This is a genomic window from Halomonas sp. LES1 (assembly GCF_031846005.1).
GTDB lineage: Bacteria > Pseudomonadota > Gammaproteobacteria > Pseudomonadales > Halomonadaceae > Halomonas.
On record NZ_JAVRGC010000009.1, the window covers coordinates 54,967 to 111,617 of the forward strand.

Genomic DNA, 56,651 nt, shown 5'->3' on the forward strand with positions numbered 1-56,651 from the left:
AGCACCCCGGCGGGCAGGCCGACCTCCAGGGCGATCTCGGCGAGCACGGCCTCCGGTAGCGGGGTGACCTCGGAGGGCTTGAAGACCACCGTACAGCCGGCGGCCAGTGCCGGGGCAATCTTCCAGGCACTGGTGACCAGCGGGAAGTTCCAGGGAGTGATCAGGCCGACCACCCCGGCGGGGTCCTCGAAGACCCGCGCCTCGATGCCCGCCATGCCGTGCTCGATCCGGCGCCCCTGTCGCTGCTCGAGTGCCTTCGCCTGGCCGGCGTAGTAGCGGTAGCAGGCGATGGCATCGTCCAGATCGATGGCGGCCTCGGCCAGCGCCTTGCCGTTGTTGGTCGACGAGCACCGCACCAGGCGTTCCCGGCGGGCCTCCAGGGCGTCGGCGAAGGCCGCGAGGTAGGCCCCGCGGCGGACGCCACCCTGCGCCTGCCAGCCGGGCAGGGCCGCACGTGCGGCCTGCACGGCGCCGTCCACATCGGCGCTGTCGCCGGCGGTAAGCTCGGCGATCTGGGTCTGGCGATAGGGGTCCATCACCGACAGGCGGCGCTGGCCCCGGCTCTCGACCCATTGGTTGTCGATGAACTGCTGAATCAGTTGTTGCATGCAAAGGCTCCCGGTTGTCTCGGCACCATGCTGGAGGGTGAGGCGGTCAGGCAACGGCCTCGGACCAGGCCGCGGCGTCGATCTCGATCAACATCGGGCCATCCTGGGGACGGTGCGCGATGGCGCGTGCCAGGCCCGCGGGATTGCCGACCCGGCTCGCCGCGCAGCCGAAGCCGGCGGCCAGGGTCTGGAAGTCCGGCGCCTGGATATCGACCCCGAGGCGAGTGACCCCGGCATTGTCCATGAAGCGGCGGATCTCCTCATAGCCCTGGTTGTGCCACAGCAGCACGATGATCGGCAGGCCCTCCTCCACCGCACAGGCCAGCTCGGTGAGGGTGAACATCACGCCGCCGTCGCCGACCAGGGCGACCACCGGCAGTTCGGGCTGGCCGAGGCTCGCCCCCATGGCGGCGGGCAGGCCGTAACCCAGCGTGCCGTAGCCGGTGGAGGCGTTGAAGAAACGCCGCGGGGCGTCCTGGCTCACCAGATGGTTGGCCGCGTAGGTGGTGGCGCAGGAGTCACCCACCAGGATCGCTTCAGGCAGACACTCGCGCAGCGTGTCGAACAGCGGAACATAAGCGCGGAAGGCCGGGTCCTCGGCCAGTGCCAGGGACTCGAGGGCGGCGCGGGTACGATTCCTCCCATCCCGTGCCAGGGGGCGGCCGGCCAGCGCCCGCTCGCAGCTCGTCGCCAGCGCCTCGATGCTCGAGGCGGCGTCGGCCACCAGCGCCAGATCGGCGTGCTGGTTGCGCGCCAGCTGTTCGGGGTCCAGGTCGATGCGGATCAGCCGGCCGCCGAGCTCGAAGCCATCGTCGAACACCACATCGTAGTCGGTCTCGCCAATCTCGGTGCCGATGGCCAGCACCACATCGGCCTCACGCGCCAGCTGGCGCACCGCCGGCAGCGAGGCGTTGGCGCCCAGATCCAGCGGATGGTCGCGGCCGAGCAGCCCCTTGGCGTTGATGGTGGTGACGGTGGGGGCATCGAGCAGCTCGACCAGACGGCGGGCCGCCTGGGGGGCGCCGACGCAGCCACCCCCCAGCAGCACCAGGGGGCGCTCGGCCTCGCTGAGCCAGCTCCGGGCCTGCTCGAGGGCGTGCGGGTCCGGGGCGGCCTTGCTCAGCACGCTGCGGCGAAGGTGGCGTGGGGCGCTGACCGGGGCATCGAACAGATCGATGGGGATCTCGATATGCACGGGCCCCGGGCGGGCACCGTCGAACACCGCAAAGGCACGGGCCAGGACTTCTCCGAGACCCTCCGGGTCGAGCAGGGTGTGGCTGAAGCGAGAGACCCCGGCCATCAGCTCGCGCTGCCCCGGTAGCTCGTGCAGGCGCCCCTGGCCACGACCCAGGGTGTCACGGCGATTGACGCTGGAGATCACCAGCATCGGTATCGAGTCCGCCAGGGCCTGGCCCATGGCGGTGGCGATATTGGTCATCCCGGGGCCGGTGATGATGAAGCAGACACCGGGCTTGCCCGTGGCGCGAGCGTAGCCGTCCGCCATGAAGCCGGCACCCTGCTCATGGCGTGGCGTCACATGGCGAATGCCGCTGCCCTGGTGGTCATGCTCGCCGCCGCCTTCGAGGCCGCGGTAGAGCTCGATGGTATGGACGCCCGGAATCCCGAACACGGTGTCCACGTCGTAGGCGTCGCGCAGCAGGCGGATCAGCAGTTCGGCGCAGGTCATGGATATCTCTCTCCTCAGGGGCATGGTGGGCTCGGGGGCAGGGGGTCCCTTTACCCCACCAGCCAGTGGGCCATGATCACGATGATGGGCAGCGTGATGGCGGTACGCAGCAGGAAGATCACCACCAGTTCCCACAGCTTGAGGGGAATGCGGGACTTCAGTAGCAGGGCGCCGATCTCGGACATGTAGATCAGCTGGGTCAGCGACAGGCAGGCGATAACGAAGCGGGTGAGCTCGCTCTCGATGTCGCTGGCCAGCACCGCCGGCAGGAACATGTCGGCGAAGCCCACCAGGGTGGCCGGTGCGGCGGCCTCGGCTTCGGGCAGGCCCATCCACTCGAGTACCGGCACCATCGGCATGGAGAGCCAGGTAAACAGCGGCGTGAACTCGGCCAGCACCAGCGCCACGGTACCGATGGCGATGACCAGCGGCAACAGGCCGAAGAAGATGTCGGCGACGTTGAACAGGGCCAGGCGGACCAGCTTCAGCGGACCCGGAGCCTTCTCGGCGCGAGCCACGGCGATGCCCAGGCTGTAGCGCAGCAGGCTCTGGTCGCCGGTGTTCTCCTCCTGGATCTGGCAGCCGACCGGCTCATAGTAGTCGTTGGACTTGCGTGACAGGGGTGGCAGGCGAGGCACGATCACGGCAGCCACCAGGCCGGCCACCACCACGGTCAGGTAGAAGGGGATGAACAGATGGTTGATGCCGATGAAGCTGGTCACCAGCAGGGCGAAGGCGATGGAGACGATGGAGAAGTTGGTGGCAACGGCCGAGGCCTCGCGGGCGTTATAGAAGCCCTGCTCGTACTGCTGGGTGGTGATCAGCACGCCCACGGTACCCGAACCCATCCAGGAGGCGGTCGCGTCGATGGCGCTGCGCCCGGGCAGGCCGAAGATCCTGCGGAAGGGGGTACGCACCATGGAGCCGATAAACTCCATGAAGCCGAAATCGACCAGGAAGGGCAGCAGGATGGCGGCGAAGAAGAAGAAGGTCAGCAGGACCGGCGCCAGATCGTTGAGCATCACCCCACCGGTGAAGGAGGCGGTGATCATCTGGGGGCCGACCTGGAAGTAGGTCATCAGCGCGAACGCAGCGCCGAGGGCGCGCATCACCACCCATAGCGGCGAGATGTCGAAGAGCTCCTTCATCGCGCCCTGGCGGGCCCAGCCGGGCCGTGTCAGCTTGACCACCAGGGTCAGCAGGATGGAGAGGCAGAGCACCACGGTGGCGATGGCGGGCAGGGCGTCGCCGAGAGTGGCCTTGAGCCAGTCGGCGGCCAGGCCCATGCCGATGTTGATGGTGTCACCCACCGAGAAGGGCACCAGGAACAGCAGGATGCCGATCAACGAGGGGACGAGGAACTTGATCAGACCGTGGGTGCTCAGCTTGCCCCCTTCGGTCGTGATCTTGTCGGCGGAATGCAGATGGGAGGACATGGGGCGATTACTCATTGATGTTGTAATGGTGGGCGCCCGCTGCGGGGCGCCATCAGGCGGTTGTCGGGGCCGCTCCCTGGCTCCGGGGTGAATCAGTCGCGACGTTTGACGCCGGGCAGGACACACAGCATCTCGTAAAGCAGCGTGGCGCCCATCAGGGCGGTATTGCCGCTCGGGTCGTAAGGCGGCGCCACCTCGACCAGGTCGCCGCCGACGATGTTGAGTCCCTGGGCGCCACGCACGATCTCCAGGCCCTGGGCGGAGGTCAGGCCGCCCATCTCCACGGTGCCGGTACCGGGTGCCACGGAAGGATCGAGGCCATCGATGTCGAAGGAGATATACACCGGGCCGTCGCCCATCTGCTCGCGCACCTCGGCCATCAGCGGCTCCAGCGACTTGTGCCAGCACTGTTCGGCCTGGACGACGCGGAAGCCCTGCTGACGACACCAGTCGAAGTCCTCGGCGGCATAGCCGGTGCCGCGCAGACCGATCTGCACCACGCGGTTGGCATCCAGCAGGCCCTCTTCCTGGGCGCGACGGAAGGGGCAGCCGTGGGCGACCTCCTCACCGAACATGTGCTCGTTGACGTCGGCGTGGGCATCGATATGGATCAGGCCGACCGGGCCATGCTTCCTTGCGATGGCGCGCAGGATCGGCCAGGTCAGGGTGTGGTCGCCGCCCAGGGTCAGCGGAACACAGTCATGAGCCAGGACGTCGTCGTAGAACCGGCTGATGATGTCCAGGTTCTTCGGCAGATTGAAGGTGTTGATCGGCACGTCGCCGATATCCGCCACCTGCAGGCTGTCGAAGGGGGCCGCACGAGTGGCCATGTTGTAGGGCCGCAGCATGCGAGACTCATCGCGAATCTGTCGCGGCCCCAGGCGGGTTCCGGGCCGATTGGAGGTGCCGATGTCCATCGGGATGCCGATAAAGGCGGCATCGAGGCCGGCAGCACTCTCCTGGGTGGGCAGGCGCATCATGGTGGCGGGGCCGCCGAAACGCGGCATGTCGTTGCCGCCGAGGGGCTGGTTGAAGTCGCTCATGCAGGGCTCCTGTGACGCTGATTGATATGCCTGGCCGAGGTAAGGCCGGTGCGATACCCCTGAAAAAGCAGGATGTGTGCCAACGACGATTTCGTTAGACCAAAGATTAAAAAATGAGGCGGGATGATATGGCCCGAGTACGTGAGGGAGGTGAGGGTGATTCAACTCTGGATCGGTGGGTCGGAGTGGCGTGATACAATAATGCATCGCGATCCAGGAATGAATCACCGATGTCCGAGCATGATGCCCTGATCCTCAAGACCATCATCGACACTGCCCACGATCACTTCTTTATCGTCGCGCCCGATGGCCGTATCCGGGATGTCAGTCCCGGGGCGGCGGCGGTCTATGGCATGTCCCGTGAGGCCCTCTGTGCCACCAGCGTTCAGCGGCTGGAGGCCGACGGCGTGCTGACGCCCTCGGTTAGCCTGGAGGTTATCCGAACGGGCAGGCCGGTGCAGCTGGAGCAGCGTACCGGCACCGGGCGGCGGGTCATCGCCCAGGCGCACCCCGTGTTTCAGGACGAGCGTCTGGTGGCGGTGGTGAGCCGCTCAATGGACATGACCGATCTGCAGCTGCTGCAACAGGAGTATGCGCTGCTGCAGCGCCGCTTCAGTGAGCACCTTCGGCGGGGGCATTCGCTGGAGACCGACGCCGAGGCGCTGGAGGCGGAACTGGATGAGCTCGAGGTGAAAAGCCAATTGATGCGTGAGGTGGCCCTGCTGCTGCGCCGGGTCGCCCCTACCGATGCCACCGTGCTGATGCTGGGGGAGTCCGGGGTGGGCAAGACAGCCTTCGCCCGCCAGCTTCACCGCTGGAGCTCGCGTTGCGAGGGACCCTTCATCGACGTCAACTGTGCCGCCATTCCCGAGAGCCTGTTCGAGTCGGAGATGTTCGGCTATCGCCCCGGCGCCTTCTCCGGCGCCGCCCCCGGTGGGCGGATGGGGCTGATCGAGCAGGCCGAGGGCGGCACCCTGTTTCTCGATGAGATCGGCGAGCTGCCCCTGTCGGTGCAGACCAAGCTGCTCAAGACCATCCAGGATGGCTTCATCACTCGGCTCGGCGACAGCGCGCCGAGGCGCGTGGATTATCGCCTGGTGGTGGCCACCAATCAGGATCTCTCGGCGCGGGTGGAGGAGGGGCTGTTTCGGCTCGATCTCTACTATCGCCTGAACGTGATCCCGGTCACCCTGCCGCCCCTGCGCGAGCGTCGTGAGGATATTCCGGGGCTTGTCGAGCGTCAGCTCGAGCGCCTCAATCGCCGCTACGGGCGCGACAAGATGCTGGCGCACAACGTGTGGCAGTCGCTGATGGGCTGGGAGTGGCCCGGCAATGTGCGCGAGCTGGAGAATGTCCTGGAGCGCGCCTGGCTATCGGCGGAGGGCGATGTCATTCGACACCAGGAGCTGGGTGAGCTCCCGCGTCCGATGGCGGAACCGAGCGATGCGGAACTGGCCGAATCGAGCCCCCGGCCGGTGGCGGCCGAGCCTGCCCCGGCGTTGGGGGAGGACGAGTCGCTGGCGTCGGCCCTGGCGCGCACCGAGCGCGACATCCTGGAGAGACTGTGCGGCGAGCTGGACTCGACCTATGCCATCGCCAGACGCCTGGGCATCAGTCAGCCGAGCGTGGTGCGCAAGCTCCGCAAGCATGGCCTGAGGATTGGACGGGTCGAGGAGCGGTCGGCGATCGACAAGGCCGGTGTCGTTTCCCCGCGGTAAGGCGTCCCAGGTGGTGCTAGGTCAAGAGCGCTCGTCGCGGCTCAGGGCCGATACGAGCGCCCGGCGCTCGATCAGCGGGCCGGATTCTGTGCCATCAGGTAGTCGGCCAGCGCCCGGTAGGCCGGCAGCGAGGTCGGATCGTTGGCGGCGTTGGCGGCCACCGGGTGGGAGGCCAGGCGCACGATGACCATCTCGGCGGCGGGGTCGATCCAGAGCGTCTGGCCGTGCACGCCCCGGGCGGCGAAGGCGCCGTGGTCGTCGTGGCTGATCCACCACATCCCGCGATAGCTCCAGCCATCGAGGCCCGCGTAGCCGGCCTTGGCGAAGGCCGCCCTGTCGCCGCCCTCGCGCAGGCGTGCGATGGCCGCGGCGGGCAGCAGCTGCTCGCCGGCGAGGCGGCCCTCGTCGAGGATCAGCTGGCCCAGGCGACCCAGGTCGCGCAGGGTGGCGTTGAAACCGCCGCCGGCGAATGGCGTGCCGATGGAGTCCACCGTGAAGAAGGCTTCCCGCTCGACGCCCAGTCGCGACCAGACACGCTCGGCCAGCCAGTCGGCGACGCTCTGGCCGGTGGCGCGGGCGATGATCCAGCCCAGCGCATCGGAGTTGATGGTGCGATAGCCGAAGGCCTCGCCGTGCTCGCCGGCCTTGTCCACCGTCTCGAGGAAGGCGAAGTAGCTGCGCGGGCCCTCGTAGCCCGGGGGCGGCGGCAGCGGGCTGCCGGCCCTGGCGTAGGCCCAGACGTCGGCCTCGGGATCGGCGTAGTCCTCTGAGTAGTCCAGCGCGGTGGTCATCTCCAGCACCTGGCGCAGGGTGGCATCGCCGAAGGCGCTATCGGCGAGCTCCGGCACCAGCTCGCCGACCAGGGCGCGCTCGTCCAGGGTGCCCTCGGCCACCAGCGTCTCGCCGATCAGCCCGGTGAGCGACTTGGTCACCGACATCACGCCGTGCAGGGTGGTCTCGTCCAGGCAGCCGGCGTAGCGCTCGTAGACCACCCGGCCGCGGTGCAACACCAGCAGGCCGTCGGTGTGGTTGACCGTGAAGGCCTCGTCCCAGGTCATCGGCGCGCCGCCGTCGGTGGGCTGGAAGCTCACCTCGTCGATGTCCGGATCGAGGGCGTAGGGCAGGGGGCGGGCGGCGTCGCGCCCCTTGCCCACACCGGCGGTGGGCATCAGCTCGCGGAAGTGGCAGACCGTCCACTTGAGCTTGTCGCCGGCGAAGTAGTCGTCGTCGGTGAAGCGGATGGTGCGCTCCTCCGGTGGCGGGAAACCCTGCATCCAGCCGGTGCCTTCGTCGGCCGTCGATGACTGCGCGGTCGCCGAGCCGGCCAGCAGCAGGGTGGCGGCAATGGTGGTGGACAGAGTGGCGGTCAGTATCCGTTTCATGGGGTACCTCGTATGGCCTTGCCGCCTATGCGGTTCCGAGCGGTCTCCTGGTCATCAGCCGCTGGCCATGGAAGTCGACCCGCCGATGATGTCATGCCTCTGTGGCGGCCTGAGCTTAGTCCAGCTCCTGCACGCCACCGCCGGAGACGGTAAGGATCTGGCCGCTGATCCAGCTCGAGGCCGGTGCACAGAGAAACAGCGCCGCGTTGGCCATGTCCTCTGGCTCGCCGAGTCTCTTGAGCGGGGTGTGGGCGAGCATCCTCTGCTCGACCTCGTCGTTGAGCACCGATTTCAGCGCGTCGGTGCGGGTGGCTCCCGGGGCGATGCCATTGACCCGGATGTTTTTCGGCCCGAGATCGAAGGCGATGTTGCGCACCAGGTGGCTGGTGGCCGCCTTGGAGGAGCCGTAGGCGGCCATGCGCTTGTTCTTGTTCTCGGCCGACATCGAGGTGATGGCCAGTATCGCGCCGCCGCCGACCTTCTCCATTTCAGGCGCGGCCAGCTGGGCCAGGCGGAACAGCGAGAAGACGTTCAGATCGAAGGCGCGGCGGAAGTCCTCCATGGGCATGTCGAAGGGCTTGGGGCCGCCGCCGCCGGCGTTGCTCACCAGCAGGGTCAGCTTGCCGAAGGCGTCCACCGCCTCGGCCACCACCGCGGCGAGATCCTCCTCGCGGGTGACATCGCAGGCTACGCCGGTCGCCCGGCCGCCGTCGGCCTCGATCGCCTCGGCTACCGCGGCGGCCGAGTCGCTATCCAGATCGCTGACCACCACCGCGGCGCCGGCTCGAGCGAAGGTTTCGGCGATGGCGCGGCCGATGCCGGCACCGGCGCCGGTGACCAGGGCGACCTGATCGGTCAGCGTAAACTGTTGGGGGGCGTACATGGAGAAGCTCCCTGAAGAACGAGAGTGGAAAGGCTACGACGCCTGGCCGCTTTGGCTCAGCGTAGCAGCTTTACGGTGGCCGCCCCGGTGGAGGCTGGCCGGGGTGAAGGGCTGTAGTGAAGGGCTAGGGCGACGGTGCCAGCCAGGCGTCTAGCTGGGTACGGGTCAGCTCGCCGACATGCTGCTCCACGGCGTGGCCTTGGGCGTCGAACAGCAGGGTGGTGGGCAGACCGGGGGATTCGCTGAGCACCATCAGCTCCTGATGCGGGTCGAGCAGTGGGTAGCGAAAGTCGAGCGCCTGATCGTCGAGATAGCGCACTACCTGCAGCAGCGACTCGCCCTGATTGGCCACCACCACGGTAACGTCGTCCCGGGCGCTGGCCTCGGCCAGCAGCGGCATCTCGCGCAGGCAGGGCGGGCACCAGGTGGCCCATAGATTGAGCACGACGCGCTCGCCCTCGAGCTCACGCAGATTGACGGTTTCGCCTTCGAGGTTTTCCAGAGCGAGGTCGGGCAGTCGTTGCAGTGCCATGCCGCCACCGAAGGGCGCCAGGGTGACGGTGGCCAGCCAGAGTGCCGAGACCACGACCAGCAGCGCCATGGCGCCAACCAGACGTCCCAGGTGATCGCGCAGCGTCCAGCCGGTCCAGATCAGGCCGGCCATCAGACCCCAGAGCCCGTGGTAGCCGGGCTGCCACAACTTGAGGGCATCCAGCGGGGCGGCGGCATAGGCGTCAAGGTGGAGTGCCACATGCCCGATCCGCGCGCCGATCAGCCAGGCCAGCAGCAGGCCATTGAACCAGCGTGAGTGAGTTCGCCGGGGTAGGCCCAGCAGCCAGGCGCTGGCGCCCAGCAGCAGCAGGGCAGCCACGAAGGCGTAGAGGCGCGGCAGCGAGAGCAGGACGGGACCCAGGGCGATGGCATCCATGGGGTGGCGACTCCTTAGGGGCGTGGCTCCTCGAGGGCAGGGTCGGCGAACGAAAAGCCAGAGGTTACAATGTGGTGCAGCCGATCCCGGATCCTGCCAAGCCTACTGCCGGTTGGCTGGGCTGTCATCCGCGGGGTCCGATCCTATCCGGAGCATCCGCCACTGGGAGCCATCATGGCCAAGCCTGCCTTCGATACCTTGCGTGCCCTGGCCATCGCCAGCCAGGCGCTGGGTTTTATCCTGATTATCACCCTGGAGACCGTGATGGGCGACGCCGCCCGCCCCTGGCAGGGCTGGACCCTGGCGGCGATGGTGGTGGTGGCGCTGGGGATTGCCCTGGTGCGACTCTATCGGCGCAACCGGGCCCGCAAGGCGCACTCCCGGCGACATGCGGCCGGGGACGACGACTGACGCGGCCGGTATACCGCCGGCATAGGCCCGGGGAGGGCGGATATGGAGCGGCGAAGCCCTGCCGAAGGGCTATGCTGTAACGGAGTGGGCCGTACCGCGCCCCTTCCCTCTCGGCCGCTGCAGGAGTGATGCCATGTACGCCAAGATTCTGGTTCCCCTCGACGGTTCCGAACACGCCATCAGGGCGCTGAGGGTTGCCGCCGCCCTGGCGCGCGACGGCAAGGCGACGCTGCATTTGATGACCGTGACGGGGTCTCCACCGGACAGCGTCGGGCTGTTTGTCGGCGGCTCCGCCGATCCCTTCTCCGAAGAGGAGCGTGAGCAGATGGCGCAGGCGATGAGGGACAAGGCTCGCAAGGTGATCGATCAGGCGCGCTCCCTGATCGATCTCGACGGCCTGGACGTGAAGGAGAGCGTGAGCCAGGGGCATCCCGCCGAGCAGATCAAGAAGCAGGCGGAGACGATCGACGCCGACGTCATCGTGATGGGCAGCCGCGGGCTCGGCAATGTGCGCGGCATGATGTTCGGCAGCGTCTCCCACAAGGTCAGCCATATCGCCGGCTGCGGGGTGATCACCGTGACGTGAGGAGTCGAGACCCCTGCCTTCGGGAGGCAGAAGTAGCGGCCGGTGACACCGCCTGGCAACACCGTAAATGGCAGCAGCGCAAAACGGCCACCGCTCAATTGAGCTAAGTGGCCGTTTTTACTGATGTTCTTGGTCGGAGTAGCAGGATTCGAACCTACGACCTCTGCCTCCCGAAGGCATAATATACATATTTAAGGAGAAACGGCCAGCAACAATAGGAGATAAAATGTGAAGCAAAAACATAAGCTTAATAGGTTTTTGTGCTGTGTTACTTGTTGCTCGTTTGGGCTCGTTATATCCTCCGTCTGCTACCTATTTGCTACCTGGAAAAGAGAGCCGGCATGGCAGGCACGATCAAGCTGAAGCTGACAACCAAGCAGTTGGAGGAGCTGGTCAACACCCCCCCCTACAGAGGACGTCTACGACACCGAGCTACCTGGTTTTCACGTTCGACCCAGCAAGCGCGGTCTAACGTTCCGGCTCAACTACCGTACAAGGACCGGGCGTCAGAGAGTTCTCACCCTTGGCCGCTATGGCACCCTGACGGCTTCCCAGGCTCGTAAGGATGCTAAAGCGGCGTTGGCTACCGTTGCACAAGGGGGAGACCCTCGCGCCGAAATCGAGAGTGCTAAAGCTGAAGAAGAGCGTCAGCAGCAGCAGACTATCCGAGCCTACCTGGATGGTCCCTATGCAGTCACCCAGCGCAGGAAGAAGGATGGCATGGCCACCCTGCGGCGAATCCACAATGCCTTCGCTAACTGGCTTGACCGGCCGATGTGCGAGATCACCCGGGCGGATATCGAGCGCTGGCAGGGTGAGCGCGAGGCCAAGGGTGAGGCGTACAGCACCAGTAAGCGCCACCTCGGCGCACTCAAGACTCTGTTGACGCACGCAGCCGACCGCCAGGTAATACCGGCCAATCCTCTGGCACGTATCAACCTGCAACGACCGGCCATGAGCGAAGAGGAACTGTCCGAGCAAGGGTCGCGGCGCCGTTACCTGGAGCGAGAGGAGGTGAGCGGACTGTTTGCCGGCCTCGAAGCGTACCAGGACGAGAAGCGGCAACAGCGGCGCAGCAGTCGCGCTCATGGCAAGGCGTATCTGCCCGACCTCGATCACGTAACCTACGTCGATCACGTCGTGCCGTGGATCCTGACGATGTACTACACCGGCTTTCGCCCAGGTGACTTGTTCGGTTTACGTTGGGAGCACGTAAATCTGGCATTTGCCACAATCCGCAAAACCATCGAGAAAACGGCCCACTACCGCCCTGAACCGACGACCTTCCCCCTGTCTACACCCGCTGTGGATGTGCTCAGAGCATGGCACCGGCTGCAAAGCGAACCTCAGGCCGGCCTCGTCTTCCCCTCGGGGCGCAACGGCAAGCGCATGAGCGGGACTGCAATGCAGAAGCCGTGGGCGACTGTTCGCAAGCTGGCTGGGCTACCCGATGACCTGCAGTTGTACACTCTGCGGCACAATTTCGCATCGCAGCTTGTCATGGCTGGCATTGACCTGCTGACCGTTTCCAGGCTGATGGCGCACACGGATATTCAGACGACCATTGAGCACTACGCCCACCTGCGCCCCGACCATTCACGGGATGCAGTTGAGGTGTTTGCCAAACGAACTCATTTCGTGGAGGAAAGCTGTCAGCAAGCTGGATAGTATGAGCGTGGGAGGCATTTTCCGTTACCGGAATGGCAAATTGAGGAATCCAAGCGTTTAGACGAACCCTCTTTAATGAAGCCTTGGCGAAGATAGGGCTTGGTTCAAAGGGGGGGTCGCCATGGATGCTTCACTGTCAAACGCATTAGCGCTGTTCAAAACCGGATACGATCCGGCTCTGATAGAGCTGCCTGAAAAATCGGTGTTTCCGTTTCTGATTCCTGCAGCGCCAGCCACTGCACGGAAATCTCGCTGCACCGGGATCTTGCTAGGGCGCCCAGCTCCTCAGTTTGTTCGTCGGGGGCGCTCCGTTCGCTACAGACTGTCAGATATTCTCAGTTGGGTTTCAGAGGGCGATGGATATCGTTCGACCGCTGAGGAATTTCTGGCTGGAAAAGTGTTCGGTTAAACAACTCTCTCGCCACTTTCGGAGTCGTATTGCCAAATTGGGGTGTGACGCTATCGAGCAGGCTTACGCATAGCCGGCTTCGGCAATGTGGTAGAGGTACTCGTGAACGTCACTAGCTCGGCCTTGTGTGATCAGCTCTTCGGCGGTGAGACCGCCTAGGGGAAAGATGGGATACGAGCGGTACCAAGACCAGGCTGCTCCGAGGCTGCCTGCCCAGGGCTCGATGTGCTTGAGTATCTCGATGATTTGGTACAATCGCTGCTGATTAAACGCGGACTCAAAGTGATGTTTGTGGATGATTGAGTGACAGCGGAGCCCGGCTGCCGCGGCGAACTCTTCCTTCGTGATGTGCAGCTCATCAACCAGTTTATTCAGCACGATGTAGTCACTAGACTTGGTTTCGTAATTAATCTTCATCGTCATGTTTTCTAATCTGGCGGATATTACGTCAGTATAGATGTTTGTTGAATGTTCTGCGATTTTAAATTCCGGTGCAGACATCGCATCTCCTGTTAGGCTTTCCCCCGATCGGGAGCCGATAGTGGTTTTTGATGGTGGGTTGTTGCATAAAATAACTTTCTTGTTAGGGGGTTAGGTGCGTGCGCGAATCGTGAGTCATCGACTTCTGGGCACATAAAAATTAGATAATCAGCCAGTTGCATCTCTAAGATCATAGGATATGTTGATCTTGCCTCATGTGAGGCGGAAAACTAAGGAGTTACGAAGATGACTATTCGTGAGCTGCATGATGCCATTCAAAGCGGTGACCTGTCGGTGATTTCTGAGGTTGCTGACGTGCTGGGTGAGTTGGCAGATGTGATCGACCTGCTTAGGGACGCTGACTGGAACGAACAGCAGGAAGCCATTGCGCATGTGAAGCAGTTGGATTTCTGCTGCTACTATAGCTCGAAGATCAATTTCCCGCTTGCCGTTGAAAACGTTTGGTTCTGATTTCCTGGCACGCTGTATGATGTTCGCTTCATGTAGCGTGCCATCTATCATTTCCTGAAATACTTTTTGCTTTTCACTACACGACTGACCCTGGGGCGACCCCCGGGGCCTTTTGCCTTTATATTTAATGGCCCAAGCCAGTTTTCCCTCCTGCCAAGTGCTTCAATCATCAATCTAAGAGAGTTTATGTAGTCTGTGCGTGTTGATGGCTTGTAATTCTGCGAATCGAGCCAGTGGTTAAGGATCCAGTGAACATGTTTAAGCTTGATTTTCTCAGGACGATTTGCGGTGGGGAAACGTTCCTCGATAGCGTTTGTGATCCTGTTTATCCTGTTTCTGTGTCGTGAAGGATGAGGAGGTTTCATTTCGTTAAATTTTATTCTGGTGAAAATGGGTTTTAGGTTCATATTTCTGACTATCCAATATAAGCACGTGAAACATTTGCCCGATAGTGGCCGAGTCGTCGAGCTGTAAGTTTCTGTGCACGAAGGTGTGCCTCGCGATTTGTTGGCGTGCACTTGATAGGTGCTAAATGGCCAGCTTCTTCTTCATAAGTTTCTATAGCAAATGCTGCCCGCATTTCTTGGTAAGAGATCAAGCCGTATGCTTGAAGTATAAGGCGACCAGGGTTGACAAATTTTCGACGGAATTCGATAAAAGACTCATTAGCCTCTAGCAGGTTGTTACTATTTTTAGGAGAAGTTTGCAGAGCGTAATTCAGTGCATTCCACTGCTCTTCTTCCATGGGAATTGTTCTGTCATTGCACCGGCGTCCTCCTTTGGTCCCTTCTAGTATCCGGCATTCGCCATTTTTTAACGCCTCGCGTTTCAATCTCTCCAGATTGGCCAGGGACGCTTCTCGCACGCGCATACCGAACGCCCTGGCGAGTAGTAGGATTGCCGCTGCGCGAGGGTTGTGGGCCTTTTGAAGCGCATCACTGGCATCCTTGACAATTTCTTTTTCCCCCTGTGGAACGGTCTGCCTGACGTGAGTACGACGCCCAACCAATTGTGATGGCGAAACCACGAGGCGGCGGTCATGCCGCAGGCAACGCAGCACGATATTCACTGTCGAGAGCAGATTCTGTGCATACGCGACGCTGTATTTTACGTCTTGAACCGACTCCAGTAGGTGCTCCGCATACTCAAGGATATGAGACTTCTCAATTTCACGTGCGTCTCTGATCTGATAATGTTCTCTGATCCACCTAGCGAAATTTTGAAACCGCACATGGTGAGTGTGTTTCGTTTGGTGATGGTCATTTTGGCCATAATGGTCATGCAACGCCGACAGCGCAGCGTACCCGAGGCGACGGCCGTAGCCAAAGTTGCGCCTCTTTTCTGACCATCCGAGGTAACCCCTAGGTACCGACATACTTTCCTCTCTGTAATTTCATCGTATGAATGCAGCTATGCGTGGCTAGGTCTGCGACTGTTCAGGCAGATCTACCCCCCACGCTGACGACCTGCCCGTGGTCGCAGTCAGTGTTCACCCCTCTAGTCTGGGGCCCTGGTCGTCATTTGTGCCGCTGCTGTGCACGGTTTTCGCCACTATTCACCTGATAGCCGATGTGGCCCGGGCGGGTGTCGCGTGATCAACGCGGTAATAGTGCCGTTGGTGGCCGGGTCGGCCGTAGCTGTTGGAATCGGACAGAACATGGCCTGGATGATGCCGGGCTGGCGCCTGCTGCGCCGTTCTCGGGGTTTTGGTTCCCGTTTTTGTCCGAAGTGCTCACTGTGATCGATTCAAAGCCATTGATTTCAATGTGTTTTTTATCAATCCTTGGTTTTATCTCATATTTTATTGGTTGGAGTGCCGCGTGGTTTGGACACGTTTTTTCTTGTCTGCATTTGGTGCAGCGTTGTTTTACATTAACCATTTACAAGTTCTTGATGGCTGAATAGCACTGTGCGTTGTCGCGGCCTTCGGCCGGTATTTGATGTCTGTTTTTTTCTCATCGCCAGCTGCGATGCCACACAGAGTGTGGTTTGCACAACTACTTTCTCATAAGGCGATTCGGCGTCGAGTGGTCAATGTGGTTAAAAAACTGAATTAGACGAAGAGTACAGCTCAGGAACCCCGAACCGATAAGACTACAGAAATGCTTTTAGCTCACCAAAAGTACACTCAGTGTACTTTTGGTGAGCTATTTCCCACTCCATGGGCCCCTCCCATACGGGATAAGTACACTGAGTGTACCTGTGAGTACACTCAGTGTACTTGACGCTGACGGCCTTACAGCCAGGTCCTAACGCTATTTCAGGAGTGCTTTATTCCCCACTCCTTGCTCAGTCTCTCCACGGTGTGGGACCACTTGGGTGTGGTTGGCTTGCAGACGGTGTTCTGGTTACCGAATAGGCCGACCTCGCTGAAGGCCTCGTCGCGGCTGACGGTGTGTAGCCACCGAACCGGCACCAGGTACTCCGCCTCGTCATCGTCCTTCTCGGGATTGAGCTGGGCGTAGTCCTCGCCAAGCTTCATCTCCAGCAGCGTTCTGGGGCCTTCCGGGGTCTCGAAGCGATACTCATCGGCGCGGCAGCGCTCGCCGACCACCTCGGCCACGCCGACGTAGCCGGTCTTGGGATATTCACCCACACCCGGTCGCCTTCGGAGAGCAGGTTGAGCGTCTTGGAGTACCAGGCCGCACCGCCGCCGGCAATAAAGCCATGATGGCGCGCCAGCTCCCAGGGGCGATCGCCGCCAAAGGAGGCGTAGAACTCGCCGTTCCGGGGCTCCTTGCCTGCCTTGCGGGTAGTGGGGCGGGGCGGTTCGTCGGGGTCGATCATCCAGGCACGGCTGAGGTAGCGGTTGCCGCCGTCCTCGAAGGCGGCGAAGAACATGGCGTTGATCGAAAGCTGGGCGTGTTCGTTGAGATAGGTGATGATGCAGCTCGCTGCTGGCGATCACCACCAGCTGGTGGCTCTCGTTGAGGGTGACGCTATCCAGCGGGATGCCGAACTTGGCCTCGAAGGCCTCGTCGAGTGTCAACACCGATTAGAACTGTCCGCTTGCTACCGATCTAAGATGTCCGGTCGTTACCGATGGATGGCCAGTCCGATCAGCAGCCAGTCCCGGTTGAGGATCGCGACATCCTGCATGATCTGCTCTTCCAGCAGCCCCTCGTCGGCAAGCCCAGTGGGCCGCAGCTTCTGCGGAGGCTTGCCGGTGCCATTCGCCAGCTTCCAGATCCCTTGTTCGATGGCCATCTACTCTCCTTTTTTACTGCCGCAGTAATGTGCTTACTACACCGCCTGTTCCACCACCGCCTCGGCGAGGTGAGTGCGGGTCTCGCCGGCCTCGCTTAGGCGTGTCTTAAGCTGGTCGCAGAGGGCCATAAACTCATCATATTTTTCGATAAGCCTCTGTTGCTCTTGTATAGGAGGAAGCCCAACGACAATGCTATTCATCTTTGCTTGGTTCATTTTCGGCTGAGCAGTGCCGGTCACATAAGGCTCAAGCGATATAGCGTTGATGTAAAGGCTAAGATATTTCAAAAAATCCTCACTTATCCCGTCTATGACATGTGCATGGTTGTTAACCCAGTATTTTCCTCTGGCAATAAAAGCAATGGGCGTTGATCTGTTAATGAGGTTGGCCCCGTCTTCACCGATCAAAAGTAAGGGTTTTTCGAACAGGAAGTCATCAATTTTGTCGATAATCCCAGAGGCTCCGTAGTAATCGTACTCTCCTTTTCGGCGTGAGCGCTCGTTTACTGATAGCGGGATTCGCTCTGAGTCTCTGTTGAATGTGATTTCTCCAAACCTTACCCACCTCCATTCATTTGGGATAGGAAAGGGCTCTTCATTATCTGCTATTTCTGGTAATGGTTTAGGCTTCTTGATCTTCCCTTCTTTGATCAGCCGGGCCTTCTCCTCTGCGATACGTTCCAGCAGCACACTGGCGGGTTCGTCGTTGGGATCCTGCTCCACCAGCCGCCCCATCACCGCCAACTGAAGGATGGTCTGCTTGAGCTTGTCGATGCTGGCTTCGGTGGTGAAAAGGGTATCGAAATGCTCGGCGATGCGGGCCCAGTTTTCGGCCACTTCGGCGGCATCGACGGAGCGGGTGAGGGCGTCGAGAAGGGTGTCGACCAGCACCTCATGGGCCTCCAGCTGGTCGCCGACCTGCTGCTCCAGTCGGTCGCAGAGGGCCATTAGCTCGTCGACTTTTTCGACGATTCGGTGTTGTTCTGTTAGCGGAGGGACCGGGCAGATTCCTGAGAAGAATTGCTTGTCGTTAATGGCTGGATAGGCGATACCTGTCTGAACCGACTCCACATAGCGGACAAATACTGGGCTTCTCAGGTAGTGCAATAAGAATCTCGCAGGAATTCCGCGCAAGGGGCTGATGATAGCAAAAGCTGTACTAGCAATCGGTTCAGGCTCTATCTCCTCATCGACGACGGCAATGTTTTGAAGATAGGGTCGGATAGTAGAATATATGAGAGTGCCCGGCTTGACCTTCTTCCTAGCTCGGGAGGGAGAGTTTTCTGGTTCGATTATCTCAGGCTTCCCTATCTTTCCCTTGACGTTGTCAATTGCAGATACGTCTATATAGCTGAAAAGTTGTTTCGGTTGCTGTTGCCCCCAGTCATGACCAAGCTCTTCAAGTTGAGCCCAGCGCCATCCACTTGGCAGCTGATAAGGCTTTTCTATACCTGACAGTGGCGCTAATTTCCGGGGCTTCTTGATCTTCCCTTCCTTGACCAGCCGGGCCTTCTCTTCGGCGATGCGCTCCAGCAGCACGCTGGCGGGCTCGTCGCTGGGGTTCTGGTCGACCAGCTTGCCGCGCACGGCCAGCTCCAGGATCAGCTCGCGCAGCTTCTTGATGCCGGTAAGTTCGATCTTGCCGTTGCTGCCGCGCCCCCTGCTGCTCTTGTGGGTGACGGCGCCGGTCCAGAGGTCGAGGTGATCGGTAATCAGCTTCTGTGCGCTCATGCCCGCTCCTCCTGCTGCTGAGCGGTTTCCTCAGCGGCAGTCTGCTCCGGCGCGGCGGCATCCTGGCTGGCGCGGCTTAGCGCATCACCGAGGATGTCCTTGAGCTGGTCGCGCAGCTCCTGAATCTCGGCCTGCTGCTGGGCGTACTGGGCCAGCAGCTCCTCCGGGTCGTGGCTGACTTGCTCGCCCTGCCAGGGGTTCTTGATATCCAGGTTGTAGTTGCGCGCCTTGATCTCGTCGATGCCGACCTTCCAGGCCTGGTGGGTCTCCTCTCGGGCGGCGAAGCCATCGGCTTCCTCGCCCCACCAGGCGATCTCGGTCTTGAACTCTTCAAAGCGCATCGGCCGGGTCTTGCTGTAGTTCTTGTAGCCTTCGGGATAGGGGTGCTCGTAGTACCACACCTGCTCGGTGGGCTGACCCTTGGTGAAGAACAGCAGGTTGGTCTTGATGCCGGTGTAGGGGTTGAACACGCCGTTGGGCAGGCGAACGATGGTGTGCAGATTGCACTCGGTGAGCAGCTTCTCCTTGAGGCGGGTCTTCATGCCCTCGCCGAACAGGAAGCCGTCCGGCAGCACCACCGCAGCGCGGCCGCCGTCCTTCAGCAGCTGAATAAACAGCGTCATGAACAGGTCGGCGGTCTCGCGGGTGCGGAAGGCCTGGGGGAAGTTGGTCTCGATGCCATCCTCCTCCATGCCGCCGAAGGGCGGGTTGGCGACGATGATATCGACACGTTCCTTGGGCCCCCAGCTGATCAGCGGACGCGCCAGGGCGTTGTCGTGGCGGATCTGCTCCGGCACCTCGATGCCGTGGAGGATCAGGTTGGTGGTGGCCAGCAGATGGGGCAGCGGCTTCTTCTCGATGCCCCTCAGGCTGGCCTGGAGGGCCTGCTCGTCCTCGGGGGTCTGCACGTAGTGTTTACGCTTGTGGTCGATGGCGCAGGTAAGAAAGCCGCCGGTGCCGCAGGCCGGGTCCATCACGATCTCGTCGAGCTTGGGGTCCACCCGGTTGACCATGAATTCGGTCACCGCGCGTGGGGTGTAGAACTCCCCGGCGTTACCGGCACTCTGCAGGTCCTTGAGGATCTGCTCGTACATGTTGCCTAGCTGGTGGCGGTCATCCTGGGTGTTGAAGTCGATACCGCTCTGCAGCTTGTTAATGACCTGGCGCATCAACTGGCCGGACTTCATGTAGTTGTAGGCGTCCTCGAAGACATTGCGGATCACCACCGCACGGGTATCATCGCCGCGGGCCTGAAGCTGCTGCAGGCCGGGGAAGAGCATGTTGTCGACGAACTCCTTGAGCTCGTCGCCGGTCATGCCTTCGGGGTCGGCGGCCCAGCGGCGCCAGCGCAGTGGCTCGGGAATCGGCGAGCGGTAGTCCTCATTGAACATCTCCCACTCCTGCTCCCGGTCGTCGAAGATCTTCAGGAACAGCATCCAGACGAGCTGGCCGATACGCTGGGCGTCGCCATCGACGCCAACATCCTTGCGCATGATGTCCTGGATGGACTTGATGGTGGTGGAGATGCTCATGGGCTCGAAACTTCCTCGGTATTCATGATGGATGCGGGACTATTCACAGGGGCGGTCCACAAGGGCGGCCGGCATCGGGGTGTGGATAAACTGGCTGCATGGCCGGGTCGGTAGCGTCGCGATCAGCTGCCGACGTGGTAGAGAGCGTCTTCCAGTTCGTGTACGGCGCGGGTGTAACCGGGCTTGCCGCCAAAGGCCCTGACCAACTCCATGGGGGCGCCGATGTTACTGAAAGGAGCCAGGGTAAGCACCTTGGGGTCTTCAAGCGGCTCGATGCCCGCATCGGCGTACTTGTCGACCAGCGTCTCCAGTACCTGGCGCGCCTGCCCCTCGTAGCGGGTGAAGATATCGCGTTTCTTCACCTGTTCGGCGCGCTCGCGACGGGTCAGCGCCGGGCGGTCGAAGGCGATATGGCAGATCACGTCGAAGGGGTCGGGCTCGTCGCCCCAGCTCTTGCCCAGCTCGGCCGCCAGCTCTTCCCACAACACGCCTTGTTCGGCCAGCTCATCGAGGATGGCCTGCTTGCGTTCGGCGTCATGCCAGCGGCGCAGGAAGTCGTCGAGTGAAGCGAACTGCTCCTTCACCTTCTTGCGCGTGTAGTCGCGCAGGCTCTCGGTGATCAGCTTGCCGTCGGGGCCCAGATACTGCACCCGTTCGGCCACCACGCTGACTTCCACATCGTCGACCACGTACTTGACCCGCTTGCCGGGACCTTCATCGCTGCCCAGATCAGCGCTGCCGAAGGTGTCGTCATTCTGCCAGGTGGCGCCTTCCTCCACCTCGTAGTCGCCATGGGCCTCTTCGATGCCCTCGGCGCTGTCGCCGGCGGCAACCTCGTCCTCGGTTAGTTCGTCATCCGGGGCGATGGGGTCGTTTGGCTTCGGCTGGTAGATCTTGACCGGGTCACCGTCGAAGTCGGGGTCGGCAAACAGCTCGGTGGCCTTCTTGAAATCGAGAATGGTGAACCAGTGCTTGTTGTAGTCATCGTTGATGCGGGTGCCGCGGCCGATGATCTGCTTGAACTCGGTCATCGACTGAATGCGCTGGTCGAGCACAATCAGCTTGCAGGTCTGGGCGTCGACGCCGGTGGTCATCAGCTTGCTGGTGGTGGCGATGACCGGGTAGCGCGCCTCCGGGTTGATGAAGTTGTCGAGCTCCGCCTTGCCTTCCAACTCGTCGCCGGTGATGCGCATCACGTACTTGCGGTTCTCGGCCACGCGATCTGGGTTGAGGTTGACCAGGGCCTGACGCATGCGCTCGGCATGGTCGATGTCCTCGCAGAAGACGATGGTCTTCTGATAGGGATCGGTGCTTGCCATGAATTCGGTGATCTTGCGTGCCACCAGCTCGGTACGCTTTTCCAGCACCAGGTGTCTGTCGAAATCCTTCTGGTTATAGATGCGGTCCTCGATCAGCTCGCCGTGCTTGTCGGTCTGGCCCTTGCGGGGCCGCCAGCCCTGGAGGTCACGGTCGATATCCACGCGCACCACCTTGTAGGGGGCGAGGAAGCCATCCTCGATGCCCTGCTTGAGCGAGTAGGTGTAGATCGGCTCGCCGAAGTAATCGATGTTGGAGACCTCTTTCGTCTCCTTGGGCGTAGCGGTAAGGCCGATATGCGTGGCAGAGGAGAAGTAATCGAGGATCGAGCGCCAGGCGGAGTCCACCGCCGCACTGCCGCGGTGGCACTCGTCGATGACGATCAGATCGAAGAAGTCCGGCGAGAACTGCTTGTAGATGTTCTGCTCTTCCTCGCTGCCGGTGACCGCCTGGTAGAGCGAGAGGTAGATCTCGTAGGACTTGTCCACCGTGCGGTTGGTCACCTTGGTCATGGCCTGGCCGAACGGCTTGAAGTCATTGTTCTTGGTCTGGTCGACCAGGATGTTGCGGTCGGCGAGAAACAGGATTCGTTTCTTCTGCTTGGCCTTCCACAGCCGCCAGATGATCTGAAAGGCGGTGAAGGTCTTGCCGGTGCCGGTGGCCATCACCAGCAGAATGCGATCCTGGCCGCGAGCGACCGCTTCAACGGCGCGGTTGATGGCGATTCGCTGGTAGTAGCGCGGGCTGCGACCGCTGCCGTCATCGTAATAGGGCTCTTCGACCACCGGCCGCGCGGCGTTGCCGATACCCTTGTAGCGGCAGTAGCGTTCCCAGAGCGCATCGGGAGCGGGAAAGTCGTCGAGGCCGAGCGTGGTTTCGGCCTGCTCGCCGAGGCTGGTGCGATCGTGGAACAGGAAGCCATCGCCGTTGCTTGAGAACACGAAGGGCACATCGAGGGCGTCGCTGTAAGCCAGGGCCTGCTGCATGCCGTCGCCGAGACTGTGCTTGTTGTCCTTGGCCTCGATCACCGCGATGGGCTGGTTCTTCTGATAGCTCAGCAGGTAGTCGGCGCGGCGCCGCTTGCCGCGGGTATGCAGCCGCCCGCGCACGATGATGCGACCGGCGGTGAACGACACCTCTTCGCGCACCTGGGAGTGGATGTCCCAGCCGGCGCGCTCCAGCGCCGGGGTGATGAACTTGGTACAGATATCCCGTTCGCTGAGGGCTTTCTTGTCCATGGCAGCATCCTGCTCGTCGATGGCGGGGCGGGCGGTGTTGGTTACCTAAGCTTACGCTACCCAAGCAGGCTAAGCATCTTGTGCTAGGCTGGTTTTGAATCAATGTCGAGATCGGACAGCATTACAGCGGATAGAAATGCATATAACCGGAAGAACATGCAATGGATAGCAGCCTGCTGGTCAGCCTTCGTAAGTACCGCCCCCGTGAAGGGCGCGACTCCTTGGAGAACTTCATTACCGAAGTGTTCGCCTGGCTGCTGCGCAACGCCAGCGGCATCAGCGAAACGATGCTGGCACGCCTGCAACGCGCTATGCCAGAGGAAGAAGGTTTCGATCTGCCACGGGATAGCGAAGACGTTGAATGGAGCACACAGACACGCCTGGGAAGCCGCCGCCCCGATATGCAGGTGATCTGGCCTGGAATGGCGCTGATCTTTGAGCACAAGGTCTGGTCCGGACTGGGAGACAACCAAATTACCGGCTACCGTGACCTCGCGCGTCAGAAATACACTGGCGCCGAGATCCGTGTCGTGGCGATTACCGCCAGCCGCCACCAGTACAGCAAAGCAGCCGATGCCAACCTGTGCTGGAGTGACATCTACAAAATGCTGGAGCAGTACCTGGGCGGGGTGGAGAAATCCACGGAGCGCTTCCACATCGAGAACTTTCTGGCCCTCCTGGCGCATGAAGGGCTTCAGCCTGCAGCACCGATCGCTCACGAAGCCATTCGCTACTTCCCCACAGCCGGTAAGCTGCCGCAGCAACTGGAACAGGCCTTCACTCCCCTCGCTGCCCGAGACTGGCCGGTAGGCAGTGGCTACCAACCTGAGATGAAGCGCCTGCGCTGGGGGCGGATTGGTATCGAATTCCTTCGCACCGAGGCCAGACGCAAATGGAGCCCGGGTATTTTCATTGGCTGTGTGCTTGATGGCAGCGATCACCTCATCAACCATCGCATTGAAGATACTGTAAAGCTGCAGCTGATCCTTGATTTCAGCAATGGGCTGCGTCGCTACTATCCATTCATGGACAACTACCGAGCATTAAAAGCGACAGTGGCTGAAATGGCAACAGGAACCCACTGGACCTTCTACGACCATGGGGAAGAGGCGCAAGCCAATACCTACCATCCGTTCTATCTGGAAACCCCGCTCCTAGAAATTCTCCGAGGATCCACAACTATGGAAGAACAGCGGGAGTTGATATTTTCTGCCGGTTGTGAGGCATTGGACATTCTTCAATGTGGCGGCTTCTTGGATAAGCTTAAAGGGGAGTGTGATGCGGTATCGGAGTGATATGGAATTTCAGCTGTCGACCCTAAGCGGACATAGCTGCAAAGGTTCGGTAGCAGACACGTTTATCGGCTGAATTCAGGGCATAAAGGAAGAATATGGATTATCCTGGGGAAAAATTACTTATAAAAATGTGGGAGACTCTTGCAGATAAGGGAGTGGGTGCACTACTTGCACCCTGGCATGAAAAGCGTATTGCCGCCACACGTACAGAAATACGTAGACGAGAAATGTTGCTTCTGGCTCAGGCTGAGAGAGAAGTAGAGTCAATTAAGTCTGGTGCGGCAAGGCTTCAGATAAACTCTGACATCAGGCTTGTGGAAAGCTCTAACGATGTGGCTGATGAGCAAGAGAAAGTAGAGCCTAGACTTGATCTGGCTGAGTTAGCGGCGAGCGTTGTAAATACTAATTTTTCGGAATCAATAAGAAAGGAAACTAATGTAGCCAAGTCGGTAATGGTTGCAGAAGATATCCTGAGCAGAGATGAGCAAGAGCCATCCGACAAGCCAATAGAAGATGATTGGTTATACTCTTGGAGGGATTATGCCGGGAGGGTATCAGCCAGTGAGCTTCAAGATTTATGGGGCAGGATTCTGGCGGGAGAAGTAAAGCAGCCAGGATCGTATTCAATGCGGACGCTTGAATTCCTAAAAGGTCTCTCGAAAACAGAAGCAGAACTGATTAGCAAAGCTGCTAGGTTCGTAATAGGAGAACGAATCTACCGAAAAAAGGAGGAGTTTTTAGAAAAAGAAGGATTGAATTTTTCTCATCTACTTTTCTTGCAAGATGTCGGAGTTCTCTCCGGAGTTGAAGCAGTTGGGCTGAACACTACCTACAAATCAAGAGATGCTAATAAGTTTTTTCTACCACTTGTTGCCAGCAATAGGATAATGCTTCTGGAGCATGAAGATCAGGAGAAAACCGTAATAGCTGAGGTCTATCTTTTGACGCAGGTTGGAATCGAGGTTCTAAAGCTTGCTAGTTTTCATGTAAATGAAGAATATCTTGAGTCTGTTGCGCAAGACTACGCAAAAAAGGGGTTTAAAGTTAAAGTTGCCGACTGGGTTCAGCAAACAGCCTCTGGCGGACAATTTTTTAACGCAAAAGAAATAAATCTAGAAGGTGATGTTTAATAAATCAATGTGCCGGATAAGCCGGTTAATGCGGCGTTATGTCAGTATGGTCTAAGCGTCTGCTTCTGGCAGCATAGCGACGGCATAACCGCTATGCCGTCGCTAGCTACGGTTAGACCTCCGTCTGCTCGGCCATGGCCAACGCGTCATCCACCTCTATACCAAGGTATCTCACAGTGCTTTCGAGTTTGGTATGGCCTAAGAGAAGCTGAACGGCTCTCAGGTTTTTCGTTCGGCGGTAAATTAACGTTGCCTTGGTGCGTCGCAACGTGTGAGTACCGTAGGCCGAAGGCTCCAAGCCAATAGCGGTTACCCATGATTTAACGATGCGCGCGTACTGCCGAGTAGACAAGTGACATGAGCTTTTCAGGCGACTTGGGAATAAATAATCATCGTTACGGAGATGTGCAACCAGTATCCACTCTTCTAGGACAGTGCGAGTTTGCTCGGTTATCTCAAACTGTACTGGTCTTTTCGTTTTCTGCTGTGTGACGATGGCTCTTGAAGACACATGGTTGCCATGGGATACATCTCGGACGCGTAACTTGACTAAGTCACAGGCTCGCAGTTTGCTATCGATTGCTAGCTCAAATAGTGCCAGATCCCGTGTCTTATCAGCAAGCTGCAGTCTGACACGAATGGCCCAGATGTCTTTGAGCCGAAGTGGTGTTTTCTGACCAACTAGCTTGCCTTTGTTCCAGGGCACGGGGGTAATGGTTTTTGGAGTGTTCATGGTGTGGACCTCGTCGGGTGGAATCTATAGGATGGTCCAGAACATGCTCAACGTGTGCTGGAGCCGGCAATCAGTTGCGACCCGGCCAAAAGTTGACAACGAGGTAGGTGCTGAACTTACTGCTTCACTTTAGCTTCAATTGATGCGTGGTGATGATGGCTAATTTAAAAAGTGCAATTATAACTACGATAATTTCCAACTTAGATTCTGATGAATTCTGTCGCGATGATTTTGATGTTGATTTTCCAGGCGGTTCCTCTACGCTTGCCGAAATATTTTTTCGAGCAGCACCAAGATATTCGTTTATAATTGATGAGAGCTATGAGGGTAATAAGGTTGCTATAGCTATTTCGCTACAAGATAGCAGTTACAAAAAGGTGTTAAGGACAACGGAGAGCCCTGGAGACTACAGGAATGATGAAATTCATGTTCATTCGGACATATGGTCTGCAGTGAGTAGAATACCAGTTTGGGTGAAAAATGTTCGTGAAGACCTCATTCATTCAAGAGAAGTTGTAGGCACTGATGTTGATGAACTGGTAAATGAATTTCAAGAAAATATTGATGAGAACATTGATGATCAAGATGAATATTTTAAGGAAGATGAGAAAGATGCTTTGGTTCAGAAGCTGAACGAGTTGCAGAAAAGAGTTTCAAAATTAGAAGAAGAGCTGAGGCTCGACCCCAAAGATACTGAAGAAATTGAGAGGGCTATTGAGAAGAGTAAGTCAGATATGGCAGTGTATCCCAAGGGAGTCTGGTACAAAACTTTTGGGACAAAGCTCATAAAGCTACTCCGGCAAGCTTTGAATACTAAGGAAGGCCGAGAAATTGCAGTCGATATTACTAAGAAGTTATTTTCTTCATAGAGAAGATGGTTCTAGGGCTTTTTTGTTTTTTAAGTATTCTTAGGGACTGATAGTTTTTCATTCCATGAACTCTCAATGGCTGCTCTTGGCCGATGGGGAACGTCAGACTAGGCTGTAGGGATAGGCTGAGATAGCCAACGATCCAAAGTGGCCGTTTCAGAAAATGCAGCCGGAAAGTTACTCTAATCATGAGATAAGCAGTCTAACAACTGTAGCCAATAAGGGATTGGTACCAAATGCCTGTAGTAGGTCGGACAGACTAATTTGAGCGAAAATACATGGCCAAATTTCGGAATTTGGCAGCCAACTTTGGAGAAATTGTTCAGTATGAAAACGATAAGGGTGCACGGGATATAGGGCTTCACCTTACTGAGAAAAGAAAGTCTGGATCGGAAAGGGTTACAGCAGCTTTAATATGGTTTCAAATGAAGGGGGTTATGAAAGAAACCCTTCCGCAAGAAAAATACGAGCGAGCCGAATTTGTACGGGTTCGCTTAATGACAGCACACCTTAAATTTTGGTTTCTGCAGCCAATGTCAACATATCTCGTCGTTTATGTCGAGAGCGTAGATCAATTTTTAATACTAAACCTCCAGAGATATGTGGAAGACAGATGGGGACGCGACATTCTTTATCTAGAACAAGAAACTGCCATAGTCGAAGTTTCAAAGGATAGCCCTTTGGATGAACAGGCATTCTCATTGTTGCTGGAGCGCTCGAACCTAGATGAGTGGAAAAGAGCACTTGATGCGAAAGATGAGGAAGTGCGACTCTGCATTAGAGATTACAACCTAGTGTGGCACTTCGGTACCGCGGATGTTCGAGATGCTGAGCATCAAATAATTTTTTGGGATTGGCAGTCTAAAACTAGAGCGCAGCTATTCATTCAGGAACGATTGATAGAAGCCGGGAGCGAGTGGGTCACACTCAGGGAGCATTGGCAGCATATGAGCAATGTTGATGATCTTCAGGATATGTATACATATTTGGACTTTTTTGCAGATGACGAGTGTGAAGGTGAATTGTCTTGGGATGAAGGTGAAGATTCTCCATTTATACAATTAGAGCTCCAAAATGGTCAAGCAGTTTATGGAGAAGATTGCGGTGGAGAGTTCATAAGCTATGAGTTTGGGGTTCGGCTAAATGACCTTGGGCAGCGTATATTTGAGCAAGTTCAGGTCCTGGAACGTATTGGCTTGATTGAGCTAAAAGAGGGAAGCGGAGAATTTGTTAGCACCGCTCCATGGCATGCGCGAGATGTATGAAATCGCTAATAAGGGTGGGGTCACGGATGATCAGTTGAACCATAGGAGTTATCCTTTGCTTCCCGCCAAGGAGCTTCTTCATCAGTTCATCCGGGAGCAGGTAAGAGGTAAGAAAAGGAGAGGACGCCCACTTTCCTTCCTGCTTTCTCGCTTATGTATCGCCTGCTGGGCGAACCCCTATGGTATCTAGCCGGCCAAACGGTCAGCGGCAGAGATCAAGAAAGTGGATGTCTTTTATTTATTTCCTTAATTTGTTGTTTGTTTACAGGTTTTGCGAAAGGGCTCAATTGAAGTGACCCCCTCCATAGCTGCACAGGGTATAGTGCAGCCATCATGAGGACAGGATGAGCGACGACAACCCCATCAAGCGATGGACCGCGAAGCGCAAAGCCGCCGTGGTCATGGACATCTTTAAGGGCAAGACCACGACCGCTGAGGTGGCTCGCCAGTACGATCTCACCGTCTCCGAGGTCGAAGGCTGGATCGATGAAGCCCAGCGCAGCATGGAGAACGGATTTAAGGCCCGCCCCAAGGACATCCGTGAGCAGTATGAATCCAAGCTCCGAGAGACCAAGGAGGCACTGGGCGAGGCCCATCTGCAGATCTATGCGCTAAAAAAATTCAAGCGCCTGCTCGACGAGGACGAGAACTCGTAAGGTCGCTGCAGGCGCAACTGGCCGAGGAAGGCCATGAGGTATCGCTCGTTAAGCTCTGCCGCTGGCTGGGCTTCCCCCGGCGCAGCCTGTATTACCGGCCCAAGCCGAGGCAGCGGGCCATCAATACCGATCTGGCAGCGCGGGTGAAGCTGGCCCTGGAACGGTTCCCTACCTATGGCTATCGCCGCCTGGCATGCGTCCTGGGTGAGAACCGCAAGCCGATCCAGCGCATTATGCAGCTCAAAGGCTGGCAGGTACGCAAGCGGCCTCAGGGCTTCCGACCGCGTGCCAGGAGTCTGCCGTCCGTCGCCTTGAGGCCTGATGAGCGATGGGCGACCGACCTCACCCACGTGTGGTGTGGCAAGGATCGACGAGCTAGCCTGGCGGTGATCATCGACTGCTGCACGCGTGAGATCCTCGGCTGGCGATTATCGGACAATGGCAGCAGCAAAACCGCGGAGGAGGCGCTAATTTATCGGCTGGGAGTGCTGGGACGCGTTCAGCAACCGCTGGCACTACGCTCCGACAACGGCCTGGTCTTCAGCAGCCGGCACTACACGGGCACGGTGAAAGCGTATGGGCTAACGCAGGAGTTCACGACGCCGTATACCCCTGAGCAAAACGGGCTCGTCGAGCGCTTCTTTCGTTCCTTGAAGGAAGAGTGCATCTGGCAGCACCGTTTCGAGTCTCTGGGCCAAGCCAGGGTCGTGATCGATCGCTGGATCCGGTACTACAACGAAGAGCGGCCACATCAGTCTCTGGACTATGTGGCACCCCGAGCACACCCGGCATTAGCCGCCTAGGGTGTGCAGAAACCAGGGGGTCATTACACAATTTTCGGTACAACTATCGATCAATGTGAGGCGTCAGATAGATCGAAACTTTTTTCTACAGTCTCGTTATCTCCCAGGAGAATGGCAACTATGAGTACGAATCGCTACTCGATTCAAGAAGTCTGGGTCAGGATTGAGCGCCATGCCGGCGAGAAATTTGAAACCATCACCGGCAAGCCGTTCACTTACGAAGTGCTAGGTGACTATCTTCGCACTGATCGGGCTGAGCAGGATCTTGGAATTAGAGAATTCGAGAAAGCTCTCGAAGAGGTACCCTTGGACGGACCCGGAGAAATTAACGACAAGGTACGGGGCCCTTCTTACATTTGGGCAATACTTCATGATCGGAGAGTCCGTGGCCACGACTGGTAACTCCTGCACGCATAACTATGCGTTGAAGCGGCCAGTGAAAGCTTGTCGGCCACTCACTAATCTTGCGCCCTCGGCGTTTGGGGAAGCGTTGGCGCCTACCGATCAATGCAGGCGTTATATCAGATTACTCTGAAATTCCGCTTCTGGCCGATCGAGGAACCTTAGCCTATGCTGATGGGGTGATTGAGGCAGTTGACGGCCCACAGCTGGCGTTCCTGAAAATGCTGAGCGCGTTCATCAGTGTTATTTTAATAATCTATACTTAATATCCATAAGATTCATGAGGTTATAGACGAAACTGAGCGCTCTATTGTTATTGACTTGAACGCGCCTGCACGATAGCCGATAAGAGAGTGTACAGTTTAATCACTGTTAGGCGGCTACGATAAATCGTGACCAAGCAAGAGCAAATGGACATAAAGAAAATGAATCTTGGCAAACAGGTGTTCCTTATTTCTTTGTCATTCATTACGACGTTCTCCTTTGCATGGGACCCCGTAAAAGATTTGACAGGAAAATCTTTGCATGAGCATGTGGAGGATGTTGGCGAGTCTCTTCCAAATTGTGGTGGCGATATTTGCGGGGCTGCGGAACATGTAAAGAATGAGGCTAAAAAGACAGTTGAGAAAGGAGCTAAAGAGGCGGGCAACTTCGTTGATGATACGGTCAAAACAGTAACTACAGGTAAGCCACACGGGGATATAGCAAAAACCTTAGTCAAGGCGATTGATGACACGATTAAGGAAGCAGACAGAGGATTAAAAAACGTTGAAGAAACTGTGCACGCCATTGGCAAATTTACAGAAAGACATATGCACGGTGTTGGGGAAACCTTGTCCGATGCGGAAAAAAGAGCACGTGAAGGAAAGGTGGTTGACGCAATATGGCATCTTGGCACAGACCCCTTGCGGCACATCGAGAACAATGCAGCCATAGCCGCGCAAGAAAGCTCAATAATTAATACAGTTGGCCAAGTCGCAGCAACCGCTTATGGTGGTCCTGGAGGAGCAGCAGCTTATGCGGCTTGGTATACGTATAAAGAGACTGGTGATGCCGACTTGGCCATAAAGGTGGGGATAATCACAGGAGCCACAAGCACTGCTTTTGGGGCAGTCGGGGATATACCTTCTAATACGGCTGGCGAGTTAACCAAAAAGACTCTTGTGACTGGAGCAATTGGTGGCGTTGCTGTTGCTGCAAGTGGTGGAGACGAGGCTGCGATCAGGGAAGGTTTTTTACGTTCTGGCGGAATGGTTTTGGTCCAAGATGGCTATAGACGGGTTACAACGCATGAATTGGATGCGCGTGCTTCAAGGGGTGAGGCGTATTGCATGACTACCATTGGAGAAGATTGTTCTCCTCCAAATGAGGCGTACATAAGGGATGAAGCTGGCAATATTCAACTTGATAGAGAAGGAAAGCCACTGGTTGATATCCTTAAAACAGATCCAAGAAGGCCTCATGTTGGCAATTGGTCTTCCTACAAGGAGGCAAATTGGAATCATGAGCGTGGAGCATTTATGACAAGTGTGTCTCGAATCCCAGGTATGAATGCAATGTCTGTATTTCATGACCAATGGGCAATAACCTGGGATATTAACACGCTTCAAAGCCAAGCAACAATAGCGCCTGCTGTTGTATTGACTTATATAGGAACTGGTGCTCCTGCATATGATCTAGTCCAAAAAACGAATACAAGGACCCATGGAAAAAACGCTGAAGCGGATGCGGGACAAATTGGTTTACACACACTGAATCATATTGAATTAGCAGATGTGACGGAGCAGGAAAAAATATCTAGCTCTGTCGCTGCGTCATTTATCTGTACTAACTCTGGCCTGCCTAGGCAGATAGTATTAGAAGCGCCTAGTGCCCATCCAAACTATGCATGTAGAGTGATTTATAGTTCGGAGAAAGGGCTATCAGTTCCTTGGCAAGCTAAGGATGAAGTTAACTATTGCGAGCCAAAAGCGATTGAATTTGTAGCGAAGCACATCGACTGGGGCTGGTCATGTTTTGGCCAGTGATTCCATAGACCCCTAACAATGCGTATATGGCTTCTAAGTCACTAATTACAGCACACCCCTGATAGGAGGAAGAGGTTATGGTAACCGATCAGAAAGCTATTGAAGCAGGGATTGATGCTGGCATAGGAAGATCAAATGAATTCTTGGGTTCAGTTCCACAGATGGATTTTGACGAGTTTAGAAATGAATTGGATAGTATATTCATGGCGTGGCCAGAGGAATTGAGCCCTAGATTTTTGGCATTATTCTCAGAGCTAGCGATCATAGCTGCTATAAGTCGTGCTAAGTACGAACATCCAGCGCTGACTAGAGACGATTTAGTTGCATATCTTGCACACTCCGCTTCTTTTGTCAACAGTTTTAAGCACAAATGAATATGGTTAGAAAAGAGACGTATAGGTTGCGTCTTAACCAATATCAACGCCGAGAGCATATGACTATTTGGGTGGCGGCCGGGCTCGGTGGGTTGATAATTATTTTGGGTGCGAATACCGTACAGGCTGCACCCTCTGGGCTTATATCGTTAATTATTACCTTGGTGATAATTAGTGGTGCATCACTTGCAATGACCCGAGTCAAATTTGAATGGAAAGCTACACAGATTGAGCGTTTAATTGAGCATAAAGAAATACAGCCTGATGATGAGGTGCCAAATATACCAGTGTGGCAGTGGCCGAAACGTGCCGAAATGTGGTGGACAGTATCGTTGTTAAGTGTAACTCTAGCTGGAGTGCTTATGATTTTAGCGACATGGTGGAAACCGGTGTCACAGTTGTGTCATTAAAAATAATATCATGCAATAATTGCGCTGCAATCCGGCGCCTGAATTGTCCTCCCCCACCCCTCCTTCGCTGCCGCTCCGTTTGGTCGACGTCAAGTTAGGCTGAACGCCAACTTTGTACACCAAAGGAATTATTGTGGTTCAGATAGCAGGCATAGAAATGATCGCTTCTGGGGTTAGTTGGCTATCGCCTGAGGAACAAAATGCTCTGCAAAGATTTAGTCTGCTTTTGACGTTGTTTGAAATTCAGTGGAATACAATCGGCATATGAATTGCGTGATCAGCTCGATAATTTCACACGCTAGTGAGTTTTCTGAAGAAGTTTTTGGAGAGAATGTCACGGGGCATATAATATATCACAGCAAATGCGCTCCCTTCGGACGCCGGACGCTCGTTCCTCGCGCTATTTATGTGTAGAATTATATCAGATTACACTGAACTTCCGCTTCTGGCCGATAGCGGCCGTATGCAATCTGGAAGATTCTTTTTCTTGGAGCGAAAGTGACCAAAACAGCATACTCATAACTGTCGGAAACCGAAGCTTTGGGATCGAATCGGTAGCTGGTAAGTGGCAGAGCGAGAGCTGTATCGGCCATGATCGATGCTAAGCTAGTTACCCGAGCAGGCTGGATTTCTGTCTTGCACCTGCGCACTGACGCTGACCGTTCGCGAGAAGAGTAAATAACCGGTTTCATGGATACAACCAACGCTTTCAGCAATCTGCCCTTGCTCACCTTCCTTGATGTCGAGGCATCAGGACTCCAGAAGCCGGATAGCTTTCCCATCGAAATTGGTTGGGCCGATACACTGGGCAACAGTGATGAGTTCCTGATCTACCCGATAGACACCTGGTTCCATTGGGACAAGCAGGCCGAGGCTCTGCATGGCATCACGCATACCCAGCTTCTCGAAGCAGGCATCAGCGTCATCGATGCAGCCTGTCGGCTGAATGACATGCTGGGTGTCGAGAGAGTCTACTGCGACGCGTTGTCGTTCGACGGCTTTTGGCTTGATCGGCTGTTCAAGGCAGCAGGGATGGCGCCCTCATTTCTGCTGACTGATGTTTTCGAGTTATATGGTGCGCTGGGGGCCGAGCTGGCAGAAGAGATGGTGAGAAAACTAAGGGAGATCCCTGCCACGCATCGTGCGCTGGAAGATGCCGAGCGGTACGCGGCGGCATATCGTGAGGTGATGGCAGGCTATCTCATGCAGCAAACAAAAGTTGAGTGAATCAGCCGTGTAAGATTTGGGAGGTCGGTTAGGCACAATATCCATGCTTCAGCTGACCGAGTAACTCCTCCGCCGCCAGTAGGCCGAGTGTTGTGAAAGCGGCGTGCAGCGCGCTGTGACCGCCTAAGGAATGTCGCCGCTGATGCAACCAAGCGAGTGCTTTTTGACGGCTGCCAAATAACACATCAGCCTGCAGGGCGAGCCTGGCCACACGGTACAGGCAGTCGCCTTCGCGCAGGGTGAGCGGTTTCCCTTGGATGCGCCGCTGTCGGAGTGCACGTGAGCTAACGATGCCAATCTCGGTCGGGGCAAGACCGAACTCGTTGAGCCTGTCGAGAGCGGATAGTGGTATGCCGTCATGGATCAGCGCATTTGCACTGGAGCCAGAGTCTCCGCCCAGGAGTTCCAGCAGTGCGCGCTCGATGTCATGGCTAACCGCGACTGAGATCATGGCTCCCGGTATCCTCGGTGATCCATGGGCCGGAATCAGACCGCCAGCCTTGGTCTGACACTGATGCTCATCTTACAGCGGTAGATTGGCTTGGGGCATCCTCACGGTGGCTCGTGGGGCAAGGGGCCTTCCAGTCGATCCATGCCGCTAAGAGGCGCCTTGAGTCGGCGAGGAGGGCTTTCGGCCCTGTTGAGGGGGCTTTGAGTCGTATCGCATGGGTTGGTCTAGTCAGAAGGCAGGCTTCGCAGCTTGCTACCTATTTGCTACCTAGAATCTCAGCAACGAAAAACGGCCACCGCTCAATTGAGCTAAGTGGCCGTTTTTACTGATGTTCTTGGTCGGAGTAGCAGGATTCGAACCTACGACCTCTGCCTCCCGAAGGCAGCGCTCTACCAAGCTGAGCTATACTCCGATGTCGTTCTCGAGGGGGTGTCCCTGATCGACGCAGCGTAGTTTACGCAGCTAGCGGGAAAATGCAACCCCGCCTGGCTTTTTCATGCCTAGCGATTTCATGCCTGGCGATCCACTGCGAGGTGGGCCAGCTCGGCCATGCTGTCGCGGTAGGGGCTTTCGGGCAGCGCCTCGAGCTGAGCCAGGGCCAGGTCGGCCATTTCCACGGCGCGCTGGCGGGTGTACTCCAGGGCGCCGGTGGCGTTGACGATCTCCAGGACCTCCTGCAGGTGATCCAGGCCCCCCTGGCGAATCGCCTTGCGGATCACCTTGGTCTGCTCCGGGGTGCCCTTGGCCATGGCCTGAATCAGCGGCAGGGTGGGCTTGCCCTCGGCCAGGTCGTCGCCGACGTTCTTGCCCATCGCCTCGGCGTCGCCCTGGTAGTCGAGCAGATCGTCGATCAGCTGGAAGGCCAGGCCCAGGTAGCGGCCATAGAGTTGCAGCGCGGTCTCCTGTTCGGGAGTGGCCTCGGCGAGGATGGCGCCGCTATGGCTGGCCGCCTCGAACAGCATGGCGGTCTTGCCCTGGATGGTCTCGAAGTAGGCCGCCTCGTCGATATCCGGGTTGCCCACGTTGGTGAGCTGCTGCACCTCGCCCTCGGCGATCACGCAGGTGGCGGAGGAGAGCACATCCATGATGCGCATGGAGCCCACCTCGACCATCATCTGGAAGGAGCGCGAGTAGAGGAAGTCGCCGACCAGCACCGAGGGGGCGTTGCCCCAGGCATCGTTGGCGGTGGCCTTGCCGCGGCGCAAATGCGACTCGTCCACCACGTCGTCATGCAGCAGGGTGGAGGTGTGCATGAACTCGATCAGGGTGGCCAGGGTGATATGCCGCTCGTCCCGGTAGCCCAGTGCGCGGGCCGCCAGCAGCACCAGCAGCGGGCGCAGGCGCTTGCCGCCGCTGACGATGATGTGCTGGCCGATGGTCTCGACCAGCGGGATGCGTGAGCCGAGCTTGGCCATGATGGTGCGGTTGACGGCGGCGAAGTCCTCGGCCACGACGGCGTGGATCGGGGAGGGGGCGGTGTCGGAAGCGGAAGCGTGGATGGGCATGTAGGCGGTATCAACAGTCGGTTGGGCCGGGGCGAGGCGGCCCCCTGCTGGCCTTGGATTGCCGGCCATGCTATGGGGCGACCTCGGGGGCGTCAAGGCGGCGGCAGAAACGCCCATCTCGCGGGTTGTCTGTCGGGTCGCCTGTCGTTATAATTCGCGACCCACTCATCTCGCTCCCTGTCAGATGGTTGCCGAAAGGGGCGCCACTCGAAGCAGGCCGACGAAGAGCCCAACCCGATGAGTCCTGGAGAGAAAAGCATGTACGCAGTTATCAAGAGCGGTGGCAAGCAGTACCGCGTTCAGGAAGGCCAGACCCTGAAGCTCGAGAAGATCGAAGTCCCGACCGGCGAGTCCATCGACTTCGACGAAGTGCTGCTGGTCGGCAGCGACGACGAGGTCAAGGTCGGCGCGCCCCTGGTTGACGGTGCTAAGGTCTCTGCCGAGGTCGTTTCCCACGGCCGTGGCGACAAGGTCACCATCATCAAGTTCCGTCGCCGCAAGCACAGCATGAAGCGTCAGGGCCACCGCCAGTGGTTCACTGAAGTCAAGATCACCGGGATCTCCGCCTAAGCGGTCCATCCCCCTGAACGGAGGTTTATACCATGGCACATAAGAAGGCAGCGGGTTCTACCCGTAACGGTCGCGATTCTGAATCCAAGCGCCTTGGCGTCAAGCTCTTCGGTGGCCAGGCCGTGACCGCCGGCAACATCATCGTTCGCCAGCGCGGCACCAAGTTCCACGCCGGCACCGGCGTCGGTATCGGCAAGGACCACACCCTGTTCGCTCTGGACGAAGGCGTGGTCAAGTTCGAGACCAAGGGTCCGAAGAACCGCAAGTTTGTCAGCGTCGTCTCTGCCTGAGACACCTGATTCTTGCCGCGAGAAGGCCCCGCCATGGCGGGGCCTTCTTGTATCATGGCGGCATATGCCGCCTGGAGAGTGACAGATGCAGTTCGTCGACGAATCCTCGATCATTGTGGAAGCCGGCAAGGGGGGCAACGGCTGCCTCAGCTTCCGGCGCGAGAAATACGTGCCCAAGGGCGGCCCCGACGGCGGCGATGGCGGCCATGGTGGCAGCGTCTACCTGATCGGTGACGACGCCCTCAATACCCTCATCGACTTCAAGTACCAGCGCTTCTACAAGGCCCAGAACGGCCAGCCCGGCATGGGGCGGCAGATGAGCGGCAAGGCCGGTGAGGACCTGCACATCAAGGTGCCGGTGGGCACCACAGTGATCGACGAGGACACCCTCGAGGTGATCGCCGACGTCACCGAGATCGGCCAGGTGGTGCTGGTGGCCCAGGGTGGCCGCCGCGGGCTCGGCAATATCCACTTCAAGTCCTCCACCAACCGGGCGCCGCGTCGCACCACGCCGGGTACCGATGGCGAGCGCCGCAACCTGCGTCTGGAGATGAAGGTGATGGCCGACGTTGGGCTGCTGGGCATGCCCAACGCGGGCAAGTCGACGCTGATTCGCGCTGTCTCCGCGGCCAAGCCCAAGGTGGCCAACTACCCCTTTACCACCCTGGTGCCCAACCTGGGGGTGGTGAAGCTCGGCCTGCACGAGCACTTCGTGATGGCCGATGTGCCGGGGCTGATCGAGGGTGCCTCGGATGGCGCCGGCCTGGGGCTGCGCTTCCTCAAGCACCTGACCCGTACCCGGCTGCTGTTCCACGTGGTGGATGTGGCGCCCTTCGACGAGTCCGACCCGGTGGAGGCCGCCGAGGCGATCATCCACGAGCTGGGCGAGTTCTCGCCGGCTCTGGCCGAGCTGCCGCGCTGGCTGGTGCTCAACAAGCTCGACCTGCTCCCGCCGGAGGAGCGCGAGGCCACGGCCGACGAGATCGTGCGTCGCCTGGGCTGGGAGGGCCCGGTGTTTCGTGTCTCGGCGATCGGCAGCGATGGCACCGATGCGCTGGTGCAGGCGGCCTACCGCTGGCTCACCGAGCAGCGTCGCCTGGAGAACGAGGATGAGGAGGCCGCCGAGCGCGCCCGCGAGATGCGCGAGCGCATGGAGGAAGAGGCGGTGGCCCGTACCGAGGCACGCCTGGGTCGCAAGCGCAAGCCCTCCGGCGAGGATGATGATGACTTCGATGACGACGACTACGATGTCGAAGTCGAGTATGCGCCCTAAGGGACGAGGCGGATGGGTCGAATGGACAGTGACGAGCAGGTGATGGGGCGCGAGGCGCTGACGGGTGCCCGCCGGGTGGTGGTAAAGATCGGCAGCGCCCTGCTGACCAACGACGGTCGTGATCTCGACGAGGCGGCGATCGGCGGCTGGGTCGATCAGATCGCCACGCTGCATCGGCGTGGCATCGAGGTGGTGCTGGTTTCCTCCGGCGCCGTGGCCGCGGGCATGGTGCGACTCGGCTGGCAGGCGCGCCCCTCGGCGGTGCATGAGCTGCAGGCCGCGGCCGCAGTAGGCCAGAATGGCCTCACCGAGTGCTACGAGGGCCACTTCGCACGCCATGATCTGCTCACCGCCCAGGTGCTGCTGACCCACGATGACCTCTCCAACCGCAAGCGCTATCTCAATGCGCGCTCTGCGCTGCGTACCCTGGTCGACCTGCGGGTGGTGCCGGTGATCAACGAGAACGACACCGTTGTCACCGACGAGATCCGCTTCGGCGACAACGACACCCTGGGGGCCCTGGTGGCCAACCTGCTGCAGGCCGATGCCCTGGTCATCCTCACCGATCAGGAGGGGCTGTTCGACGCCGACCCGCGCGCGAATCCCGAGGCCCGGCTGATCGCCGAGGGGCGTGCCGACGATCCGGCCCTGGCGGCCGTGGCCGGCGGTGGCGGGGCCCTGGGGCGTGGCGGCATGACCACCAAGATTCGTGCCGCCAGCCTGGCAGCGCGCTCCGGTGCCGTCACCGCCATCGCCAGCGGCCGCCAGTCCGATGTGCTGGTTCGGCTGGTCGATGGCGAGCGCCTGGGCACCCTGCTGCGGCCCGACCAGGCCCCCATGGCGGCGCGCAAGCGCTGGCTGGCCGGGCAGCTACAGGTGCGGGGTACCCTGACCCTGGACGCCGGCGCGGTGAAGGTGCTGCGCGAAAGCGGCTCCAGCCTGCTGCCGGTCGGGGTGAGGGCGGCAGCGGGGCAGTTTCGGCGCGGTGATATGGTGCTGTGTGTCGACGAGCAGGGTGAGCGGGTGGCCAAGGGGCTGGTCAACTACGGGGTCGACGATGCGCAGCGCATCATCGGGCAGCCAAGCCACCAGATCGAGGCGATCCTCGGCTTTATGGAAGCGCCGGAACTGATCAACCGCGACAACCTGGTGGTGCTGTAGGCCGGGGCGATTGCAGATGACAGCATCGCTCAAGGCTGTTCCGGCGACAGGCCGTCGAGGGGGCGCTACGAGTACTTCCTTGTAGGCTACCTCGGCCATCCCTGGTCCTCGGACCCCCTCTCCGACCTGTCCCCGGCGCCTTTCGCTATCAACCTGTCGGTAACTGCGATAGTCCTGTGTTATAGACCAGGACCTATGGCAAGCCCCGCCCGGGCTATGGTAGGATGCGCCATCCTCTCAGACACGGCCCGTGAACGATCGCCGCACCAGCAGCGGTCGGCCAGATGGCCAAACCGGCGGTAAAGATGAATCTTTGCTGCCGGATCAATACGTTATCGCAGCCGTCATTACACGGGCGGCGAAGAATCTCCAAGGAGACAGCAAGTGGCAAACAGCAAGCAAGCTCGCAAGCGCGCCCGTCAGGCCGAAGGTCGTCGTGTCCTGAAGGCCAGTCAGCGCAGCATGGTCCGCACCTACATCAAGCGTGTTATCACCGCCATCAACGGTGGTGATCACGCCGAGGCGATGACCGCCTTCCAGAAGGCGCAGCCGGTCATCGACCGCATCGCCGACAAGGACGTGCTCTCCAAGAAGAAGGCCGCGCGCCTGAAGAGCCGCCTGAACAAGCGCATCAAGGCCCTGGCTGCCTAAGCCGGTCCGATGCCATCGAGAACCGGCCGCTGGCCGGGATCTCGTGAAAAAACCGGCTGCGGCCGGTTTTTTTGTGGCCGTTAGTTATCAAGCCGAGGAACAGACGTGGCGGATCGCGAACAGGCGCCACCGGCAGCGGTGGACGAGAACGACAGGGTAGTGGCCCCCAAGGGCGGTGGGCTGATGCGCTCGGGCCTGGTGGTCAGCGTTATGACCATGCTCTCGCGGGTGATGGGCCTGGCGCGTGACGTGGTGATCGCCGCGCTGTTCGGCGCGGGGCAGGGGGCCGACGCCTTCTTCGTCGCCTTCAAGATCCCCAACTTCATGCGCCGGCTGTTCGCCGAGGGCGCCTTCAACCAGGCCTTCGTGCCGGTGCTCTCGGAGTACGCCACCCGGGGCAGCCGACGCGAGGTGCGCGAACTGCTCGATGCCGTCTCCGGTAGCCTGGCCGCGGTGCTGTTCCTGCTGACCGCGCTGGCCATGTTCGCCGCCCCCTGGCTGGTATGGGTGTTCGCCCCCGGTTTCGGGCGTGACCCGGCCAAGCTGGCGCTCACCGCCGACATGCTGCGCCTCACCTTCCCCTACCTGCTGCTGATCTCGCTCACGGCCTTTGCCGGCAGCGTGCTCAACACCTGGAACCGCTTCGCGGTGCCGGCCTTCACCCCGGTGCTGCTCAATCTCTCGCTGATCGGGGCGGCGCTGCTGCTGACACCGCTGATGAGCGAGCCGGCCATGGCGCTGGCCTGGGGGGTATTGATCGCCGGTGTGGCCCAGCTCGCCTTCCAGGTGCCCTTCCTGGTGCGGCTGGGGCTGGCGCCGCGGCCCTGGCCCAGCTTCGCCCATGCCGGCGTCAAGCGGGTCATGAAGCTGATGGTGCCGGCGCTGTTCGGCGTCTCGGTATCGCAGATCAATCTGCTGCTGGATACCGTGCTCGCCTCGTTGCTGGCGGCGGGTAGCGTCTCCTGGCTCTACTACTCCGACCGCCTGGTGGAGCTGCCGCTGGGGGTGTTCGGCATCGCTATCGGCACCGTGATCCTGCCGGCCCTGTCGCGGCGCCATGCCGAGCAGTCCGGCGAGCACTTCAGCGCCATGCTCGACTGGGCGATTCGTGCCGTGCTGCTGCTGGGGCTGCCCGCGGCCCTGGCCCTGGTCCTGCTCGCCGAGCCACTGCTGATCTCGCTGTTCCACTACGGCGCCATGACCGAGCGCGATATCGCCATGGCGGCGATGAGCCTGCGGGCCTACTCGCTGGGGCTGGTGGCCTTCATGCTGATCAAGGTGCTGGCGCCGGGCTTCTTCGCCCGCCAGGACACCAAGACCCCGGTGAAGGTCGGCATCATCGCCATGGTCGCCAACATGGTCTTCAATCTGATCCTTATCTGGCCCCTGGCCCACGCCGGCCTGGCGCTGGCCACCGCGCTCTCGGCGTTCATGAACGCCGGTCTGCTGGGCTGGCTGCTCAGGAAGCAGGGCGTGCTGGTGTTCCAGCCGGGTTGGGGCCGCTATGCGGTACAGCTGCTGGGTGGCTGCGCGGTGATGGGACTTGGCCTCTGGTGGTTCTCCCCCGACTGGCAGGCGTGGCTCGGCTGGGGCGTCTGGCAGCGTGTCGCCTGGCTGGCGGCGCTGGTGATCGGTGGTGCTGGCCTCTACTTCATCTGGCTGGCCGCCACCGGGGTGCGGATCAGGCACTTCAGAATGAAGGGCTAGGCTGGCCCGGCTGTCAAGGGGCCGTCTGTCCGGTATAATCGACGATTTAACCACCATTCGACGCCGAGCGGGGCTCCAGCACGCCATGCAAGTGATTCGAGGACTGCACAACCTGCGCGACGAGCATCGTGGCTGCGTGGCCACCATCGGCAATTTCGATGGCGTCCATCGCGGGCACCAGGCGATTCTCGAGCAGTGTCGCGAACAGGCCCGGCGTCTCGGCCTGCCGGTGACGGTGGTGGTGTTCGAGCCACAGCCCCGCGAGTTCTTCGCCGAAGACCAGGCGCCACCGCGGCTGACTCGCCTGCGCGACAAGGTGCGCCTGCTCGGCGAGGCGGGGGTGGAGCGTGTGCTCTGCCTGCCGTTCAACGATGCCCTGCGCAGCCTGACCGCCGAGGCCTTTATCCAGCGAGTGCTGATCCAGGGGCTGGGCGTGCGCCACCTGGTGGTGGGCGATGACTTCCGCTTCGGCTGCGACCGCCGTGGCGACTTCCATCTGCTGACCGCGGTGGGCGAGGCCGAAGGCTTCGGCGTGGAGCATACCCGCACCTTCACCATCGACGATGAGCGGGTCTCCAGCAGCCGTATTCGCACCCTGCTGGCCAGCGGCAACTTCGAGGCCGCGGCACGCCTGCTGGGGCGGCCCTATCGTCTGGGCGGCCGCGTGGTGGCCGACCAGAAGCTCGGCCGTACCATCGGCGTGCCCACCGCCAATCTGCCCCAGCCGATGCGTTCCCTGGCGTTGCATGGGGTCTATGCGGTACTGACCGAGCTGCCCGATGGTCGCCGTCTGCCGGGGGTGGCCAATATCGGCTGGCGGCCCACGGTGGGCAGCGTGCGGCCGGTGCTCGAGGTGCACCTGTTCGACTTCGACGGTGACCTCTACGGCGCGCGGCTGGTGGTGATGCCCTGTGCCAAGCTGCGCGGCGAGGTGAAGTTCGACGACTTCGCGGCGCTCAAGCATCAGATTGGCCTCGACCAGCAGCGTGCTCGCGATTACTTTTTTCGGCACCCCGAGACCTTCGGTAACGATGATTCTCTTCCTCTGGCATCGGCGCCGCTGGCGCGCGAGGCCGTGACACTCGATTCCTCGGCGGGTATCTCCGCCGACCATGACGACGGCTGATCCCCAGAATATGAGCGACTACAAGCCCACTCTGAACCTGCCAGAAACCGACTTCCCCATGCGCGGCATGCTGCCCAAGCGCGAGCCCGAGCGGCTGGCCCGGTGGCAGCAGCAGGATATCTACCACCGCCTGCGCGAGGCGCGCCAGGGTCGTGAGCTGTTCGTGCTGCACGATGGCCCTCCCTACGCCAATGGCAGCATTCATATCGGTCACGCCGTCAACAAGATCCTCAAGGACATCATCGTCAAGTCGAAGAACCTGGCCGGCTTTGATGCCCCCTACGTGCCCGGCTGGGACTGCCACGGCCTGCCCATCGAGCACAAGGTGGAGACCACCCACGGCAAGCAGCTGGAGCCCGAGCGTGCCCGCGAGCTGTGCCGCGAGTATGCCGCCGAGCAGATCCAGGAGCAGCTCAAGGACTTCGTGCGCCTGGGCGTGATCGGCGACTGGGACAACCCCTACCGCTCCATGGACTACGCCAACGAGGCGGGCGAGATCCGCGCCCTGGCCGACATGGTTGAGGCCGGCTATGTGTTCAAGGGACTGAAGCCGGTCAACTGGTGCTTCGACTGTGGCTCGGCGCTGGCCGAGGCCGAGGTGGAGTACCAGGACAAGCGGTCCGACGCCATCGACGTGGCCTTCCCGGTCGAGGACGCGGACCGCCTGGCGGCCGTCTTCGGCCTGGAGGCGCTGCCCAAGGCGGCCGCGGTGGTCATCTGGACCACCACGCCCTGGACCGTTCCCGCCAACCAGGCGCTCAACATGCACCCGGAGTTCACCTACGCCCTGGTGGACACCGGCGAGCGACTGCTGGTGCTGGCCGAGGAGCTGGTGGAGTCGTGCCTGGAGCGCTTCGGCCTGAGTGGTGAGGTGGTCGCCACCGCCCGTGGCGAGGCCTTCGACGGCATCCGCTTCCGCCATCCGCTCTATGAGCGCCTGTCGCCGGTCTATCTGGCCGACTACGTGGAGTCCGAGGTGGGCAGCACCGGCATCGTCCACTCGGCGCCGGCCTACGGCGTGGATGACTTCGTGACCTGCCGCGCCCACGGCATGACCTTCGACGAGATCGAGAGTCCGGTGCAGGGCAACGGCGTCTACGTCGACAGCCTGCCGTTCTTCGGTGGCCAGATGATCTGGAAGGCCAACCCCCAGATCGTCGCCAAGCTTGAGGAGGTCGGTGCGCTGATGGCCCACAAGCCGATCACCCACAGCTACATGCACTGCTGGCGCCACAAGACGCCGGTGATCTACCGCGCCACCGCCCAGTGGTTCGTGGGCATGGATGTGGCCGGCAAGGATGGTCGCACCCTGCGCGAGCGAGCGCTCGAGGGCATCGAGGCCACCCGCTTTACCCCGGCCTGGGGCAAGGCGCGCCTGCACAGCATGATCGCCAACCGCCCCGACTGGTGCATCTCCCGCCAGCGCAACTGGGGCGTGCCGATCCCGTTCTTCCTGCACAAGGCCAGCGGCGAGCTGCATCCGCGCACCGTCGAGCTCATGGAGGAGGCCGCCAAGCGTGTCGAGGCCGAGGGCATCGATGCCTGGTTCCGCCTCGATCCCGCCGAGCTGCTGGGCGAGGAGGCCGCCGACTACGACAAGGTCACCGATACCCTGGACGTGTGGTTCGACTCCGGCACCACCCATCGCCATGTGCTGCGTGGCTCGCACCCCCACGGCCATGAGAGCGGCCCGCGCGCCGACCTCTACCTGGAGGGCTCCGACCAGCACCGCGGCTGGTTCCACTCCTCGCTGCTGACCGGCTGCGCCATCGACGGCCACCCGCCGTACCGTGGCCTGCTCACCCACGGCTTCACCGTGGATGCCCAGGGCCGCAAGATGTCCAAGTCGGTGGGCAACGTGGTCGCCCCCCAGCAGGTGATGGACAAGCTCGGCGCCGACATCCTGCGCCTGTGGGCCGCCTCCACCGACTACTCCGGCGAGATGGCGGTCTCCGACGAGATCCTCAAGCGCACCGCCGATGTCTATCGCCGCATCCGCAACACCTCGCGTTTCCTGCTCGCCAACCTCAACGGCTTCGAGCCGCAGCGTGACGCGCTGCCATTCGATGAGATGCTGGCCCTGGACCAGTGGGTGGTGGACCGCGCCGCCCAGCTGCAGGCACGCATCGAGACCGCCTATGAGGAGTACCGCTTCCTGGATGTCTACCAGCAGGTACACGGCTTCTGTGCCCGCGAACTGGGCGGCTTCTACCTGGACGTGATCAAGGACCGCCAGTACACCACCCAGGCCGACTCGGTGGCACGCCGCAGCGCCCAGACCGCGCTCTATCACGTGGTCGAGGCGCTCTCGCGCTGGGTGGCGCCGATCCTCAGCTTCACCGCCGAGGAGATCCATGAGCATATCCCCGGGACGCGCGGCGACAGCGTGCTGCTCGAGGAGTACTACACCGGGCTCGAGACCCTGGCCGATGACGCCGAGATGGGCCGCGACTTCTGGGAGCAGGTGCTCAACGTCAAGCAGGCGGTCAACAAGTGCCTGGAGGACGCCCGAAACGCCAAGGCGATCAAGGGCAGCCTGGCCGCCGAGGTCACCCTCTACGTGGACGATGCCCTGCACGCCACGCTGGCCAAGCTGGGCGACGAGCTGCGCTTCGTGATGCTGACCAGCGAGGTGCGCCTGGCGCCGCTGGCCGAGGGTGAAGCGCCTGAGGGGGCCGAGGCCACCGAGCTCGAGGGCCTCAAGGTCGCCGTCAACGAGAGCCCGAACCAGAAGTGCGAGCGCTGCTGGCACCACCGCGAGGATGTGGGCAGCCACGCCGCGCATATCGACCTCTGCGGCCGTTGCATCAGCAATCTGCCGGATGGCCCGGGCGAGACGCGTCACTATGCGTGAGGTGCACTATGCGTGAGTCAGACCCTGCCACGAACGAGGCGGGCAAGGGCGCCGAAGTGGCGGCCGTACCGCCCATGCACCAGCCCCTGCGCTGGCTATGGCTGGCGCTGGCGGTGGTCGTGCTCGACCTGGCCACCAAGTACGCCGCCTCTGCCTGGCTGCAGTTCGCCCGGCCGGTAGAGGTGCTGCCGTTCTTCAACCTGACGCTGCTGCACAACACCGGCGCGGCCTTCAGCTTCCTGGCCAGCCACCCCGGCTGGCAGCGCTGGCTGTTCGCCACCATCGCGGTGGGGGCGAGTATCGGCCTGACGCTCTGGATGCGCCGGCTCAAGCGCGACGAGACGCTGCTCGCGGCGTCGCTGGCGATGATCATCGGCGGCGCCCTGGGCAACCTCTACGATCGCCTGGTGCACGGCTATGTGGTCGACTTCCTCTCCTTCCACGCGGCGGGCTGGTACTACCCCGCCTTCAACGTGGCGGACATCGGCATCACCCTGGGCGCCATCGGGCTGATCTGGGAGTCGGTGATCGGCGAGAAGCGCCGCGCCCGCCAGCGACGCTGACAAGGTTTTTATCGTAGGAGCCCGATTTATCGGGCGATCTTCATTTTATTCGAGTCTGATACCCATGACCGACCATAACAGCCTGCAGCACCGCATCGACGAGGGCATGGAAGTGACCCTGCACTTCACCCTCAAGCTGGAAGACGGCACCGTGGTGGACTCCACCCGCGACAAGGCCCCGGCCACCTTCCAGCTGGGCGACGGCAACCTGCCGCCCGGCTTCGAGCACCCCATGAAGGGCATGAGCGCCGGCGAGAGCGCCACCTTCGAGATCACCCCGGAGCACGCCTTCGGCCAGCACAACCCGCAGAACATCCAGCGCCTCAAGCGCGAGGACTTCGGTGAAGAGCCCCTGGAGATCGGCACCGTGATGTCCTTCGCCGACCCCGCCGGCGGCGAGCTGCCTGGGGTGATCAGCGCCATCGAGGAGGAGCAGGTGGACGTGGACTTCAACCACCCGCTGGCGGGGCGTACCCTGACCTTCGAGGTCGAGATCATCGACGTAGTGCCGGCCACTACCCACTAAGCGATTCCACACCTGGCGGCGCCTCTGATGGCAGGCCTTGGAGGCGTCGGGTTTGCCTCGCTTTGTGCACAATGCCATGCTTGGCGGCTATGCTGGGGTCTGACCCCAAAAGCTCACGCCAAACGTTCTAAAGCTCGCCAGCCTTGGCTATCAGTTTGACTGATGCTGCTTCGCATCAAGGAATTTTTCACCATGCAAATCAGGCTCGCCAATCCCCGTGGCTTCTGCGCTGGTGTCGACCGCGCCATCGAGATCGTCAACAGTGCGCTGGACGTGTTCGGTCCGCCGATCTACGTGCGTCATGAGGTGGTCCATAACCGCTTCGTGGTCGACAGCCTGCGCGAGCGGGGAGCGGTATTCGTCGAGGAGCTCCATGAGGTACCCGACGACGTGATCGTGATCTTCTCCGCCCATGGCGTCTCTCGCGCCGTTCAGGAGGAGGCCGAGCAGCGTGGCCTCAAGGTGTTCGACGCCACCTGCCCGCTGGTCACCAAGGTGCACCTGGAGGTGCTGCGCTACGCCCGTCGTGGCCAGGAGTGCGTACTGATCGGCCACGCCGGCCACCCCGAGGTGGAGGGCACCATGGGGCGCTATGACACCAGCCTCGGTGGCACCATTCATCTGGTGGAGAACGAGGAGGATGTGGCCACTCTCGAGGTGAAGGATCCGAGTCGCCTGGCCTACGTTACCCAGACCACCCTCTCCATGGATGACACCGCCAAGGTGATCGACGCCCTGCGCGCCCGCTTCCCGGACATCCAGGGGCCGCGCAAGGATGACATCTGCTACGCCACCCAGAACCGCCAGGATGCCGTGCGTGAGCTGGCCGACGGCGCGGACCTGGTGCTGGTGGTGGGAAGCCCCAACAGCTCCAACTCCAACCGCCTGCGGGAGCTCTCCGAGCGGGTCGGCACTCCCGCCTATCTGGTCGACAACGCCGACCAGATCGACCCGGCCTGGCTCGAGGGCGTCAATGCCATCGGCGTTACCGCCGGTGCCAGCGCCCCGGAAGTGCTGGTGCAGGGCGTGATCGAGCGGCTCAAGAGCTTCGGTGCCAGCGCCCCCGAGGAGCTTGCCGGCCGCGAGGAGACCATCACCTTCTCCATGCCCCGCGAGCTGCGTGAGCGCGTGATTGTCAGCGAGTAGCGAACGGAACCAAGAGAGTAGGCCGGAGGAGAATAAGTAGAAAGGGCAGAAAAGCGAACGCCGCCATCATGCAGATGACGGCGGCGCTTCTGTAAGGGGATGCCTCCTGTGGAAGCCCGGGTTTCCCCGCCCGAAACCGCCTAGCGGTGAGACGCCGTCAGGCGCCTCGTATCAGGCAGAACGGCCAGAACCAGTCAGCAACACTCAGAACCGCCATCCCAAGCTTACCTCCGCGCCCACTGGCGCATTCTGAACTCTATCTCCTGGCCCGGCCCCCATGGGGGGCTCGTCGCGTACCGCCTCCTCCGGCGAGTAGAAGGCCAGGCCGGCGTGGAACATCTGCGAGATGTCGAAGTCTCTTTGCTCGGCTAAGAGCCCACGGTAGTCGTCGAACTCCTCCATCTTCAGCACCTTGCGTCAGCTCAGGTCACCGCGCAGCACGTCGGTGAGCTGGCCCTGCCAGCCAAGCTGGAAGCCGTACCCCCAGGCGTCGTCGGTGCCGTTGTTGGAGAGCGCACCCGGACCGGACGAGGAGCGGGCGAAGCTGTCGAGGCCCGTGGCCGAGAAGCGCTGGTAGGCAATCACCGGGGAGATACCGATGGCGTGATTCTCGTTTAAGCGCCAGGTCCAGGTCGGCGCGATAAACAGCTGCTCTAGGTTCACCCCGGCCTTGCCGGCGCCGAAGGTGCCCCGGTCGCGGCCGCTGTACTCGGTGTTCAGGCTGCCGCTGGCAAACGCCGATACGCTCAGGGTCTGGCGCTCGCTGATCTGGCGGTTGTAGCCGGTGCTGGGGTTCACGAAGACATCGTATTAGTGTCTTGTCATTCTATCTGTGGGCCGGCTTGATGACACATAATGAAATTTTATGTAACGGCAAAGCTTGAGTGTATGCGAGTCCAGCTCACAACCTGAATGCGAGAGACAGTGACCAACGTATCAACAGCAATAACCTTAGCGAGTTATTGCGCGCTCGGTGCTGTCAGTCGGTGTGGGATAGCGAAAATAATTCGTAACCGATGACTGCCTGCTTGTCGATGAAAATCAGGTCCGTCAGATGGTTGGTCGCTGTGATGCTGGTGTGAGCCAGGGTGGTGCGGGCGACTGCAATGCCTTGATTGGCAGTACCGTGGTCATGGGAAAAGCACCTGCAGACCGCAATGGGATGGCTTGTCTGAAGCACTGATAGCATTTGAAGTGATGATTCATCACACGCTACTGCTCGGAGAAAGTGTAGCGTTTTAGATGTAATTATATGCAATTCAGTTATATTTGGGTAAGCCAACTACCCGTGATATGCATGATTTCTCCAATCTTCGCCGAGGAGCATGCTTAAGCGGCTTCCAGCCAGGCCGCATGGTATTTTTAAGCCCTTACACTATCGGAACCCTAGTTTTTGATACATACTGAAACAAAATACTCGCCATACAGGGAGACGCATCGCATGTCCCAGACGGGCCTTCCTTGTCAAGCAGGACTCCACTGGGGGCGACACAAGCGGGGGATGTCAGGCTTCACGCTGTTAGAGTTGATGGTCACTGTCGCCCTGGTGGCGATCATTGCTATGGTCGGAGTTCCCTCCTGGCAGACACTGGTGTCGAGAATGCAAGTGGAAAGTGACCTAAGGTCTCTGAAGTATGGGCTTTCACTCGCACGAAGCGAGGCAGTGTCAATTGGTGATGAGGTGAGTCTATGCCCCTATCCGACTGGTTTTAACGACCAGGTGGATATTGTCTGCGGGAATGATTGGCAGGAAGGATGGGTCGTCTACCGTGGAAATAATGACACTATCGAGGCAGGTCGAGGCATTTGGGTTCATGGAAGTAGCGAGGCCCAAGTGATTTTGGGAGGGGCTTCCAGAGTTACCTTCGACTCATTGGGAACTTTGAGTGCGGGTAATAGTACCTGGAAAATATGTACGGGCGACTCGCAAATGGATTTGGTGTTGGCCCCTTCTGGGCGTAGTCGTGTCAACCGAGATGGAAGTGGTTGCTCATGAATATCCGCCAAATTAACCTAACAAACACTAACATGAATTTCAGTTCGGCGGATTATGGTCATCTTTCATCGCCCCCGTTTAGGCAGAGAGGTGTCGGGCTGGTCGAGGTTCTCGTTGCCTTGTTGTTATTGAGCATTGCGTTGCTTGGCATGGCACGATTGCAACTGGAAACCATGCAGGATCAAAGGTTAAGTTATAATCGTACGGTAGCGCATTTATTGGCACAGGAAATGGCAGAAAGAATTCAGGCCAATGCCGATGCCGTTGATAACTATAGTGTGTCTAATTTGAAAAGCCGTGAATTGAGTGGAGGATGTAGTAAAGAATGCACTTCCGAAGATTTGGCGTCTCAAGACTTGGATGACTGGCAAGAAAATCTTCAGGACTCGACACTGACCGATGCGGATGCCGATATTGCCGTTGATGACAGTGAAGTGACCTTGACATTACGTTGGCAGGATGCACGTAGTGGTGAGGCCAGAGAGGAAGTGTTTATCTTCGAGGTGCTTGAATAATGAGAATGAGACAGCGTGGGGTGAGCCTCGTCGAGTTGATGATATCCTTGGTGTTAGGGCTGCTGGTCATTGCACTGGCTGTTCAAATGCTCTTGGGAACTCGTGCCAGCATGAGTACACAGGATGCAATGTCCTACCTTCAGGAATCTGCTCGCTATGTTTCCTTCCGTTTGCAGCCACTGTTGCGTAATGTTGGTTACGCAGGTTGTGCCAATGCCAACAAGCTGAGTACATCGGATTCTGTAATTGGCACATACGATTTGCAAACTCCGTTGGGGGGTAGCCAGGATACAAATCGTGGATTGAGCTATTGGCAGTTGACTTTTCTTCAAGCTGACAAGGTGACCGAGGTTGCGCTTGCTTCGCCCATGAGCTCGCCTGCAGGTGTAATAAGATTTTCTAAACAAGATGCAGCACTCTTCGATACAGCAAGTGGTGAGAAAACCGCATTAGTGACCGATTGCGATACCACTGATGTCTTTGTCGTCGACAAGAATGATGATGAAAGCGTGGAGCCTAAGGATAGTTTGAGCAAGGCGTATGGTGCTCAACAATCCGCCATTAGTTCACTCTATGTCCTCAAAGCCTGGCGACTGGTTCTTGATGACCAGGCGGGAACGGGAGAGAGGGCCCTCTTCCTGGATAGGACTGCAGACATCACTGGCAATGGCGTTGGCGGAAGAGAGGAGCTGGTTGCAGGTGTTACTGGGTTTGACGTGACCTTTAGTCTGGATACCGATAATGATGGGCAGATCGATAGACTCAAGGTGCCAGCGGAAGACATCGATACTTGTGCTGAGTGTGATTGGGATAATGTGAGACGTATCGAGATCGCCTTGACCCTGAGTACCCAGCCTGGAGTCGTCCCCGGCGGCGACGATAACGGGCGGCTGGAGCGAACCTTCAATCTGACCTTCACGCCCCGTAACCTACAGTTTCGGGAGGGAGCGTGAGAAGACACTTCAACAGACAGCAGGGGGCCGCTCTTTTAGTTGTGCTGGTGATGCTGGTGGTAGTGGGTCTTATCGCTATTACTGGCGCCGAGGATGCTCAACTACAGAGCAAGATGAGCATCAACAACCGCCTCCGTGAGCAAGCGGCATATAATGCGGAACGGTTATTGATTAATGTTGAGAATCAACTGCAAGGCAATCTCGAGGATGGGACCTGGGGAGTGCCGCAGAGTTTCGGAAATGGCCAGGTGGCTGGTCTGTATCACCCTGGCCCAAAAGGGAGTGATACAGCCTTCGACGCCGTAGATGGGGATTGGAGTAAGGGAGTCGAACTGAGCTTGAGTGATGATGCCAATTATGACTATGACTACCAGAGTAGTGGTCGCTGGATCATCGAGTATCTTGGCCGCGCCGGGGCGGCGCCGGTCAACTACAAGAATGCCGTGAACGATCAGCGGCCTTACACCTTTCGGATCACGGTGCGGGGAGAGGCTGGAGGCAGTGCAACGGCCATCGTGCAGAGTGAGATCCGCCTCGAGCCCAACTGATAGAGGATTAAGTATGCTTCCTATTATAGTTCCGCTGTTGGTGCTGTGGTCATCTTCGCTCCTGGCCGCTCCCGGCGATATTGCTCAAGCCCCGGTGTCGCAGTCCACCGGAGTCAAGCCCAATATCATGCTGATTCTAGATGACTCGGGCAGCATGACCTTCGAAGACACTCTTAACAATGGGGTCGAGGCTGAGTTCGATCTTGTACCTACCGATTCGGTTCGGGGGTATGGTCTAATATATGAAGACTCCGTGTGCGTGAATTGGGAACAGGGTTGGTGGGGAGAGAGGTGGTGCACCGAGCGTGAGAGTGGGTATCAGGTAAAAAACCACCTTTACGCGGCTCTGGGAACCTGCCGTGGATTCAACGTGATGGCCTATGATCCTGAGATCACCTACTCGCCGTGGGTCGGGTTCGATGAGGCGCCCCTTTCAGATATCGATTCGCTCTACTATCTGCGCTGGGATGACGAAGATGCCGATGGTGAGTACGACTTTGGTGAATGCGGGTATTCGAAGAGCGGTAGTGATTATGTCCAGGGTAACGATCACCGTATCGATCTTTCCGGCGGTGGCCTATCCCAGGCGCAGAAGCAGAATTATGCCAACTGGTTTTATTATTACCGCGACCGAATGAAGGCATCGCAGGGAGCGCTGTTGGGCCTGGTGGGTAATGTGAATGGCAGAATAGGCTTCAACACGATTCATGATCGCCAGGATGTAGATGTCGAGGATCTGACGGAGGGTCAGAGAACTTCGCTGGCAACGGCAATCATGGAGGCTTCGGGAAGTGGTGATACCCCGCTACGCTCTGCCTTGAATCGTACGGGTCAGCTTTTCTCTGACCCTAATGATACACCCATCCTGTCGAAAGAGCTGGGGGGGATGTGCCAGCAGAACTATGCCGTGCTGATGAGTGACGGCTATTACGACCTGGAAAGCGGTTTGCCTTCCATTGGCAATGTTGATGGCGGTAACCATGACCTCATTCGTGAAAGCGACAAGGACGACGTGTCCTATACGCTGGCCGACTTTGCCATGAAGTACTACATAGAGGATCTTTCCGACCTGGAAGACCTGGTTCCCATCGTGCCAGGCGTCGATGAAAACCCTGCCCAGCATCTTGTCACCTACACGGTCGGGTTCGGTGTCAACGGCACACTGGATGCTAATCCGACTCAGGCCGACCAGCCTTTCGATGGGTGGCCAGAAGGGCCTACCAGCAACATCGCCCAGACATTGTATGCCGTCGATGACATGCGTCACGCGGCATGGAACTCGAGAGGTAAATTCCTGAGTGCCGCGGACCCCGTCGCATTGCAAGCTGCATTTTATGATATTGCTAGTGATATATCGGCACGCTCAGTGAGCACCGGCAGTCTGGCGATCAGTCGCTTCGAGACGGGAAATGGTAATGTGGTCTTGCAGACTCAGTATGATCCCAAGACCTGGGAAGGAGATGTGTTGGCGAGAAAGCTCGATGAAGATGATGGGTCGCTGAAGTCGCCTACTTGGTCCTTCTCGGAAGCTCTCAAGAGCACGGACTTTGCTACACGTAATGTCTATACTTACAATCCCGAAGGTGATGAGGGACATAAGGCCTTCGAGTTTCGCGCCAGTAACTGGAATAACGATCCCGGTGACCGCTTCAGTCAGACCCAGAAGCGGGACTTGCGAAAGGGGTTTCGTCAGGATGGTGGGCGGCGTTACTCGGCGATCGGCCGTGCAGATTTCATCAACTTTTTTCGTGGTGATGACCAGCATGAGGGCGTGTTGAGGGAACGGGTAAGCCCCTTCTTGGGGGATATCATCAACTCATCGCCGGTGATTGTTGATGGTCCAGCAGGCAGCTATCCGGACAAGATAGAGGATGATAGCTATTCGGCATATCGGCATTCAATTATGGATAGGGGGTCAGTAGCTTATGTAGGCTCCAACGGTGGGATGTTGCATGCGATCGATATGACGGATGGTAGCGAGTTATTCACCTTTATCCCGCATGGCCTGTTCAGCACCGAAGCCGGAAAGGGACTTCACCTGCTGGCCGGAAAAGATTATGTGCACCGCTACTACGTGGATGGTAACCCCGTGGCCCGTGATGCCTTTATCAAAACCGGCAGTGGTCCCGCCGCCTGGCACACCGTGCTGCTGGGCGGACTTGGCGGTGGGGGCAAGTCGGTCTATATGCTGGATATTACCGATCCTCTAGACTTCGGTACGGCCGCGGATGTGGTCAAATGGGAGTTTTCGCATCCAAACCTGGGGTATACCTTCAGCGACATCGAGGTCGCCAAACTGGCGGATGGGGACTGGTATGCGATCTTCGGCAATGGCTACAACGCCGATCAGGGGCATGGCCAGGCCTCGCTGTTTATGGTGAACCTCGAGAATGAAAGTGACTTTATCGAGCTCACTACCGGGGTGGGCTCGAGAGAGAGCGGGCAGAGTTGTACCTACGAGGGCAGCGATTGCAACGGACTTTCCAGCCCGGAAATTGCGGATCTGGATGGAGACGGCATCTATGACTGGGTCTATGCCGGCGACCTGCACGGTAATGTCTGGGCCTTCGACCTGACGGCCTTTGATGGAACTGCTGATTCGACGTCTACCCTGCGGCTTTTCGAGTCCTGTGCTGATCCATCCAAGAGGGACGACTTCAACAGCGATAATAACAGTGCTTGCCAGTCGGATGACCGCCAACCGATCTCGACTCGCGTAGCCGTAGAGAGAAATCCACTCTTCGCTGGCTCGAAAAGTGAGCCCTACTTGAATGTGTACTGGGGGACGGGCCAGATGTTAGCGGCCGATGATGTTAGCGATAGGTCATCCCAGACCTTCTACAGTGTTCTGCATACGGGTAAAGAACCCCCTAAAGTAACCGAGCCTGCCTACTATCATGAAGACCTTCAAGAACAGGAATTCATATCGCCCACCGATATGGATGGCAATGCTACCGGTGCTCGTTATGCGAGCGGAAGCGCCGTGGACTACCTGGGTGCCAACCCAGATCCATTGCCGGACCTTAACCCCGGTAAAGACTCTGCCAAGCAGTACGGCTGGTATATCAATCTGACAGATGATGGCGAGCGGCTTGTCAGGCGGCCGGTGATAGCCGGTGATCTGGTCGCCTTCAATACGACGGTGCCCGGGGTCGGCAGCATCTGTGAGGCCGCATCTCGAGGTTGGCTAAATGCCTTGAGTTTGTCCAATGGCCTTCCGCCAAGACGTGGTTATGGAGCCTATGATGCCACCGCAGGAAAAAATCAGGTGTTTGATTACAATCAGGATGGAGAATTCTCGTCAGAAGATCTGGTAGAGCAGCAGAGTGATGGTGAATCAAACATCATTGATGGTGAGGTAGTCGTGTCGATACAGATGGAAGGGGAGCCGACGGCGCCGGAATTTATCGGTGAAAACCAGTATGTCGGTGTAACCAATGGGCGCGGCGACGGAATTCTGCTACAGAAGACACAAATTATATCCGATGCTTCCCTCGGGCGTACCGGTTGGTACCAGATTCGCTAGTGGAGATATCGTGTTGATCATGTCTCGTATACATAGACTCATCTTTGTCGGCCTATTGACTGCCACAATTCCGACGTTGGCCCAGCAGTCAGGCCCCAGCATTGATCGCGTGCCTGATAGGAGTGACGTAAATACTCAGAACATTACTAGTGAGGTGGCGCGGGTAGACTGGAATGAGAATGGGTTCTATCTTTTGTTGGATGCTGATATCTATCTTCGCGTTACTAGGAAAACCATGATTCTGGATGCTCAGGAAAAGCCACTATCTCTGCTCAGCTTGGAAGAGGGGGACCGCGTCGCGATAAGTTATGATGTGCGTGGACAGCCGAAAACAGCGGTATTTATTCAACGCCTCCCGAGGGGAGGGCGGCCATGATGGTGGTTCGGCAGAATCGAGGCTTCACCCTCATAGAGCTGATGATCGCGGTGGCCGTGGTCGGCATATTGGCGGCGATTGCCTATCCCAGTTACCAGCAGTATGTCGAACGGACACGGCGCGGTGACGCCATCGTGACATTAATGAGCCTGGCTCAGGCTCAGGAGCGGCACATGGCGCGCTGCGGTGAATATGCTAGGTCCATCACCGCCGACGCGACATGTGCTGATCAGGGGTTGGGTCGAGCCACCACCAGCGACGAGGGATTTTACACTCTCGCCCTGAGTGCGAGTGCTGCTTCCTATACCCTCACAGCCACACCTCAAGGCCCGCAGGCTGACGATGAGCTGTGCAGTGAGTTTTCGCTGAATCAGTTGGGACAACGTGCCGCAGAGGATGCCGATGAAAAGGATAGCACCGAGCTGTGCTGGTAGTATTAGACATATGCCAGGCTATTACTCCGTTCATTATTTTTGTTTTCACGCTTCTCTGAGTGACGGCTGATTGATACCTCACCGTCGGGAGCACCACCGCTACAACGATATATATTGCATTGGCCGGCACAGGCCAGTCGATGGGCCTGTGGTCTTAACCCCCACTTTAGATGATTCTTCAGTGCGCAAGGCCGCCCCTTTATGTGCAGCACTGAGCATAGAGGAGGTTGGTGCACAGTCCAGTGAGCTATGCAGTCCTGCATGGTTATTGTGGACTACCCACGCTCAGTGTCAGTAAGTGTGCCAGCCCGGCGGCTCGAATCCGAAACCTTAACCCGCTATCGTTTGTCGGAGCCTCACATGCCGTCGCCGATGACCGGAGCGGCTTCGCAACCAGGAGTCAGCATGAGCGAACAGAATCAGTACGTGCCGCCCAAGGTGTGGAAGTGGGAACGAGCCAGCGAAGGCGCCTTCGCCAGCACCAACCGCCCGGTCGCCGGGGCAACTCATGAGAAGCCGCTGCCGGTGGGCGAGCACCCCTTCCAGCTCTACTC

At 59.1% G+C, this 56,651-nt stretch carries 54 protein-coding genes, 1 tRNA gene and 1 pseudogene (2 of these 56 only partly in view); 36 read left to right on the plus strand and 20 right to left on the minus strand.

From position 1 onward, the window contains the following. The 4 genes from RM463_RS15955 to speB form a co-directional block, all read right to left on the minus strand. On the minus strand, positions 1-608 hold the beginning of the coding sequence (locus RM463_RS15955) for an aldehyde dehydrogenase family protein (protein ID WP_311430567.1). It extends 841 nt beyond the left edge of the window; the window shows 608 of its 1,449 coding nt (coding positions 1-608); it begins with the start codon at positions 606-608; its stop codon lies off the left edge, out of view. 46 nt (positions 609-654) lie between these two features. After that, a complete protein-coding gene (locus tag RM463_RS15960; RefSeq protein ID WP_311430568.1) occupies positions 655-2,295 on the minus strand; it encodes a 5-guanidino-2-oxopentanoate decarboxylase in 1,641 nt (546 codons plus the stop codon). Between the two features lie 50 nt (positions 2,296-2,345). Beyond that, positions 2,346-3,731 carry a YjiH family protein gene (locus tag RM463_RS15965; RefSeq protein WP_195689234.1) on the minus strand — a complete coding sequence of 462 codons (1,386 nt, stop codon included), beginning with the start codon at positions 3,729-3,731 and terminating at the stop codon, positions 2,346-2,348. Positions 3,732-3,823: 92 nt separating this feature from the next. Beyond that, the gene (gene speB / locus RM463_RS15970) at positions 3,824-4,774 is read right to left on the minus strand and encodes an agmatinase (protein ID WP_161424035.1); all 951 of its coding nucleotides are present in this window, start codon (positions 4,772-4,774) and stop codon (positions 3,824-3,826) included. 230 nt (positions 4,775-5,004) lie between these two features. Between speB and RM463_RS15975 the strand changes: the two genes are divergently transcribed. After that, complete coding sequence (locus RM463_RS15975; protein WP_311430569.1) at positions 5,005-6,492, plus strand: sigma 54-interacting transcriptional regulator; 1,488 nt, start codon at positions 5,005-5,007, stop codon at positions 6,490-6,492. Between the two features lie 71 nt (positions 6,493-6,563). On the opposite strand, the gene RM463_RS15980 is transcribed toward RM463_RS15975, so the two are convergent. The 3 genes from RM463_RS15980 to RM463_RS15990 all read right to left on the minus strand — a co-directional run bounded on the left by RM463_RS15980 (position 6,564) and on the right by RM463_RS15990 (position 9,685). Next, entirely contained in the window at positions 6,564-7,874 is a 1,311-nt protein-coding gene (locus tag RM463_RS15980) for a serine hydrolase (RefSeq protein WP_311430570.1), read from the minus strand. A 115-nt stretch (positions 7,875-7,989) separates the two neighbouring features. Continuing rightward, positions 7,990-8,757, minus strand: a complete 768-nt coding sequence (gene hdhA, locus RM463_RS15985; protein WP_311430571.1) for a 7-alpha-hydroxysteroid dehydrogenase — start codon at positions 8,755-8,757, stop codon at positions 7,990-7,992. 124 nt (positions 8,758-8,881) lie between these two features. Further along, complete coding sequence (locus RM463_RS15990; protein WP_311430572.1) at positions 8,882-9,685, minus strand: TlpA disulfide reductase family protein; 804 nt, start codon at positions 9,683-9,685, stop codon at positions 8,882-8,884. A 174-nt stretch (positions 9,686-9,859) separates the two neighbouring features. Here RM463_RS15990 and RM463_RS15995 point away from each other — a divergent pair, with 174 nt between their 5' ends. The 5 genes and pseudogenes from RM463_RS15995 to RM463_RS16015 all read left to right on the plus strand — a co-directional run bounded on the left by RM463_RS15995 (position 9,860) and on the right by RM463_RS16015 (position 12,759). Next, positions 9,860-10,096: a hypothetical protein gene (locus RM463_RS15995; RefSeq protein ID WP_311430573.1), complete on the plus strand. Its 237-nt coding sequence runs from the start codon at positions 9,860-9,862 to the stop codon at positions 10,094-10,096. 133 nt (positions 10,097-10,229) lie between these two features. Beyond that, positions 10,230-10,682, plus strand: coding sequence for a universal stress protein (locus RM463_RS16000; protein WP_311430574.1), 453 nt, complete (start codon positions 10,230-10,232; stop codon positions 10,680-10,682). A gap of 483 nt (positions 10,683-11,165) precedes the next feature. Further along, positions 11,166-11,243: pseudogene (locus tag RM463_RS16005) on the plus strand (hypothetical protein); the annotation flags it as partial. Positions 11,244-11,402: 159 nt separating this feature from the next. Beyond that, on the plus strand, positions 11,403-12,350 hold the full coding sequence (locus RM463_RS16010; RefSeq protein WP_311430575.1) for a site-specific integrase: 948 nt from the start codon (positions 11,403-11,405) through the stop codon (positions 12,348-12,350). Positions 12,351-12,471: 121 nt separating this feature from the next. Continuing rightward, positions 12,472-12,759, plus strand: coding sequence for a hypothetical protein (locus RM463_RS16015; protein ID WP_311430576.1), 288 nt, complete (start codon positions 12,472-12,474; stop codon positions 12,757-12,759). A 63-nt stretch (positions 12,760-12,822) separates the two neighbouring features. Here RM463_RS16015 and RM463_RS16020 read toward each other — a convergent pair whose 3' ends face one another. After that, on the minus strand, positions 12,823-13,260 hold the full coding sequence (locus RM463_RS16020; RefSeq protein ID WP_311430577.1) for an XRE family transcriptional regulator: 438 nt from the start codon (positions 13,258-13,260) through the stop codon (positions 12,823-12,825). Positions 13,261-13,485: 225 nt separating this feature from the next. On the opposite strand from RM463_RS16020, the gene RM463_RS16025 reads away from it, so the two are divergent. After that, the gene (locus tag RM463_RS16025; protein ID WP_311430578.1) at positions 13,486-13,710 is read left to right on the plus strand and encodes a hypothetical protein; all 225 of its coding nucleotides are present in this window, start codon (positions 13,486-13,488) and stop codon (positions 13,708-13,710) included. 415 nt (positions 13,711-14,125) lie between these two features. On the opposite strand, the gene RM463_RS16030 is transcribed toward RM463_RS16025, so the two are convergent. The 6 genes from RM463_RS16030 to hsdR form a co-directional block, all read right to left on the minus strand. Then, positions 14,126-15,085 carry an integrase domain-containing protein gene (locus RM463_RS16030; RefSeq protein WP_311430579.1) on the minus strand — a complete coding sequence of 320 codons (960 nt, stop codon included), beginning with the start codon at positions 15,083-15,085 and terminating at the stop codon, positions 14,126-14,128. An 885-nt stretch (positions 15,086-15,970) separates the two neighbouring features. Beyond that, positions 15,971-16,306: a hypothetical protein gene (locus tag RM463_RS16035; protein ID WP_311430580.1), complete on the minus strand. Its 336-nt coding sequence runs from the start codon at positions 16,304-16,306 to the stop codon at positions 15,971-15,973. A gap of 440 nt (positions 16,307-16,746) precedes the next feature. Next, the gene (locus RM463_RS16040; RefSeq protein WP_311430581.1) at positions 16,747-16,917 is read right to left on the minus strand and encodes a hypothetical protein; all 171 of its coding nucleotides are present in this window, start codon (positions 16,915-16,917) and stop codon (positions 16,747-16,749) included. Positions 16,918-16,953: 36 nt separating this feature from the next. After that, positions 16,954-18,648: a restriction endonuclease subunit S gene (locus RM463_RS16045; RefSeq protein ID WP_311430582.1), complete on the minus strand. Its 1,695-nt coding sequence runs from the start codon at positions 18,646-18,648 to the stop codon at positions 16,954-16,956. Further along, entirely contained in the window at positions 18,645-20,180 is a 1,536-nt protein-coding gene (locus tag RM463_RS16050; RefSeq protein WP_311430583.1) for a class I SAM-dependent DNA methyltransferase, read from the minus strand. The genes RM463_RS16045 and RM463_RS16050 overlap by 4 nt, the downstream gene beginning before the upstream one ends. 122 nt (positions 20,181-20,302) lie before the next feature. Beyond that, positions 20,303-22,735: an EcoAI/FtnUII family type I restriction enzme subunit R gene (gene hsdR, locus RM463_RS16055; RefSeq protein WP_311430584.1), complete on the minus strand. Its 2,433-nt coding sequence runs from the start codon at positions 22,733-22,735 to the stop codon at positions 20,303-20,305. 161 nt (positions 22,736-22,896) lie between these two features. Between hsdR and RM463_RS16060 the strand changes: the two genes are divergently transcribed. Then, positions 22,897-24,030 carry a PD-(D/E)XK nuclease family protein gene (locus tag RM463_RS16060; RefSeq protein WP_311430585.1) on the plus strand — a complete coding sequence of 378 codons (1,134 nt, stop codon included), beginning with the start codon at positions 22,897-22,899 and terminating at the stop codon, positions 24,028-24,030. 95 nt (positions 24,031-24,125) lie between these two features. Beyond that, the gene (locus RM463_RS16065) at positions 24,126-25,160 is read left to right on the plus strand and encodes a DUF2806 domain-containing protein (RefSeq protein ID WP_311430586.1); all 1,035 of its coding nucleotides are present in this window, start codon (positions 24,126-24,128) and stop codon (positions 25,158-25,160) included. Positions 25,161-25,272: 112 nt separating this feature from the next. On the opposite strand, the gene RM463_RS16070 is transcribed toward RM463_RS16065, so the two are convergent. Continuing rightward, positions 25,273-25,893, minus strand: coding sequence for a tyrosine-type recombinase/integrase (locus RM463_RS16070; RefSeq protein WP_311430587.1), 621 nt, complete (start codon positions 25,891-25,893; stop codon positions 25,273-25,275). A gap of 152 nt (positions 25,894-26,045) precedes the next feature. Between RM463_RS16070 and RM463_RS16075 the strand changes: the two genes are divergently transcribed. The 9 genes from RM463_RS16075 to RM463_RS16115 all read left to right on the plus strand — a co-directional run bounded on the left by RM463_RS16075 (position 26,046) and on the right by RM463_RS16115 (position 33,926). Further along, entirely contained in the window at positions 26,046-26,762 is a 717-nt protein-coding gene (locus tag RM463_RS16075; RefSeq protein ID WP_311430588.1) for a hypothetical protein, read from the plus strand. Positions 26,763-27,040: 278 nt separating this feature from the next. Next, complete coding sequence (locus RM463_RS16080; protein WP_311430589.1) at positions 27,041-28,027, plus strand: DUF4365 domain-containing protein; 987 nt, start codon at positions 27,041-27,043, stop codon at positions 28,025-28,027. Positions 28,028-28,371: 344 nt separating this feature from the next. Beyond that, positions 28,372-28,683: a DUF1153 domain-containing protein gene (locus tag RM463_RS16085; RefSeq protein WP_311430590.1), complete on the plus strand. Its 312-nt coding sequence runs from the start codon at positions 28,372-28,374 to the stop codon at positions 28,681-28,683. Positions 28,684-28,688: 5 nt separating this feature from the next. Beyond that, entirely contained in the window at positions 28,689-29,486 is a 798-nt protein-coding gene (locus RM463_RS16090) for an IS3 family transposase (RefSeq protein ID WP_311430645.1), read from the plus strand. Positions 29,487-29,606: 120 nt separating this feature from the next. Further along, a complete protein-coding gene (locus RM463_RS16095) occupies positions 29,607-29,888 on the plus strand; it encodes a hypothetical protein (protein WP_311430591.1) in 282 nt (93 codons plus the stop codon). 392 nt (positions 29,889-30,280) lie between these two features. Continuing rightward, positions 30,281-31,915, plus strand: coding sequence for a hypothetical protein (locus RM463_RS16100; protein ID WP_311430592.1), 1,635 nt, complete (start codon positions 30,281-30,283; stop codon positions 31,913-31,915). Between the two features lie 77 nt (positions 31,916-31,992). Continuing rightward, positions 31,993-32,289, plus strand: coding sequence for a hypothetical protein (locus RM463_RS16105; protein ID WP_311430593.1), 297 nt, complete (start codon positions 31,993-31,995; stop codon positions 32,287-32,289). A gap of 59 nt (positions 32,290-32,348) precedes the next feature. After that, positions 32,349-32,699 (plus strand): hypothetical protein, encoded by a 351-nt coding sequence (locus RM463_RS16110; RefSeq protein ID WP_311430594.1) that lies wholly within the window; start codon positions 32,349-32,351, stop codon positions 32,697-32,699. A gap of 690 nt (positions 32,700-33,389) precedes the next feature. Further along, positions 33,390-33,926 (plus strand): exonuclease domain-containing protein, encoded by a 537-nt coding sequence (locus tag RM463_RS16115; protein WP_311430595.1) that lies wholly within the window; start codon positions 33,390-33,392, stop codon positions 33,924-33,926. 28 nt (positions 33,927-33,954) lie between these two features. On the opposite strand, the gene RM463_RS16120 is transcribed toward RM463_RS16115, so the two are convergent. From RM463_RS16120 to ispB, 3 genes are all read right to left on the minus strand, one after another. Next, positions 33,955-34,377 (minus strand): antitoxin Xre/MbcA/ParS toxin-binding domain-containing protein, encoded by a 423-nt coding sequence (locus RM463_RS16120; RefSeq protein WP_311430596.1) that lies wholly within the window; start codon positions 34,375-34,377, stop codon positions 33,955-33,957. A gap of 335 nt (positions 34,378-34,712) precedes the next feature. After that, positions 34,713-34,789 (minus strand) — tRNA-Pro (locus RM463_RS16125). 97 nt (positions 34,790-34,886) lie between these two features. Continuing rightward, on the minus strand, positions 34,887-35,882 hold the full coding sequence (gene ispB, locus RM463_RS16130) for an octaprenyl diphosphate synthase (RefSeq protein WP_195689241.1): 996 nt from the start codon (positions 35,880-35,882) through the stop codon (positions 34,887-34,889). Positions 35,883-36,140: 258 nt separating this feature from the next. Here ispB and rplU point away from each other — a divergent pair, with 258 nt between their 5' ends. The 11 genes from rplU to ispH all read left to right on the plus strand — a co-directional run bounded on the left by rplU (position 36,141) and on the right by ispH (position 47,749). Then, positions 36,141-36,452 carry a 50S ribosomal protein L21 gene (gene rplU, locus RM463_RS16135; RefSeq protein ID WP_132044179.1) on the plus strand — a complete coding sequence of 104 codons (312 nt, stop codon included), beginning with the start codon at positions 36,141-36,143 and terminating at the stop codon, positions 36,450-36,452. A 32-nt stretch (positions 36,453-36,484) separates the two neighbouring features. Next, positions 36,485-36,742, plus strand: coding sequence for a 50S ribosomal protein L27 (gene rpmA / locus RM463_RS16140; RefSeq protein ID WP_132044181.1), 258 nt, complete (start codon positions 36,485-36,487; stop codon positions 36,740-36,742). 85 nt (positions 36,743-36,827) lie between these two features. Continuing rightward, positions 36,828-38,015, plus strand: coding sequence for an Obg family GTPase CgtA (cgtA, locus tag RM463_RS16145; protein ID WP_311430597.1), 1,188 nt, complete (start codon positions 36,828-36,830; stop codon positions 38,013-38,015). Between the two features lie 21 nt (positions 38,016-38,036). After that, a complete protein-coding gene (gene proB, locus RM463_RS16150) occupies positions 38,037-39,176 on the plus strand; it encodes a glutamate 5-kinase (RefSeq protein WP_311430598.1) in 1,140 nt (379 codons plus the stop codon). Positions 39,177-39,560: 384 nt separating this feature from the next. After that, entirely contained in the window at positions 39,561-39,827 is a 267-nt protein-coding gene (rpsT, locus tag RM463_RS16155) for a 30S ribosomal protein S20 (protein ID WP_132044187.1), read from the plus strand. A 183-nt stretch (positions 39,828-40,010) separates the two neighbouring features. After that, positions 40,011-41,534, plus strand: coding sequence for a murein biosynthesis integral membrane protein MurJ (gene murJ, locus RM463_RS16160; RefSeq protein WP_311430646.1), 1,524 nt, complete (start codon positions 40,011-40,013; stop codon positions 41,532-41,534). Between the two features lie 85 nt (positions 41,535-41,619). Next, positions 41,620-42,660, plus strand: coding sequence for a bifunctional riboflavin kinase/FAD synthetase (ribF, locus tag RM463_RS16165; protein ID WP_311430599.1), 1,041 nt, complete (start codon positions 41,620-41,622; stop codon positions 42,658-42,660). A gap of 10 nt (positions 42,661-42,670) precedes the next feature. Beyond that, positions 42,671-45,514, plus strand: coding sequence for an isoleucine--tRNA ligase (gene ileS, locus RM463_RS16170; RefSeq protein WP_311430600.1), 2,844 nt, complete (start codon positions 42,671-42,673; stop codon positions 45,512-45,514). 8 nt (positions 45,515-45,522) lie between these two features. Continuing rightward, the gene (gene lspA / locus RM463_RS16175; protein ID WP_409228884.1) at positions 45,523-46,077 is read left to right on the plus strand and encodes a signal peptidase II; all 555 of its coding nucleotides are present in this window, start codon (positions 45,523-45,525) and stop codon (positions 46,075-46,077) included. Between the two features lie 64 nt (positions 46,078-46,141). After that, entirely contained in the window at positions 46,142-46,603 is a 462-nt protein-coding gene (gene fkpB / locus RM463_RS16180) for an FKBP-type peptidyl-prolyl cis-trans isomerase (RefSeq protein ID WP_311430601.1), read from the plus strand. A gap of 192 nt (positions 46,604-46,795) precedes the next feature. Then, positions 46,796-47,749 (plus strand): 4-hydroxy-3-methylbut-2-enyl diphosphate reductase, encoded by a 954-nt coding sequence (gene ispH / locus RM463_RS16185; protein WP_311430602.1) that lies wholly within the window; start codon positions 46,796-46,798, stop codon positions 47,747-47,749. Positions 47,750-47,953: 204 nt separating this feature from the next. Here the strand turns inward: ispH and RM463_RS16190 are convergent, their stop codons facing one another. Continuing rightward, the gene (locus RM463_RS16190) at positions 47,954-48,151 is read right to left on the minus strand and encodes a hypothetical protein (protein ID WP_311430603.1); all 198 of its coding nucleotides are present in this window, start codon (positions 48,149-48,151) and stop codon (positions 47,954-47,956) included. Positions 48,152-48,166: 15 nt separating this feature from the next. Further along, positions 48,167-48,547: a hypothetical protein gene (locus tag RM463_RS16195; protein WP_311430604.1), complete on the minus strand. Its 381-nt coding sequence runs from the start codon at positions 48,545-48,547 to the stop codon at positions 48,167-48,169. 703 nt (positions 48,548-49,250) lie between these two features. Between RM463_RS16195 and RM463_RS17540 the strand changes: the two genes are divergently transcribed. The 7 genes from RM463_RS17540 to yghU form a co-directional block, all read left to right on the plus strand. Continuing rightward, positions 49,251-49,745 (plus strand): GspH/FimT family pseudopilin, encoded by a 495-nt coding sequence (locus tag RM463_RS17540; RefSeq protein WP_409230098.1) that lies wholly within the window; start codon positions 49,251-49,253, stop codon positions 49,743-49,745. Then, entirely contained in the window at positions 49,742-50,260 is a 519-nt protein-coding gene (gene pilV / locus RM463_RS16200; protein WP_311430605.1) for a type IV pilus modification protein PilV, read from the plus strand. The genes RM463_RS17540 and pilV overlap by 4 nt, the downstream gene beginning before the upstream one ends. 5 nt (positions 50,261-50,265) lie before the next feature. Continuing rightward, positions 50,266-51,213 (plus strand): PilW family protein, encoded by a 948-nt coding sequence (locus RM463_RS16205; protein WP_311430648.1) that lies wholly within the window; start codon positions 50,266-50,268, stop codon positions 51,211-51,213. Further along, a complete protein-coding gene (locus RM463_RS16210; protein ID WP_311430606.1) occupies positions 51,210-51,761 on the plus strand; it encodes a hypothetical protein in 552 nt (183 codons plus the stop codon). Before RM463_RS16205 ends, RM463_RS16210 begins: the two co-directional genes overlap by 4 nt. Before the next feature lie 13 nt (positions 51,762-51,774). After that, positions 51,775-55,287 carry a PilC/PilY family type IV pilus protein gene (locus RM463_RS16215; RefSeq protein ID WP_311430607.1) on the plus strand — a complete coding sequence of 1,171 codons (3,513 nt, stop codon included), beginning with the start codon at positions 51,775-51,777 and terminating at the stop codon, positions 55,285-55,287. A 372-nt stretch (positions 55,288-55,659) separates the two neighbouring features. Beyond that, positions 55,660-56,097 carry a type IV pilin protein gene (locus RM463_RS16220; protein WP_311430608.1) on the plus strand — a complete coding sequence of 146 codons (438 nt, stop codon included), beginning with the start codon at positions 55,660-55,662 and terminating at the stop codon, positions 56,095-56,097. A gap of 405 nt (positions 56,098-56,502) precedes the next feature. Next, positions 56,503-56,651, plus strand: the 5' portion of a protein-coding gene (gene yghU / locus RM463_RS16225) for a glutathione-dependent disulfide-bond oxidoreductase (RefSeq protein WP_311430609.1). The gene runs 733 nt beyond the window's last position; the window shows 149 of its 882 coding nt (coding positions 1-149); its start codon is at positions 56,503-56,505; its stop codon lies off the right edge, out of view.

Bases quoted from the DNA above. Each gene is read 5' to 3' on its own strand.
- RM463_RS16030 (WP_311430579.1), bottom strand. From the start codon at position 15,085: ATGTCGGTACCTAGGGGTTACCTCGGATGGTCAGAAAAGAGGCGCAAC.
- RM463_RS16190 (WP_311430603.1), bottom strand. From the start codon at position 48,151: ATGGAGGAGTTCGACGACTACCGTGGGCTCTTAGCCGAGCAAAGAGAC.
- RM463_RS16065 (WP_311430586.1), top strand. From the start codon at position 24,126: ATGGATTATCCTGGGGAAAAATTACTTATAAAAATGTGGGAGACTCTT.
- hsdR (WP_311430584.1), bottom strand. From the start codon at position 22,735: ATGGACAAGAAAGCCCTCAGCGAACGGGATATCTGTACCAAGTTCATC.
- RM463_RS15965 (WP_195689234.1), bottom strand. From the start codon at position 3,731: ATGTCCTCCCATCTGCATTCCGCCGACAAGATCACGACCGAAGGGGGC.
- ileS (WP_311430600.1), top strand. From the start codon at position 42,671: ATGAGCGACTACAAGCCCACTCTGAACCTGCCAGAAACCGACTTCCCC.
- cgtA (WP_311430597.1), top strand. From the start codon at position 36,828: ATGCAGTTCGTCGACGAATCCTCGATCATTGTGGAAGCCGGCAAGGGG.
- RM463_RS16110 (WP_311430594.1), top strand. From the start codon at position 32,349: ATGACTATTTGGGTGGCGGCCGGGCTCGGTGGGTTGATAATTATTTTG.
- hdhA (WP_311430571.1), bottom strand. From the start codon at position 8,757: ATGTACGCCCCCCAACAGTTTACGCTGACCGATCAGGTCGCCCTGGTC.
- ribF (WP_311430599.1), top strand. From the start codon at position 41,620: ATGCAAGTGATTCGAGGACTGCACAACCTGCGCGACGAGCATCGTGGC.
- RM463_RS16025 (WP_311430578.1), top strand. From the start codon at position 13,486: ATGACTATTCGTGAGCTGCATGATGCCATTCAAAGCGGTGACCTGTCG.
- RM463_RS16010 (WP_311430575.1), top strand. From the start codon at position 11,403: ATGGCCACCCTGCGGCGAATCCACAATGCCTTCGCTAACTGGCTTGAC.
- RM463_RS16075 (WP_311430588.1), top strand. From the start codon at position 26,046: ATGATGGCTAATTTAAAAAGTGCAATTATAACTACGATAATTTCCAAC.
- fkpB (WP_311430601.1), top strand. From the start codon at position 46,142: ATGACCGACCATAACAGCCTGCAGCACCGCATCGACGAGGGCATGGAA.
- RM463_RS16060 (WP_311430585.1), top strand. From the start codon at position 22,897: ATGGATAGCAGCCTGCTGGTCAGCCTTCGTAAGTACCGCCCCCGTGAA.
- pilV (WP_311430605.1), top strand. From the start codon at position 49,742: ATGAATATCCGCCAAATTAACCTAACAAACACTAACATGAATTTCAGT.
- RM463_RS17540 (WP_409230098.1), top strand. From the start codon at position 49,251: ATGTCAGGCTTCACGCTGTTAGAGTTGATGGTCACTGTCGCCCTGGTG.
- RM463_RS16085 (WP_311430590.1), top strand. From the start codon at position 28,372: ATGAGCGACGACAACCCCATCAAGCGATGGACCGCGAAGCGCAAAGCC.
- RM463_RS15975 (WP_311430569.1), top strand. From the start codon at position 5,005: ATGTCCGAGCATGATGCCCTGATCCTCAAGACCATCATCGACACTGCC.
- RM463_RS16020 (WP_311430577.1), bottom strand. From the start codon at position 13,260: ATGTCTGCACCGGAATTTAAAATCGCAGAACATTCAACAAACATCTAT.
- RM463_RS16040 (WP_311430581.1), bottom strand. From the start codon at position 16,917: ATGGCCATCGAACAAGGGATCTGGAAGCTGGCGAATGGCACCGGCAAG.
- RM463_RS16220 (WP_311430608.1), top strand. From the start codon at position 55,660: ATGATGGTGGTTCGGCAGAATCGAGGCTTCACCCTCATAGAGCTGATG.
- RM463_RS16115 (WP_311430595.1), top strand. From the start codon at position 33,390: ATGGATACAACCAACGCTTTCAGCAATCTGCCCTTGCTCACCTTCCTT.
- proB (WP_311430598.1), top strand. From the start codon at position 38,037: ATGGACAGTGACGAGCAGGTGATGGGGCGCGAGGCGCTGACGGGTGCC.
- ispH (WP_311430602.1), top strand. From the start codon at position 46,796: ATGCAAATCAGGCTCGCCAATCCCCGTGGCTTCTGCGCTGGTGTCGAC.
- RM463_RS16070 (WP_311430587.1), bottom strand. From the start codon at position 25,893: ATGAACACTCCAAAAACCATTACCCCCGTGCCCTGGAACAAAGGCAAG.
- rplU (WP_132044179.1), top strand. From the start codon at position 36,141: ATGTACGCAGTTATCAAGAGCGGTGGCAAGCAGTACCGCGTTCAGGAA.
- RM463_RS15980 (WP_311430570.1), bottom strand. From the start codon at position 7,874: ATGAAACGGATACTGACCGCCACTCTGTCCACCACCATTGCCGCCACC.
- murJ (WP_311430646.1), top strand. From the start codon at position 40,011: ATGCGCTCGGGCCTGGTGGTCAGCGTTATGACCATGCTCTCGCGGGTG.
- RM463_RS16215 (WP_311430607.1), top strand. From the start codon at position 51,775: ATGCTTCCTATTATAGTTCCGCTGTTGGTGCTGTGGTCATCTTCGCTC.
- RM463_RS15990 (WP_311430572.1), bottom strand. From the start codon at position 9,685: ATGGATGCCATCGCCCTGGGTCCCGTCCTGCTCTCGCTGCCGCGCCTC.
- RM463_RS16080 (WP_311430589.1), top strand. From the start codon at position 27,041: ATGGCCAAATTTCGGAATTTGGCAGCCAACTTTGGAGAAATTGTTCAG.
- ispB (WP_195689241.1), bottom strand. From the start codon at position 35,882: ATGCCCATCCACGCTTCCGCTTCCGACACCGCCCCCTCCCCGATCCAC.
- RM463_RS16120 (WP_311430596.1), bottom strand. From the start codon at position 34,377: ATGATCTCAGTCGCGGTTAGCCATGACATCGAGCGCGCACTGCTGGAA.
- rpmA (WP_132044181.1), top strand. From the start codon at position 36,485: ATGGCACATAAGAAGGCAGCGGGTTCTACCCGTAACGGTCGCGATTCT.
- RM463_RS16000 (WP_311430574.1), top strand. From the start codon at position 10,230: ATGTACGCCAAGATTCTGGTTCCCCTCGACGGTTCCGAACACGCCATC.
- RM463_RS16015 (WP_311430576.1), top strand. From the start codon at position 12,472: ATGGATGCTTCACTGTCAAACGCATTAGCGCTGTTCAAAACCGGATAC.
- RM463_RS16050 (WP_311430583.1), bottom strand. From the start codon at position 20,180: ATGAGCATCTCCACCACCATCAAGTCCATCCAGGACATCATGCGCAAG.
- RM463_RS16205 (WP_311430648.1), top strand. From the start codon at position 50,266: ATGAGACAGCGTGGGGTGAGCCTCGTCGAGTTGATGATATCCTTGGTG.
- RM463_RS16045 (WP_311430582.1), bottom strand. From the start codon at position 18,648: ATGAGCGCACAGAAGCTGATTACCGATCACCTCGACCTCTGGACCGGC.
- RM463_RS15960 (WP_311430568.1), bottom strand. From the start codon at position 2,295: ATGACCTGCGCCGAACTGCTGATCCGCCTGCTGCGCGACGCCTACGAC.
- lspA (WP_409228884.1), top strand. From the start codon at position 45,523: ATGCGTGAGTCAGACCCTGCCACGAACGAGGCGGGCAAGGGCGCCGAA.
- RM463_RS16095 (WP_311430591.1), top strand. From the start codon at position 29,607: ATGAGTACGAATCGCTACTCGATTCAAGAAGTCTGGGTCAGGATTGAG.
- RM463_RS16105 (WP_311430593.1), top strand. From the start codon at position 31,993: ATGGTAACCGATCAGAAAGCTATTGAAGCAGGGATTGATGCTGGCATA.
- RM463_RS15995 (WP_311430573.1), top strand. From the start codon at position 9,860: ATGGCCAAGCCTGCCTTCGATACCTTGCGTGCCCTGGCCATCGCCAGC.
- speB (WP_161424035.1), bottom strand. From the start codon at position 4,774: ATGAGCGACTTCAACCAGCCCCTCGGCGGCAACGACATGCCGCGTTTC.